The sequence below is a fragment of the Methylomonas koyamae genome (genome assembly GCF_001644025.1).
GTDB classification, from domain to species: Bacteria; Pseudomonadota; Gammaproteobacteria; order Methylococcales; family Methylomonadaceae; genus Methylomonas; species Methylomonas koyamae_A.
On record NZ_LUUK01000194.1, the window covers coordinates 1 to 57671 of the forward strand.

The 57671-nt window shown below is 56.1% G+C and carries 47 protein-coding genes (1 of these 47 running past the window's edge); 7 read left to right on the plus strand and 40 right to left on the minus strand.

Going from position 1 to position 57671, the window contains the following annotated elements; translation table 11 throughout:
* Nucleotides 1-234: 234 nt before the first annotated feature.
* Together A1355_RS17875 and eutC are read left to right on the plus strand one after the other, a co-directional pair.
* Nucleotides 235-1614, plus strand: coding sequence for an ethanolamine ammonia-lyase subunit EutB (locus A1355_RS17875; protein WP_064030637.1), 1380 nt, complete (start codon nt 235-237; stop codon nt 1612-1614).
* On the plus strand, nt 1611-2387 hold the full coding sequence (eutC, locus tag A1355_RS17880) for an ethanolamine ammonia-lyase subunit EutC (RefSeq protein WP_064030638.1): 777 nt from the start codon (nt 1611-1613) through the stop codon (nt 2385-2387). The genes A1355_RS17875 and eutC overlap by 4 nt, the downstream gene beginning before the upstream one ends.
* 362 nt (nt 2388-2749) lie before the next feature.
* On the opposite strand, the gene A1355_RS17885 is transcribed toward eutC, so the two are convergent.
* Nucleotides 2750-3640, minus strand: a complete 891-nt coding sequence (locus tag A1355_RS17885) for a DUF4238 domain-containing protein (RefSeq protein WP_064030639.1) — start codon at nt 3638-3640, stop codon at nt 2750-2752.
* 264 nt (nt 3641-3904) lie between these two features.
* Nucleotides 3905-4627, minus strand: a complete 723-nt coding sequence (locus A1355_RS17890) for a class I SAM-dependent methyltransferase (protein ID WP_064030732.1) — start codon at nt 4625-4627, stop codon at nt 3905-3907.
* A gap of 248 nt (nt 4628-4875) precedes the next feature.
* Between A1355_RS17890 and A1355_RS25340 the strand changes: the two genes are divergently transcribed.
* Nucleotides 4876-5139: a hypothetical protein gene (locus A1355_RS25340; protein WP_157197941.1), complete on the plus strand. Its 264-nt coding sequence runs from the start codon at nt 4876-4878 to the stop codon at nt 5137-5139.
* Between the two features lie 436 nt (nt 5140-5575).
* On the opposite strand, the gene neuC is transcribed toward A1355_RS25340, so the two are convergent.
* The 19 genes from neuC to A1355_RS17985 all read right to left on the minus strand — a co-directional run bounded on the left by neuC (nt 5576) and on the right by A1355_RS17985 (nt 28988).
* A complete protein-coding gene (neuC, locus tag A1355_RS17895) occupies nt 5576-6742 on the minus strand; it encodes a UDP-N-acetylglucosamine 2-epimerase (protein ID WP_064030640.1) in 1167 nt (388 codons plus the stop codon).
* Nucleotides 6742-7881, minus strand: coding sequence for a LegC family aminotransferase (locus tag A1355_RS17900; protein ID WP_064030641.1), 1140 nt, complete (start codon nt 7879-7881; stop codon nt 6742-6744). Before A1355_RS17900 ends, neuC begins: the two co-directional genes overlap by 1 nt.
* On the minus strand, nt 7874-8854 hold the full coding sequence (locus A1355_RS17905; RefSeq protein ID WP_064030642.1) for an NAD-dependent 4,6-dehydratase LegB: 981 nt from the start codon (nt 8852-8854) through the stop codon (nt 7874-7876). The genes A1355_RS17900 and A1355_RS17905 overlap by 8 nt, the downstream gene beginning before the upstream one ends.
* Nucleotides 8851-9552: a cytidylyltransferase domain-containing protein gene (locus A1355_RS17910; RefSeq protein ID WP_064030643.1), complete on the minus strand. Its 702-nt coding sequence runs from the start codon at nt 9550-9552 to the stop codon at nt 8851-8853. The genes A1355_RS17905 and A1355_RS17910 overlap by 4 nt, the downstream gene beginning before the upstream one ends.
* Nucleotides 9553-9596: 44 nt before the next feature.
* On the minus strand, nt 9597-11219 hold the full coding sequence (locus tag A1355_RS17915) for a hypothetical protein (RefSeq protein ID WP_157197942.1): 1623 nt from the start codon (nt 11217-11219) through the stop codon (nt 9597-9599).
* A complete protein-coding gene (locus A1355_RS17920; protein WP_064030645.1) occupies nt 11216-11971 on the minus strand; it encodes a sulfotransferase domain-containing protein in 756 nt (251 codons plus the stop codon). Before A1355_RS17920 ends, A1355_RS17915 begins: the two co-directional genes overlap by 4 nt.
* Before the next feature lie 49 nt (nt 11972-12020).
* Nucleotides 12021-12848 carry a hypothetical protein gene (locus A1355_RS17925; protein WP_064030646.1) on the minus strand — a complete coding sequence of 276 codons (828 nt, stop codon included), beginning with the start codon at nt 12846-12848 and terminating at the stop codon, nt 12021-12023.
* Between the two features lie 45 nt (nt 12849-12893).
* The gene (locus tag A1355_RS17930; protein ID WP_064030647.1) at nt 12894-14039 is read right to left on the minus strand and encodes a glycosyltransferase; all 1146 of its coding nucleotides are present in this window, start codon (nt 14037-14039) and stop codon (nt 12894-12896) included.
* A 15-nt stretch (nt 14040-14054) separates the two neighbouring features.
* Nucleotides 14055-15227: a hypothetical protein gene (locus tag A1355_RS17935; RefSeq protein ID WP_064030648.1), complete on the minus strand. Its 1173-nt coding sequence runs from the start codon at nt 15225-15227 to the stop codon at nt 14055-14057.
* A gap of 30 nt (nt 15228-15257) precedes the next feature.
* Nucleotides 15258-16355, minus strand: a complete 1098-nt coding sequence (locus tag A1355_RS17940; protein WP_064030649.1) for a radical SAM protein — start codon at nt 16353-16355, stop codon at nt 15258-15260.
* A gap of 27 nt (nt 16356-16382) precedes the next feature.
* Entirely contained in the window at nt 16383-19493 is a 3111-nt protein-coding gene (locus A1355_RS17945; RefSeq protein WP_064030650.1) for a glycosyltransferase, read from the minus strand.
* Nucleotides 19494-19512: 19 nt separating this feature from the next.
* Nucleotides 19513-21276 carry a glycosyltransferase gene (locus tag A1355_RS17950; RefSeq protein ID WP_231883718.1) on the minus strand — a complete coding sequence of 588 codons (1764 nt, stop codon included), beginning with the start codon at nt 21274-21276 and terminating at the stop codon, nt 19513-19515.
* A 79-nt stretch (nt 21277-21355) separates the two neighbouring features.
* Nucleotides 21356-22747: a radical SAM protein gene (locus tag A1355_RS17955; RefSeq protein WP_064030652.1), complete on the minus strand. Its 1392-nt coding sequence runs from the start codon at nt 22745-22747 to the stop codon at nt 21356-21358.
* Nucleotides 22748-22765: 18 nt separating this feature from the next.
* Nucleotides 22766-23836, minus strand: coding sequence for an alpha-ketoacid dehydrogenase subunit beta (locus A1355_RS17960; RefSeq protein ID WP_064030653.1), 1071 nt, complete (start codon nt 23834-23836; stop codon nt 22766-22768).
* Nucleotides 23829-24797 carry a thiamine pyrophosphate-dependent dehydrogenase E1 component subunit alpha gene (locus tag A1355_RS17965; RefSeq protein ID WP_064030654.1) on the minus strand — a complete coding sequence of 323 codons (969 nt, stop codon included), beginning with the start codon at nt 24795-24797 and terminating at the stop codon, nt 23829-23831. The genes A1355_RS17960 and A1355_RS17965 overlap by 8 nt, the downstream gene beginning before the upstream one ends.
* Nucleotides 24794-26314 carry a PfkB family carbohydrate kinase gene (locus A1355_RS17970; RefSeq protein WP_064030655.1) on the minus strand — a complete coding sequence of 507 codons (1521 nt, stop codon included), beginning with the start codon at nt 26312-26314 and terminating at the stop codon, nt 24794-24796. Before A1355_RS17970 ends, A1355_RS17965 begins: the two co-directional genes overlap by 4 nt.
* A gap of 4 nt (nt 26315-26318) precedes the next feature.
* On the minus strand, nt 26319-26882 hold the full coding sequence (locus tag A1355_RS17975; RefSeq protein WP_064030656.1) for an SIS domain-containing protein: 564 nt from the start codon (nt 26880-26882) through the stop codon (nt 26319-26321).
* A 9-nt stretch (nt 26883-26891) separates the two neighbouring features.
* Nucleotides 26892-27878 carry an SDR family oxidoreductase gene (locus tag A1355_RS17980; RefSeq protein WP_064030657.1) on the minus strand — a complete coding sequence of 329 codons (987 nt, stop codon included), beginning with the start codon at nt 27876-27878 and terminating at the stop codon, nt 26892-26894.
* A 9-nt stretch (nt 27879-27887) separates the two neighbouring features.
* On the minus strand, nt 27888-28988 hold the full coding sequence (locus A1355_RS17985; protein ID WP_064030658.1) for a radical SAM protein: 1101 nt from the start codon (nt 28986-28988) through the stop codon (nt 27888-27890).
* A 352-nt stretch (nt 28989-29340) separates the two neighbouring features.
* On the opposite strand from A1355_RS17985, the gene A1355_RS17990 reads away from it, so the two are divergent.
* From A1355_RS17990 to A1355_RS18005, 4 genes are all read left to right on the plus strand, one after another.
* Complete coding sequence (locus A1355_RS17990) at nt 29341-30537, plus strand: nidogen-like domain-containing protein (RefSeq protein ID WP_064030659.1); 1197 nt, start codon at nt 29341-29343, stop codon at nt 30535-30537.
* 348 nt (nt 30538-30885) lie between these two features.
* Nucleotides 30886-32103: an efflux RND transporter periplasmic adaptor subunit gene (locus A1355_RS17995; RefSeq protein WP_082885631.1), complete on the plus strand. Its 1218-nt coding sequence runs from the start codon at nt 30886-30888 to the stop codon at nt 32101-32103.
* Nucleotides 32100-34037, plus strand: coding sequence for a MacB family efflux pump subunit (locus A1355_RS18000; RefSeq protein ID WP_064030660.1), 1938 nt, complete (start codon nt 32100-32102; stop codon nt 34035-34037). The genes A1355_RS17995 and A1355_RS18000 overlap by 4 nt, the downstream gene beginning before the upstream one ends.
* Nucleotides 34034-35428 (plus strand): efflux transporter outer membrane subunit, encoded by a 1395-nt coding sequence (locus A1355_RS18005; RefSeq protein ID WP_064030661.1) that lies wholly within the window; start codon nt 34034-34036, stop codon nt 35426-35428. Before A1355_RS18000 ends, A1355_RS18005 begins: the two co-directional genes overlap by 4 nt.
* Nucleotides 35429-35563: 135 nt before the next feature.
* Here the strand turns inward: A1355_RS18005 and A1355_RS18010 are convergent, their stop codons facing one another.
* The 19 genes from A1355_RS18010 to nifJ all read right to left on the minus strand — a co-directional run.
* Nucleotides 35564-37045, minus strand: coding sequence for a TolC family protein (locus A1355_RS18010; RefSeq protein WP_168032622.1), 1482 nt, complete (start codon nt 37043-37045; stop codon nt 35564-35566).
* 20 nt (nt 37046-37065) lie between these two features.
* Nucleotides 37066-38292, minus strand: a complete 1227-nt coding sequence (locus A1355_RS18015; protein WP_168032623.1) for an efflux RND transporter periplasmic adaptor subunit — start codon at nt 38290-38292, stop codon at nt 37066-37068.
* A complete protein-coding gene (locus A1355_RS18020) occupies nt 38279-39472 on the minus strand; it encodes a glycosyltransferase family 4 protein (protein WP_064030664.1) in 1194 nt (397 codons plus the stop codon). Before A1355_RS18020 ends, A1355_RS18015 begins: the two co-directional genes overlap by 14 nt.
* A gap of 3 nt (nt 39473-39475) precedes the next feature.
* Complete coding sequence (locus A1355_RS18025) at nt 39476-40336, minus strand: glycosyltransferase family 2 protein (protein ID WP_064030665.1); 861 nt, start codon at nt 40334-40336, stop codon at nt 39476-39478.
* Nucleotides 40337-40345: 9 nt separating this feature from the next.
* Complete coding sequence (locus tag A1355_RS24755) at nt 40346-42154, minus strand: aminotransferase class I/II-fold pyridoxal phosphate-dependent enzyme (protein WP_082885633.1); 1809 nt, start codon at nt 42152-42154, stop codon at nt 40346-40348.
* Between the two features lie 36 nt (nt 42155-42190).
* Complete coding sequence (locus tag A1355_RS18035) at nt 42191-43312, minus strand: Gfo/Idh/MocA family protein (protein WP_064030666.1); 1122 nt, start codon at nt 43310-43312, stop codon at nt 42191-42193.
* A gap of 72 nt (nt 43313-43384) precedes the next feature.
* The gene (locus A1355_RS18040) at nt 43385-44677 is read right to left on the minus strand and encodes a hypothetical protein (protein WP_064030667.1); all 1293 of its coding nucleotides are present in this window, start codon (nt 44675-44677) and stop codon (nt 43385-43387) included.
* A gap of 130 nt (nt 44678-44807) precedes the next feature.
* Complete coding sequence (locus A1355_RS18045) at nt 44808-45413, minus strand: nitrogen fixation protein NifQ (protein WP_064030668.1); 606 nt, start codon at nt 45411-45413, stop codon at nt 44808-44810.
* 29 nt (nt 45414-45442) lie between these two features.
* Nucleotides 45443-45793: a 2Fe-2S iron-sulfur cluster-binding protein gene (locus A1355_RS18050; RefSeq protein ID WP_064030669.1), complete on the minus strand. Its 351-nt coding sequence runs from the start codon at nt 45791-45793 to the stop codon at nt 45443-45445.
* Between the two features lie 21 nt (nt 45794-45814).
* Nucleotides 45815-46102: a 2Fe-2S iron-sulfur cluster-binding protein gene (locus A1355_RS18055; RefSeq protein ID WP_064030670.1), complete on the minus strand. Its 288-nt coding sequence runs from the start codon at nt 46100-46102 to the stop codon at nt 45815-45817.
* A gap of 259 nt (nt 46103-46361) precedes the next feature.
* On the minus strand, nt 46362-47642 hold the full coding sequence (locus A1355_RS18060; RefSeq protein WP_064030735.1) for an FprA family A-type flavoprotein: 1281 nt from the start codon (nt 47640-47642) through the stop codon (nt 46362-46364).
* Nucleotides 47639-48061 carry an ArsC/Spx/MgsR family protein gene (locus A1355_RS18065; RefSeq protein WP_064030671.1) on the minus strand — a complete coding sequence of 141 codons (423 nt, stop codon included), beginning with the start codon at nt 48059-48061 and terminating at the stop codon, nt 47639-47641. The genes A1355_RS18060 and A1355_RS18065 overlap by 4 nt, the downstream gene beginning before the upstream one ends.
* Before the next feature lie 5 nt (nt 48062-48066).
* Nucleotides 48067-48351 carry a 4Fe-4S dicluster domain-containing protein gene (locus tag A1355_RS18070; RefSeq protein WP_064030672.1) on the minus strand — a complete coding sequence of 95 codons (285 nt, stop codon included), beginning with the start codon at nt 48349-48351 and terminating at the stop codon, nt 48067-48069.
* Nucleotides 48352-48442: 91 nt separating this feature from the next.
* Nucleotides 48443-49936 carry a nitrogenase cofactor biosynthesis protein NifB gene (nifB, locus tag A1355_RS18075; RefSeq protein ID WP_064030673.1) on the minus strand — a complete coding sequence of 498 codons (1494 nt, stop codon included), beginning with the start codon at nt 49934-49936 and terminating at the stop codon, nt 48443-48445.
* Between the two features lie 191 nt (nt 49937-50127).
* Nucleotides 50128-51255: a response regulator gene (locus A1355_RS18080; RefSeq protein ID WP_064030674.1), complete on the minus strand. Its 1128-nt coding sequence runs from the start codon at nt 51253-51255 to the stop codon at nt 50128-50130.
* A 4-nt stretch (nt 51256-51259) separates the two neighbouring features.
* Nucleotides 51260-55351: a response regulator gene (locus A1355_RS18085; protein WP_064030675.1), complete on the minus strand. Its 4092-nt coding sequence runs from the start codon at nt 55349-55351 to the stop codon at nt 51260-51262.
* Between the two features lie 111 nt (nt 55352-55462).
* Entirely contained in the window at nt 55463-55825 is a 363-nt protein-coding gene (locus A1355_RS18090; protein WP_064030676.1) for a DUF4186 domain-containing protein, read from the minus strand.
* A gap of 7 nt (nt 55826-55832) precedes the next feature.
* Nucleotides 55833-56846 (minus strand): dihydroorotate dehydrogenase-like protein, encoded by a 1014-nt coding sequence (locus tag A1355_RS18095; RefSeq protein WP_064030677.1) that lies wholly within the window; start codon nt 56844-56846, stop codon nt 55833-55835.
* Nucleotides 56839-57671, minus strand: the end of a protein-coding gene (gene nifJ, locus A1355_RS18100; protein WP_064030678.1) for a pyruvate:ferredoxin (flavodoxin) oxidoreductase. Its footprint extends 2803 nt past the window's final position; only the last 833 of its 3636 coding nucleotides appear in the window; its start codon lies off the right edge, out of view; the stop codon is at nt 56839-56841. The genes A1355_RS18095 and nifJ overlap by 8 nt, the downstream gene beginning before the upstream one ends.

The window sequence follows — 57671 nt, forward strand, 5'->3', positions numbered from 1 at the left end:
CTTTTACGACACCCTCTGAAGTGGAAGCTGAATTTTTTATTCACCGGGTAAGTGAGTGTGTTTTGGGCGGTTCGTGTTGAGCAAAGTCGAAACATGGACGGCCCAAAACACGTGACAACGGATCTTTTTGAGATACCCCAGTTTGCGGCAAGCATCCGCTCGCCAGTGTCACGAATCGGTCATAAAACCGGCTTATGCTCGCGGTCCAATCATCAATCAATTTTCGCTCGCGCAATGCCCTACTCCACCGCCGTCAACGGCCACTGCTTTCAATTTGCGAATCTGCGGGTGTTGATGGCTAAGGCATCGCAGCGCCGGGCGGCCGACGAATTGGCCGGATTGGCCACCGATTCCGAAATCGAACGGGCCGCCGCCCAGCGTTGCCTGGCCGAAGTCACGCTGCAACGCTTTTTAGAAGAGCCGCTGATCGACCCAGAATGCGACGAAGTCTCGCGCCTGATCTTGGAGCGCCACGACGCGCAAGCGTTTGCGCCGGTCGCCGGTTTGTCGGTCGGCGAATTCCGCGATTGGCTGCTGACCGGCCAAACCGACTTGACAGCGCTGGCACCGGGATTGACGCCGGAAATGGTCGCCGCGGTCAGCAAAATCATGCGCAACCAGGATCTGATCGCGGTCGCCCGCCGCTGCCGGGTTGTTAGCCGGTTTCGCAATACCCTGGGACTGCCGGGCCGGCTATCCACCCGGCTGCAGCCGAACCATCCGACCGACGACCCGCGCGGCATCGCCGCCAGCATTCTGGACGGCTTGCTGTACGGCAGCGGCGACGCGGTGATCGGCATCAACCCGGCCACCGACAGCCTGGACAACGTCCGCGCCTTGCTGGAGATGCTCGACGGCATCATCCAGCGCTACGCAATCCCGACCCAGGCCTGCGTATTGGCTCACGTCACCACCACAATGGAACTGATGCGACGCGGCGCGCCGGTCGATCTGGTGTTTCAGTCGATCGCCGGCACCGAAGCGGCCAATCGCAGCTTCGGCGTGGATTTGGCGCTGTTGCGCGAAGCCAAGGCAATGGCCGATGCGCAACGGCGCGGCAGCATCGGCAGCCAGTTAATGTACTTCGAGACCGGCCAGGGCAGCGCATTGTCCGCCGGCGCCCACCACGGCGTCGATGCGCAAACCTGCGAAGCCCGCGCCTACGCGGTCGCCCGCGAGTTCGATCCGCTGCTGGTCAATTCGGTGGTCGGCTTCATCGGCCCGGAATACTTGTACGACGGCAAACAGATTATCCGCGCCGGTCTGGAAGACCATTTTTGCGGCAAACTGCTCGGCCTACCGATGGGATGCGACATTTGCTACACCAATCATGCCGAGGCGGACCAGGACGACATGGACACCTTGCTGACCTTGCTCGGCGTTGCCGGCTGCCATTTCGTGATGGGCGTACCCGGCGCCGACGACGTGATGCTGGCCTACCAAAGCACCTCGTTCCACGACGCGCTGTATCTGCGCGATGCACTGGGCCTTCGGCCGGCGCCGGAATTCGAGGCCTGGCTGGAAAACCAGGGCATCTTCGACAACAACCGTCTGGCCGGCCGGCGCGACGCGTCCCGGCTACTCGGCCAGTTTCGCGGCGAACTGACCGCATGAGCGATCCCTGGCGGGAACTGCGCCGCTACACCCAAGCTCGCATCGCATTGGGCCGGGCCGGCTGCGCGCTGCCAACCTCGGCGCAACTGGAATTCAACACCGCCCACGCCGCGGCTCGGGACGCGGTGCATCGACCGTGGGCGGTTCGCGCCTATGCCGATGCGGTCGCCAATGCCGGCTGGCCGGTTCTGGTACTGAACACGCCGATTACGGATCGCGCCGATTATTTGCGCCGACCGGACTTGGGCAGGCGCCTGACCGAAGACAGCCGCGCCCAACTCGCGACTCTGAACCCGACCGGCTCCGACGTCGCGCTGATCGTCAGCAACGGCCTGTCTTCGACCGCGGTCGAACGCCACGGCTTCGGCTTATTGCAAGCGATCATAGCCGCTTACCGCTCGTCCGGCCTGAGTCTGGCTCCGATTTGTCTGGTGCCGGAAGCCCGAGTCGCCGTCGCCGACGAAATCGGCGAGCGGCTACAAGCCAAACTGGCCGTCATCATCGTCGGCGAACGCCCCGGCTTAAGCGCCGCCGACAGCTTGGGCATTTACCTAACCCACGCGCCGCGACTCGGCAATACCGACGCCGATCGCAACTGCCTATCCAACATTCGCCCTCCTCAAGGCCTGGCTTACGAAGCCGCCGCGATCAAACTGGCTTATCTGAGCGCGCAAGCGCTGCGGCGCGGACTTTCCGGCGTGGCCTTGAAAGACGACATGCCGAGCGGCTGGTTGCCGACCAGCAAGGACGCCAACAGCTTGGACTGGTTTTAAGTATTTGGATGCCGACAGATCCACTTGGTTTGAATTCGATGCAACCCGGAAAAATACCGGCCATTTGCATTCTAAGGTTGGAAATTAGAACGTAGCTAATATTTAAATATCACCGTAGCGAGCAAAACTTTGTTGGATTAGTAATGCTTCCAAACAGCCATTATGTGCAAAAGTTGGATGGGAGTTATGTTCGTTACCGGCCAATGGCCGCCTAACGAAACAAAAATTCCAATGGCAAGTGTCTAGCGAAAAGCACGCGCAGAGTGTGGTGAGTTTACGAGCCGCAACAATCGCGAACGATGCGCTTCACGCTGTTCAGCAACTCATATGGTCCTAACCCCTACGAAAGAAGCAGTTTTTAGCTAGAATTTTTGGAATTTTACTTGATTTTGGAGTGCTTCCAAAGTGACTTTGCTTGAAGCAATCACTATCTCTAATGCATTCTCCCACTGCGCTTTGTTTATTTCCTCGAGTTCTTGTTGGCTCGCTTGACGCCTTATGATTGTGTTTTGGGGACTTGTCGAGGGTTGAGCCTTGACTGCCACCAATTTTGATAATGGAACACTAAATCCTTGAGACAAGTCTGTTTGTGGAAGAGGTGTATCGCCCAGAACGTACTCCAAACCTTGAGGGGCATCAAGCAAAGTCAAGTCCATATTAAGCAAACTTCTACAAATATTTTCTTTTGCTTTTAATGCGTCCTGGACAGGAAGTTGTGGGTCTTGTGGCGATAAACCTTCAAGAATTTTAAATTCTTTTAGCAAATTATCTTTTGGTACTGCCTGCGCTTCTTTGTATATGCTGTCAATTTCTGAGGCATCAACACCGATAGTGATAGCTTTAATCTTAAATTCTTCAAAATCTAAGTCATGTACCTGAGTCAATAGCTCACCAAGCTCGATTGCCTTCTTAGGTACTCTTCCCAGTATATCGGGATGACGGCAAGCCTGTAATGCTAATGCTGAACAAAGCTCATCTCTATCAATTGGTGTTGGCTGATATCCACCCGTAATTAATTTAGTATATAGCGCAGCTATCTTAGTTTCTTGTTTCCCAAGACCATTCTCAATTTCATCAGATGGATTCCAGTGGTTGTCAAAAACAGTATAAATCCAATCTCCTCTCATTTCATTTTTTGGTGATACAACATCAATTTTCGATCCTTTAAGCCCATAGAGCGTATTTTTATCGTCCCTGAACTTTTTCTGCCAGAACTGGGGCACATAGTGATGATTTGTCTTTTCAAATGACATAGGACTTCCTTTATAAAGCAACTCTAATGTTTTTATATTCTTTCTTCACCGAATGTCGGCAATAAACACGTTTTCCGTAATTGGTAAAATATTGTGAATGCCCGCAACGGGTCGATAGTACCAGTTCGCCTGCCACAGAGAACTATCGGCCAATAGCCGACCGTCACGCTTTTGAAACCAATGGAAAGTGTGGTCTCAGAGCAGTCGCTCAATGTTGAAAATCAGCGATGCTGGTACGGTGTCCACTGCGTTGACTTATAGGGGTTACTTCACTCTTCTAGCCACTATGGACGTAATGGCAGGAATGGTTTCGCCCTGTGCCAAGTTCGGGTTGAATGCTGCGCCGTATTGGAATTCGCTACCTTCTCTAGGCCAATGAAAATTTTTTACGTCAACAACCTCGAAGCCTATTTTTCCAAAGACGTACGTATCGTAGTCATCTTTTGTGTGTTTGAAGTATTCAGTATCGGAAAAGCCAACAACTAAGGCACCGCGATTGACCAAGTGAATATAATCCACCGATGCCAAACATACATCAGACGATACGATGATATCTTCTATTTTTTCTCGGTATAGCTTTGATTTCGTTAGTTCATCCGGTTCTTCATCAGTGTGCTTAAATATATCGATTCCGTGCGAACCAATAAACCACCCAACAATAACAGCAGGATTAAAATCTTTGATAGCTCTCTTGTCGCTTGCTTTAAGATCAAAAAAATCGCATTTGTGTATCTTTGCGTTGTTTCCAGCCTCATTAATGTGTTTTGTTGCCATCTTAATCAGGTGAGGATTATTATCTAAAGATAGCACATTGCGTCCGGTGGATAGATGACGCGTGCTATTTCCAATGCCACAACCAAATTCAATAGCGTTTCCATCAGGCGTTATTTTAGATAGCTGTTCATAAATACCATGAGCCTCAAGAAAATCAGATTCGCTTTCCCAAAGCTTCGAATATTGCTCAGCATTACTTAGCACATGATTCATTTTTTTCCTCATTATTTATGTACGGAGGGCCGTAGATACTCTGTTCAAAAGCAACAAATTTCATCATCTTTTACTCAGCGATGATCGATTCAGGGATGGCATAAAACCGTGTGTTATCGAATGGCTGATCATGCGTGAGCATGCTATGGATCGCATGCAGCTCGTAGGATGATGACATGGACTCCTCCCCACCCCAAGCGGGGTCATACTGCACCAGAGAATTTAAACGGAGCGACGAGGAGTCCGAAATGAATAATAACGTGGTGGGTCTGGATACGGCAAAAAGCATTTTTCATCTGTACAGCCAGCTCGTAGGATGGGTAGAGGCGCTAGCCGAAACCCATCAAAAATACCATCGAATACGCCAAATCCAATTCAGAATATATGTCGGCCGCCCAATTTTCCGGGAGAATGCCACGTTTGCCGAAGTCGTCCGCGTTTCTATTTGCGTTCACGGCTTTTGGAAATTCGTTCGCCTTTTTCAACGTAAATCAGCCGCCAGCGATAACTAAAATCATCGTCACCTTCCGGCAAAGTCCAAATGGTATGGATCGGCGATATTCTGTCATATCTGATTTATCGGCGCTTCGATTGATGGGTTTCGCTTCGCTCTACCCATCCTACTGCCGGCAATTGACTAACCCCTTGTCATTGGATAACTCTTGTCGGTTGCCTCATATACCTCGAGACAAAACGATCATGCCGTACCCAACTAAACCGATTCTTTCCCGAAAACCGAATTCCAACCCTATGATTCGATCCAATGGTATTGTTCGGCGGGTTGCTTTCCAACCTCAATTTGCAAATACCTTGTGCCGGATTTCGCTATCCCTTTGCCTGGCGCACGGGCCAACCACTCCACCTGTCGGCAACACCATTCCGCCCGACGCTCAAACCGAATGGATGCGCTGGCGGCGGAGCCGAAGCCGGCAGCGCACTCCCCGCCGTTTATTCCCCAATATCGTAAAACCGCTTCTTCAGCAAATCGTCAAGATCGCTGCGCTTGAGCAAGTCCTTGATCCGGGCCGACGCGCCGCCGGTGCCGTAGGGTTGGTGCAAATTCGCCAGGGTTTCGGCCAGTTCGCCGGACCAAACTTTTTCCAACGCGGCTTGGATCGCTTCGGCTTGCGGCGGGCAATGCAATACGCTGGCGGCGCACAGCCGGCCGCGTTGGCGGTCGCCGATGTCGACGGTCGGAATCTTGAACGCCGGCGCTTCCAGGATACCGCTGGACGAGTTGCCGACCACCGCGTCGACATGGCGCATCGCCGACAAATAGCGCAACGAACCGAGCGAGACGAAGGCCGCGACCCGCTCCGGCCAGCGCGCCCGATAGTCTTCGATCAACCCGGCGATGACCCGGCCGCCGGCGTCGGCGTTGCTGTAGGTGAAAATGACGCGAACCTCCGGAAACGCGTCCAAGGCTTGCAGCAACTGCTGAAATTGTTCGGCGGCGGTTTCGGCTTCCAAGGTTGCCGGGTGAAAGGTCGCCAAGAGGTTACGCTCGGCAAATTTAAAATCGATGGCTTGTTCTAGCCCGGCGCGATCCAGCAAGGGCAGCCGAGCGGTATTGTCCAAACCCGGCGCGCCGACGTTAAACACCCGCTGCGGCTGTTCGCCGAGTTGAATCACCCGTTGCCGGTAGACTTCGGCGGCGGTGAAATGCAGATGCGACAGTTTGGTCAAGGCGTGGCGGATGGCGTCGTCGACCGCGCCCTCGCTGAGTTCGCCACCGTGAATATGGGCGATCGGAATCCGCTGGTTCATCGCCGCCTGCGCGGCGGCGAAAATCTCGAAGCGGTCGCCAAGCACTACCACGATGTCCGGGTTCAGCTCGCTGAACGCATCGGCAAAGCCGATCAAGCCCAGGCCCATCGCCTTGCTGATGCCGGCCGGCGTGTCCGACGACAACAGCATTTCCACCTTGCGGGCGATGCTAAAACCGTCGGCTTCGATTTGCCGCCAAGTCAAGCCGAACTCCGGCGACAAATGCATGCCGGTCGCGACCAATTGCAATGTCAAATCCGGATCGGCCTGAATTTCCTTGAGCAGCCAATACAGCAAGCCGTATTCGGCCCGCGAGCCGGTGACGACGCAAATTTTACGCGCGGCCATCAGATCGCCACGCTGCTGGGCAGATTGACCAAGCGTTCCGCCAGGCGCCGCGATTGGCTCAAACCGTCGGTTCGGCAATGCCGGTACATCGGCAAGTCGGGCATCAAGGTCCACAACGGCCGGGTCATCACGCCGTGGGCGTTGCTGTATTCCAGAAACGCGTCGCGTTGCGCGGCATCGTCCAGTAACAGCGCATTGAGCCAGTAATTGGAGCGGGCGCCGGCCGGCTCTTGGACAATCTCGGCGCCGTTGGCGCGCGCCCAATCCAGATAACGCCCGGCCAGCGCCCGCTTGCTGTCGACGAAGGCCGGCAATTGTTCCAGTTGCGCCAGACCCAACGCGGCATTCAGATTCGGCATCCGGTAGTTGTACCCGATTTGGTCGTGCTCGAACTTCCAGGCGTGCGCAAGTTTGGCGGTGGTGGTCAGATGCTTGGCCTGCCGGGCCAGATCGTCGTCGTCGGTCAAAATCATGCCACCGCCGCCGGTCGTGATGATTTTATTGCCGTTGAAGCTAAGCACACCGAGCCGGCCGAAGGTGCCGCAATGGCGCTCGCCGATGCGGCTGCCCAAGGCCTCCGCCGCGTCTTCCACCACGGGAATTCCGTAACCGTCGCAAACCGTCAGCAAGCCGGCCATGTCGCAAGGATGGCCGAAGCTATGCATCGGCAAGCAGGCGGCGATGCGCCGGCCGCTGGTTTTGTTGTAAACAACGCCGGCCCGCCGCTCGCAGCCTCGTTCCAGAAATTCGGCCAGCGCGGCCGGCGCCAAGCCCAAGGTCGCGGCTTCGATATCGATGAACACCGGCTCGGCACCGCAATAGGCGATCACGTTGCAGGTGGCGACAAAGGTCGCGGCCTGGGTGACCACTTCGTCGCCCGGCCGGACGCCGGCCAGCAGTAAGGCGATATGCAGCGCGGCGGTGCCGTTGACGGTGGCGACAGCGTGTCTGGCGCCGCTGAATTCGGCAATCTTGCGCTCGAATTCCCCGACATAGGGCCCAACGCTGGACACGAAGGTGCTGTCGATCACGTCGTTCAAATAGCGCTTTTCGTTGCCGCCGAAACGCGGCTCGTGCAGCGGGATGAAGGCGTCGGTTTGGTAAATCTCCCGCACGAAACCGACCAAACCTTCAAACATTGTAAATGTCCGTTTTGTACTTTTTCAGATTGTCGGCCTCTTTAAACCAAGCCACGGTCCGGCGCAAGCCTTCCTCCAAACCGACTTGCGGCGCAAAACCGGTCAAGGCCTTCAGCTTGGCGTTGTCGCACCAAAGCCGATTGACTTCCGATTTCTCCGGCCGCAAACGCTGTTCGTCCACCAGAAATTCGACGTCGCTGGCCATGATGGATTTGATTAAATTCAGGGTATCGCCGACCGAGATTTCGAAATTCGAGCCGATATTGACCGTCTCGCCGATGGTACTATCCGATTCGGCCAGCGCGATGAAGCCTCGGCAGGTGTCTTCGACATAATTGAAATCGCGAGTCGGCGAAACGTCGCCCAGCTGGATTTGCTTTTTGCCGGCGGCGATTTGGGTGATGATGGTCGGAATCACCGCCCTGGCCGATTGGCGGGGACCGTAAGTATTGAACGGCCGGGCGATGGTCAGCGGCAGATTGAAGGCGTTGAAAAAGCTCATCGCCATCGCGTCGGCGGCAATCTTGGAAGCGCTGTACGGCGATTGTGGTTGCAAGGGATGTTTTTCGTCGATGGGCACGTATCGCGCGGTGCCGTAAACCTCGCTGGTCGAGGTATGGATCACCCGGCGTACGCCGGCATCGCGGGCGGCCTGGCAGATGTTCAAGGTGCCGCGAATATTCGTATCGACATAGCTGTCCGGTGCCTGGTAGGAATACGGGATCGCGATCAACGCGGCCAAATGAAACACCGTGTCGATGTCCCGGCAAATGGCCCGGCAGAACGCCGGATCGCGCACGTCGCCGCACACCACTTCGATGTCGTTCTTGCACGCCGCGTCGTCGAGCCAGCCCCAACTGTTAAAGGAATTGTACTGGGCCAGCGCCCGCACCTCGCAGCCGCGCGCCGCCAGCATTTCGGTCAAATGCGAGCCGATGAAGCCGTCGGCGCCGGTCACTAGCACTTTGTTCATACCAAACCTTGTTTAATAAACGCCTCGGCGATGGCCCAGTCTTCCTCGGTATCGATGTCCAGGCTTTGCACCGCGTTCATGATTAACGGCCGGGTGTTGGGCGGATAAAAGGATAGCCGTGCCAGCAAATATTCGCTGGGGCATAGATACATCGCCCCGTTCGGGGTTAGCAATGGACGACTTTGTTGCCGGCTGGTCTGAGTCGGTTGCCGACTGTCCAAGGGCACCAGATAGCCGTCGTCGGCGCGAAACAGCGTGGTCGGGTCGCGATGGATTTCCTTGCAACCCACGACCGCATCGACATCCGGTTCCGCCATCATCCGCGCGGCTTGCCGAAGTGCACCCGGCGAACGAAACGGCGAAGTCGGTTGCAGCCACATCAGCCGCTCGGGCAAATAACCGTATTGATCGCGAAACCATCCCAACGCATGTTGCGCGACTTGCAACGCAGACGCGCTATCGGTCGCACAGGCCGCCGGCCGGATGAACGGCGCCGGCAAACCGTATTGCCGGCCGATCTGGGCATACTGCTCGGAATCGGTCGATAGAATACTCAAGCAATCGGGCAAGTCCGCCTCGGCGATGGCTCCGGCGGTCCACGCCAGCAGCGGCCTATCGCCCAGCCGCCGGATGTTTTTATCCGGCAAACCCTTGGAACCGGCGCGGGCCGGCACGACGATCAGCGTGGAGATCGACATCAGTCCGGCAACCCGCGAACCCGCAAAATTAAAAAAACCGCCATTCAGGCCATCACTTGTTCGTAAAAGCCGGTCAATCGATGAATATTGTTATGCATTTGCAATTCCTCGCGGGCCGCCACGACATTCCGCTTCAGCTCGGCCACATCCAACATCTCGATAATCTCAGGCAAAAACTCGATTTCGCGTTGATTAATAATCACGCCAATCCGGTATTCCTTAACGATACTGCAAACCGCGCTAAAGCGATCGCTTACCAAAACCGGTAATCCGGCTTCCAAATAATTAAACAACTTGGTCGGAATCAAATGTTTGAAATGCAAATCGCCGGTATAAATACCGCCAAAATCGTAAACCATTAAACCGAAATCGTAATGGGCGATTTTTTGATTGATATGTTGCGGCATATCGCCGATAAAAAAATTGAAATTGCGGTGGCGCTTGGCTAACTCGATAAAATCGGGATATAACTTGGCGTACTCCTCCTCGGCGGCGATCAACGGATTATTGTAAATATCCAGATAACATCCCCTGGCGATTAACTTCATCACCAGTCCCAGCAACTGCGAGTCCCCAAATAATTCATGCGGCCTATTCGCTGAAAACGGTGGCACCCCCCCAACAAACACTAGCCTTTTTTCTTGATTAACAATATTCGAGGCGTGGAAGAAATCCTTGACCGGTAAGGCCGGGAACGCCAAATGCTTGTTCCGTAAATGCGGCGAATCGCGCTTGACCAAGGGCCGCCGATATTCGTCGTCACCATTAAAAATCACGCCGTCGGCATGGTGAACAATATAATGTTCGCAGGCCAGTTGCAATTGATGGTTTTCGATGACATTTTCGCCCCAGGCCATTTTCATCGTATCGGGAATTTTCGATACGGTGGCCTCCGGCAGGTAAAACGATTGGCTGTCCATAATCTCGATAATCTGCCGACAATGCTTGGGCTTATACGTATCGATCAACACCGGAATATGATATCGAAACAGCCAGCCCTGAGTATGCAGCAATAGTTTTCTATCGACCGAGTTTAACAGCATTAAAAAACTGATAAAATCGGTATAAATAATATCGTCGAAGAAACCGGCTTGATGTTTAACCATATTTTGGTCGAATACCAATGCCACGGTTTTATAGCCGCAGTCGCGCAATACCTTGCTCAGCCGCAATTGATTGAAATAAACCTTTTTCGCCGCGAAAACGATGACCGAGCCATCGTGACCGGTTGCCTGCTCCAAGGCGGATTGCAATGTCCGGCGATGTTGTACGAGCAACGAAACATATTGCCGGCCCAGCCGTTCGCCGGAAAATACGTCGTTTACCAATATATCGCCGTCGCCGATCTCGCGCACCACCGGGGTGCCCATGAAGGTATTGGACCGATGGGACGCACTCAACACACCCAGATTCTGATGCAGCGGTTTCAACGCCTGCAATAATGCAATACTGAGTCCGGAAACCCCATCGATTAACCAACGCCGGTTTTTAGGCTCGGATTCTTCCGGCAATAGGCCGTAACACTGTTTGATAACTTGATGATTGATACCCTCTTCTTTTAATAATTCGATAGACGAGCCGCCGAGCACATCCTTAGCCTCTTCGCTAACGACAGTCAATTTCTCGAAAGACGAGAAAAATATCTCTTCAAAAAAATCGCTTCTCACGCCCATTCGTATCCATTATGCCAGTCGGTGATAAACGGAATGCCCAATTTGGCGGCATATCCGGCTAATTCCGGCGCGGAGCGGTCTAGTTGTTCCTGAATCAGCTCTTTATTCTCCGCGGAAATCGAATCGAAATACCCCTTGGTCAAGCCGGCTCTAAAATGCGAGCCGCCGCCGTCGCTTTCGGCTTTTTTTTGCATCGTCGAAAACGCCGAATCCAGACAAATAGCCTCGACTTGTTGTTCGGTCAACTCCAAGCTTAAAAACTCGGCGCATCGCCGCACGCAAACCGCTTTATCTTCGACCAATTGTTCGAAGGTCAATATTAAAGCTGACCCGGCCGCCGCGAACTCAAGCATTTTTTGCATTTGAAATAATTGCCCGCCGATACCCTGCCAGTTAAAACCATCCGACTGCCTGCGACAAATAATCCTGGAAATGCCTTCATCCTTGCTCAAACTCGCGAAGAAGTCGGACTTATTGGCACCGCGGCCAATTTCCCAGTCGATATTATCGGCAAAATGATGGTACATCGATAAGGTCATCGCATAGATATTCCTGACCACAAAGATACTGCGCGCACCGTTTTCGATGAGTTTTCGCTGAACTTCCGCTACCGGCACGAAATGCCACGAATAAAAGGCGTCGGTTTTAAATACGATATTCGCCGGGTCGCTCGGATCGATACCTTTAACCAGCGCCGGCTCGAACCACGTTAGCCCGGTCATGCCGGATATGATTTGGCGTATCATCCACGTGCCGCATTTCAATGGCGTTCCAACCACAATAGGCGAATCCGACTTATTTAAAGTATTCATACCCGCCTATATCGCTGTAAAACGCCAGGGTTTGCGGTTCGACAATCCGCTCGAACGCCAATTTTTTCCAGTCCGGCCAAGCCCGATACAGATTATCCGGCTTGGCCAACACCCGCGCCTCGCCGCGAAACGGCCGGTAAACCCAGCGATAAATATAGGCTAATAAGGCGTCGGAAAACTCGACGCGATTCTTGGTTAAATACGCCACAATCTCCGCGAAACGTTGCGGCGATGTCACCAAACTTTCCAAGGCAACCCGGCGGATGCGGGTATCGATATCGACCCGGTGACGATTTAATTGATACATACCCTGATAGGCCGACCATATTTCGACATCGTCTTTTCGATAAGCTTTAAGCCCCAACTCTTTGAAATAATCGTGTTGAGCTATCGACCATTCGTGATCTATCGGTCCGAAACTGCCGTCCGGCATGCGCATGTTACCGGCCCGCCAACTTACGTAAAACTCCAGCCAGGCGTAGGGATGGCGAGCCAGAAACAGCAACGGAATTTTATCGATATATTGGTCGATCACCTCACGAAAATGCCAAGGCCGATACGACCAACAATCCCCGATCGCTTGATAGGTGGTACCCATATCTTCCAAAAATGCCGTGAAGGCGTCCAGCGGCGGACGTTCGGATCGGCTACGCTCGGCTAAATATTTCGGTCGCGAGCCTTCGTGGGCCATCAGCGCGAATATTTCCGGATGTGCGTTTAAAGCCTTGGCAAACCAACTAAACCAATGGTCGCCGGCATATCCCCAAGCTAGCACATAAAACACATGACTGGATTCGTTAATTTGGAACAATGGCGATCCCGGAACTAGGGTAAGGTAAATTGAATATTCATCGAATTACACGGACGAATAGCCTATCGTTTTTAAATCGTTGAAAATAGAATCGACGCGATGCCGCCAGGTGTGATGGTTCAGAATTTCTTGTGCGGCATTATTTCTGATTCGATTCGCCTCCTGTGGATTGTCGCGGTAAAACTCCACCTTATCGGATAAATCGTCGATATCGAACTCGATATAATGCTCACCTGGCGTAAAAAAGGTTTTAATTCCGCCGGGTTTCTCGTCGTATTCGCCTTTTCGAACAAATATCAAACCGGCCGACGCCATACAGTCCACAACTCGAAAATGCATGCCGTTTCCCTCATGGAAATTCATGGACGACTCGTATACCGCTCGCATATCGCCAGGATCATTCAAAAAACGCCGGTAATAATCGCGATAAGCCGGCCAATCGCGCCAATTTTCCGGACCGTAAATGTCCAGCGGCAATTTCAAATCGACCAGCGCATCCAGTAACTCCCGACGATTCACCAGCCGTATCAGCCGGCCGGTCATGTCGTATTCCAAGGTCCGATCCGCCCGCAACTCGACACCGAATAGCGCCAAAGCCAAATCCGAGAGCAAGCGCATATAGTCTTCATGCACTTTCAAACTCGCCCGATTTTCCAGCAAGGCTTGTTCTATATGCGGCAGAAACTCGCCAAACTTTAATGGCGGGCCGGATTGGGAAATGTCCCTTGCCAATTCCTCGTGCCGCCAAGGCCGCGGAATATGTCCAACGAACGCGGCGCGGTTCGCCAGCTCGGTGCCGCTCGGGCAGTAGCTTTGGGGACACGCGCCGGGTCCAAACCAACGATGAAAAGCGCGGTGCGGGTATTTTTCCAGCCACTTGGGGCCGAATAAATAAGTGATCTCGCTACCGTGAAAGTCATTGATCGGCCTGCCGTTAAAATCCACGATCCAACAAATATGGACAATATCGGCCGGCAAGTAAGGCAAATCGCTTCTGGGCCGATTCATATCGAAAATAACGCGCGTACCGCGCTCCTTGATCCAGGCTAGCATTTCCGCCTCGTTCAACGGGCCGCAATGCCAGGATAGGCGAACGTCGCGGCCGGCGAATCCGCCGGCAATTTGGCCGGCCAGATGGCGGTACCAAGCATTGTCACGCGGGAAAAACACCGAAACGCTAATATCCGTCACGACGCCAAGCGCGGATTATAAGGCGTTAAAATCACGAACAATTTTTTCGACCCGATGTCGCCAAGTATGATTCTGTCGGATAAGGTCGATGGTCTCCAGGCGCTGCTTGCCGTGCCGATAATCAAGCGCCAAGGCATGCGCATAAGCCTCATCAAACTGGTGCCACAAAAATTCGACATAATGTCTGGAATTATCGAAGAAACTATGTAAACCGCGCCGCTTGTGCGGGTCCAAGCCCAAGCGGTTGTACTTATCGCCGGAGTTTTCATTATACCAGCACAACAATCCGCCGGAGGCCATGCAATCGATGGCCCGAAAATGAAAGCCAACCCCGTCGTGCAAATTAAACCGGCTAATTTGATGCACTCTGTTTAACTCAGTCGGGTCATCGATATAATATCGATAATACCCTTGATACTCCGGCCAGGCCCGCCAGTGTTCCGAACCGTATATGGCCACAGACCGAGTTTTCGACAGTGGAAACGCGATGATCTGTGTGCGATTTTTAACGCGCTTTACCCGTTCCAAAAAATCGTAACGCATATCCAGTGTTAATTCGACATGAAAACCCGAACGTTGAAAAACGATATTATCGATAATATTCAACAAGGACGCATGCGTTTGACCGAAATAGCTGATTTCATTCATACGTCGGTTAAAAATCTCCAGCAACTCGCCGAAAAGCATACCGGTATCGACAGCGCCTTCGCCAATAATCGGTCGATTTAATTCCGCTTGGCTCCATGGTAAAGGAATATGGCCGATAAAACTGAACTCGATAGTCGGCAGATATTCGTCGATCGGCCGATAGGTATCGACGCAGGTGCCTGGCGGTAACCAATCTTGAAACCCGCCGGTCGAGTAATTATCGTCCCATCCGGAATCGAAAAAATAAGTGATATCGCTACCTAAAATCGAGTGCTCGTTACGGCCTTGGAAATCGACTATCCATGTGATATGCGGAATTTTTAACTCGTGCAGCACCGGTATTTCGTTTTTGACCCGATTCATTTCGAATATAAACTTCGGCCGATACGACTTTACCCAATCCGACATCTCCTGATTGTCAAGAACCCGGCATAAACCACTGACGCTAAACCCGGCTTGCAAAAACGCCTTGGACAAATGCGAGTACAGCTGTCGATAAAAAGCCGTATCCTTGGGCAAGAAAATCGAAATGTTATTCAAAAACCGATTGCCCTAGAAAGCGTAACGAGACTAAGCCAAAGCCGATTGAGCCAACCAGAATTCTCGAACTTCGCCGCCTTGATTCGCGTACTCAATAGACTGAATAATTGCGTCCATCGAATAGTGATCCACTGCTCGGCGGCCGAAATGATCGGATATCCTATCGAAGCTCATCACCTCGCAAAACCGGCACAACGCGCAGGTCGAGTTATTTGGCGCCGTCACTTCCCGAACGTAGCCTTTGTACTCGTCGGACAGAATCAATGCGCTCAAGCCTTGTTCAAAAATATTTCCTAAATATTTCTTACCGTAACAGGTTGTCATTGCCCCTGACCAATCGACATAAAACCGGTCCTTATAGCCGGTGCAAGTATCTCGGCGTGATTGGCTGTTGTCCGTATCGAATAACCCGTCATTAAAACTCATGCTATTTTGGTGGGCCTCAATAATCGATTTAATCTCTTTTACTACCTGATAAGCTCTCAACTTTTCGTAGATTAACAATTCTCCGACCAGTTGATCGTTGGGTTTGCGTAACTCCAGAAAACCGACCCTGAAACTGCGAAATTGATGATCTAACAAATAAGCCGCAAGTTGCGGAAGCTCGTCGAGATTGCAACGCATCGCGACCGCATTCGACGCCAGATAGGGGGTGTCCGATCCCAAACGAAGTTTCGCTTCGTTGATTAAGTCTATGGCTCTGGCGATCTCCGAGAATCCCAACCCCCCGCGGATTTTTTTGACGGTGACATCGGTGACACCATCGAACGAAATCGACAACAAGGTTAAACCGGACCTAACCAAGTTTTCGGCATCACCGGCATTACGAATCAGTTTGGCATTGGTTTGCAGCGATACCGGAATATCTTGCGTCCGTAAATAAGCGATAATTTCGAAAATATCGTGATTGATCAGCGGTTCGCTACCGTCACCAATATGCACCAAGCCAAAGCCATCAAAACCTTGCGTTACGGTTTTCAGCCGATCGGCTGGCATCCACCGGAATTTCTTCAAGTCATCGTGAAACGTACACATCGCACAACTGATATTACAGCCCAACGACACTTCCAAATGTAGACTGGGTAACGTGCGTATGCCCAGCATTTGCTTGAACTCGGTCCGACTCATTAACATAGCGTATTCCTGATTTAGCAGTTAAACAGGCTCGGACAAGCGCAGTGCAACGGAATCTCGAATACGTTCCGCGATACTCCGATAGGAAAACAAGCTCAAGGTTTTTCGATAAGCCTTGTCGGCGATTTCCGCGCGGGCGCCCTCGTTATGCAGATAAAACTCGACTTGCCGGATCAAGTCTTTTTCATCCGCGTAATAAGCCACCTCATCGTCGGAATAATATTCCGACAGCGGCGCGGCATCCTTGTAAATACGCCGGGACAGCATAAAACAACCCGCCGCCATGATTTCCAGCGCGCGCATGTGCAAACTGGTGCCTGGACTGCCGTTAAAACAAATCCTAGAGCGATTCATTAATTCGTTGATATTTTCGCCGTTTTCGGCGACGCCGTGCGCGTAAGGCGAAAACTTGGCAAGTTTATCCCAATTTCTACCGTATAGCGCCAACTCGATATTCAGCCCGGCATCGAGCAATGCGGAGATCGGCCGGGTTTTCATTTCGGTTAAATAGTGATAATGGAATCGACTGCCGCTGCCGGCCATTAATTGATTAATAACGTCAATCGTGATGGTTATACCGTGGTCGCCCAATAATTGTTCCACCAACTTAAATTTACCGATTTGATTATCTAGACAAAAGCGGTGAAATTGATCGATCGGCAACTGATCGGTATATTCTAAAATAACCTGATATATCCTGAATAAAAGCTCGGCTGGCAGTTTACGCTCTTTCATCAAACTCGCTTCGGTCGAATCGTAACTCTCAAAACCTCCCTCGCCGAACCGGAATGGCGCCAGCGTTTTGGCCGGATCGATCAAATGGGTAATAAACAAGAAGTCGTATTGGTATGCGCGGTTTTGGATCGGATAATAATAGGCGTCGTTAAAGCCGAGCGGTAAATATTCGACCGGAAAACTGGCATATAATGGATTGCTATTCATCGCCAACCAATCCTTGGAAAATACGAAGGTAAAATCCCTGAATTTGACGGCGCGGCGATTTTGGGTGATCGACGGCAACATATCCTGTATCCAATTGACGAACGGCACCGGTTCCGGCAAGCCGGCAAATTCGTGCCGAAAATGATCGATGGACAGTATTAGATCCGGTTTAAACTCGGCGATTTGCGCCACGATACTTTCCATGCCGTTACGGCGGAAATTGGCGGTATCGGTGGATATCTGAATTTCCGCGCCAGCTCTGGCAAACCCGTCCAGCAAGTCCCGCATGCAATATTGCAAAAAGCTGGTAAATCGCGATGCAAAGCCCATCACTCGAATTGGCGTTGCCTGGTTTTTCTGAAACTTGTCGCGCCAAGTTTCAAAACTGACTTGCCGATAGTAATCGTCGATTATCGCCAGCAATTCCGCGTGAGAATCGCTTCTATAGTCCCTGGCCTCGTCCACCGCGCGCCGAATTTGCTGAAACTCGGTTTCCGTCGCGCTAACATTCATCGTCACTTCCGGCAAAATCGATTGCTTAGTGTTCAATTCGGCGACAAACTCGTTAAAACCGGACACTTGAAAGCACAACCATACTCTATTCTCGGCGAGCACATCTCGAATATCCCGGACTAACATAGTGGCCAGCAAGCCGCCGAAATCGGCATCGACCAGATAAATCGGAATCTCTAGATTCGGCATTTCCGCGATCGGTGTCGATGTGGCGGAAAATATCGCGGCTAATTCGCCACCGTCGCCGATGCCGGCCAAGCCGTAACAAGGCACGCTAAAGCGTTGAGCCACCTTCGCGTTGGCGCGTATATTCCTAACATTTTCGGCTTTTTTCGGCAAATCCAATTGGTAAAGCCGTTGCTCGCCGGCAAATACCGCGACCGAATAAAATTCGCCCGCGATGGCTTCGCCGACAAATACGTTAATTCGGCGATCGGTTAAATAAACACCGAGGTTTTCATAGAGCGTCGGCCTGTATTGTTTTAGAACCTGCAAATTCCCGGACCAGCGTTCCGCGCATTGATTAATCTCCTCAGCGGGTCCTTCCAGCACGATCGGCGGCTCGAGTATCTCGCGCCGCGAATTCGGCCGCGCATGATTGAAACCACACCACAGTATCGGGAGAGTCAACTGGTCGGCTTCCGGCTCGATCCGAAGAACGTTGTCGGCTCCACAACGTTTTAAATGTTGAAAAACGGTTTCCGCCCGGCAATAATTAAAATCGTTTTTTCTGAACGGCAGCGACGCCAAGGATTCGAATCCCACATCGTCAGCCAGCCAATAGACAACATTTATGACATCACCCGCCAGAAAACCATTATCCAATTGATTTTCCTGAATCAGAATATGCGGGCGGAATTCGACATATTGATTCAGCGCATCAACCCTGTTTAGCGTATGCAGGGTATCGCTAACCACATATAACATCACCGAGTATCCGCTTTTAGCCAGCGTTTCCGCCAGTGGACATAATACCGACGAAGAATTGGCCGCGTAGATAAGAACACGCCACGGCCGATCGGCGGCGAAATCCGGTTGCTGATCCAGCGCTTGCCGTTCCAACTCAGCAGTGAATTGCGCCCTGGTTTCGAACACCGAATCCAGCACCTGTTGGTAGTCGGCCATTAACTCGGGGTCCGCTCGCAATTCTTCCGGCAAACGCAATCGGCTGAATACCAAAAACTCCAGGATACGGTCCAAATCCACATGGATCAGATTTTCCAAATCGCTTGCCAATTTTTCGCCGTGGTAATAGCAAAGCTGCAAACCGGTACTACCGTCGTCGGCAATCCGAACATTGCGTTGCTTTGCGGTATTCAAGGCCTCCAAGGCATTAAAAAAGTCGGTATCCTTATGATTCGGCCGGTGATTGTCCGCGTTTCGCAATACCAGAATTTCTTCAAGCATATTGCCGGGATCGGCCGTTAAATCATGCTCCCGACCGTCTTGGTCGACGACGTATTTCGGTATCGGCAGCGTGTTATTCGCAAAAAACTCACTAAATTGATATTGCGAAACATAAATTAAATTCGGCAATAGGCTATCGCTTAGCGGCCCGTCGTAATAACAATATTGCAAGCGCTCCACGCCGGTTTCGTCGACGCAACGGTTTTGCCGCTCGGCTTCTAGCAAAGCCAATTTCAGATCGAGAAAATAGCAATCCGGTCTAACGGCCATGGCGTCATTTCAGGTTGGATTAGCGGCCGACAAACATTGAAATCCGGCTCTGCTTGGCTTGGCTAAGTTCACCGATATTGCTGTGTTTAATAAAGTTATCGACGGCTGCGGTATAAGTAAACCGTTCGGCAATAACCGTGGGTGAAAGCGCCGGCCGGACTTGTGTTTTTAATATCTCCAGCAATTCCCAACGGGTTTTAAAAAACAAACAGGCGTCGTCCCAGTGCGGCTTTTCCGCCACGTCGCGGCAATCGTAGACCAGCGGAATGCAGCCGCAGGCCGCGGCTTCGGCCAAACGTTGGGAATTGATTTCGAAAGGATGGGACACCAGCGCGTAACGCGCCGAACGATACACATCGGCAACCTGCGTGCCGTGTTTCAACTCGCCGTTGAAATGGGCGGCCACATCGGGATCTTGCTCCCAGTAGCGCCCGTAAATTTCTACTGGCATTGCCGTGGATTCGCACAGCCATTTCACCGAATAATCGCGTATTGCGTAATGCAATAAATTCCAAAATACGAAGGCGGGCGGCAATCCAAAGCGTACCGCGATTTCCCCGGCCATCGCCTCGGTGACAATCTCGCCGTTATCTATTTTATCGATAAAAATCTCTACAATTTCGCGCTGCTCCGGACGACTTAAATCGACCGAGTTGAGATACGAACTACCGACGAATACCACTTTGTTTTGCCGCTCGATGTCGCCATCGGTATTGAATATCTCGTCATCGACCGCGAAATGTTGGCGAACGATATTTTTCGCACCGGTTAACGCCAAATGGCGGTCGAGTACCGGCGAAATCGAAAACACATAGTCATTGCCTCGCCAACGCAAGGCTTTATGTTCGGTAATTTGCGGCATGCTGTCCTGCCACCAAGAGATATGCGTGACCTTATCGTTAAGCGCCAAATTGTTTAATTGATTGACGTAAAAAATAACGTGGGGATTAAATTCGATATAGTTTCGGTAGAACTTAATCAGGTTATTGGTTTCCATTTCCCCGTCTTCCATGTAAAACCATACTTGGTATCCGCGCTTTTCGAAGGCCTTGGCGACCGCCCGCGAGCAATATTGCATAACCGTGGTCAGTCGGCTCGACGGCAACATGATTTTCAGCGGCTCGCCGTCGTGGAATTTGGGGGTTACTTGTTTCGCTTGCGCCAGCAATTGCGAAATCAAGGTCCGCCGCTGCTGTTTAACTTCATTAACGATCGTCTCGAATCCGCTCCGAATCGAGGTTTTTAACTCGTCTTCCAATTCGTCGGGCAATTCGATTTTCGTCGGCAACCGGTAAGCGGTATCGACGAAGAATTCGATGGCTTGATCCAATTCCAAATGCAGCAGATTTTCTATGCCGTGCTCGGGTAGTTCCCCGCGGTAATAACAGATTTGCAAACCGTCTATCGTCGGATGTCCGCAATAAATTCGGTTCCGTTGTTTGGCGACATTTAACGCTAATAACGGATCGGCGAAAAAACTGTCCGCATGAATATAATCGACGACTTTATATTGCGTACGCTGCTGATGAATTTCGTCGATAATATCGGCCGGCATCTCGTTGAAATGCACGACGCCCTCGTGCGAAATAGCAATTAACTCAGGTATCGGCAAATGATTATGCGAAAAGAATTCGCTAAAATTGTCGGCGGGTACCTGAATAAAGTTATGCAATACAATGTCGGTGAGCGGACCGTCGTAATAGCAATATTGCGGCCGAGTCCGGCCGTTTTCGACCACCGGATTTTGTTTAAGCGCGGTCAGGTAGGCATCTTCTATATTCATAAAAAATGCATCCTTCGCCGAATCGTGTTGGCTTTGCGTCTCGCTCACTGGATTCATCGCGCCCCCGGTTTGGTCGATATTAAATAAAATTAATATGTTCCGGCGGATTTTTTAAATCCCACAGAAACTTATTCACATAATCCTGGCGGCAGCCGATCGCGCAATCTTTGTGTACATCGACCGACTCGGCGACATCTTTGTGCACCTGCCAGTAGCGCTCGCTGTTGGCGACCAGGTCGTAGAACGAATCGCTGTGCAGATCGCCGATGTAAAAGCGTTCCTTGTTGAAAAACGGTCCGCACGGATAGATTTTGCCGTTGCCGGAAATCTGCAACAAAAACGGCGTACCGAAGCATTGGTCGTATTTGCGGTAGCCGTCCTTGTACAGATTGGTTTCGCCGGCGGCGTTGATCTTGTTCCATTTGGCCTGCACCACGTAGTGCTCGTTGCTCAGCGCTTCGGCCTGTTTCAATAGGTCGTTGACGTTAAGATAGGCGTCGTAGTCGATGCCGATTTCCTTGTATTCGGAATCCGAGCAATGTTTGATGACGAAGTAATCCACGCCCAATTCGGCACCCAGCTTGGCTTCGGCCAGCACTTCGTCGAAGCACTCGGGGATCAGGACCATTTGCAGGCCTATCGTGCATTTGTAATTATTTTCTTTCTTGATTTTGACCAGTTCGCGGATCTTGGCGATCAGCAAGTCGAAATTGCCTTCCACCGACTGATGCACCCGGCGAAAACCTTCCGGCGTGCCGGCGGACAGGTTGAAGCGAATGTAGCTCATGTTTTTCAGCAGGTCGTGGGCGCGATCCATGTCCAAGGCGATGCCGTTGGTCGCCATCGCGGTGTCTATGCCCAATTCGCCGGCCAACACGGTCGCGTCGTACAAAGTCGGATTCAGCGTCGGCTCGCCGTCGCCAATGAAACCCAACGAGCGCACGCCCAGCTTGCCGCAGTCGCGCACGAAATTTAGCAGCGCCTCGCGGCCTATCATCGCGCCTTTGGTCATGTTCTGTACCACCGCATAGCAGTACAAGCAGGCCGTATTGCAGAACTTGGTCAAACCCATGTCGATATGCACCGGGGCGAAACGCTGGCCGTTTTGCCAAGCCTGCACCCGGTCCAAGTGATGCATCATCTTGTGGCCGTCGAAGCGGAAGCGTTCGCGCTGGGTACGAAAACTGGGACCGGTGAACTGGTTGGGCACCGAAGGCTCGTGTTCGCAACCGGCCTCCAGGCGCACGATGCCTTCCTGGCCGTCGTGCGACACGGTCTTGAATTTCTGCCCCGGCAAACGGCTTAACTGGCTAGTGTCGATGACCTGATAGTCTTGCGACAACGCGCTGCGATCGACGATCTGATTGGAGGTGCGCAACTTGTGGCCGGGCTTGTTGAACAACGGCGCGTCTTCCGGGATGGAAGTGACTGCGGCATTGCCGAATCGGTTGATTTGCTCAGGTTTGGACATGGCGAGTTCTCGAATAAGTTAAAACGGGCCGACGAAACTGCGGTCGGGCTGATCCTTGGCCAAATCGGATTGCAATTGCCGCCGGACGCTGTCTAGTAGCGGCCGGCGATCCAATAACTCCAGCACCGTCTCGGCGATGCGCTCCGCGCCGGGGTAGTAATGGTTGGCTAAAAAATGCGTGGTCGGAACCGGATGGTTGGGATAGGCGATCAGGCGCGGCGCTTGTTTTAGCGTGTGCGGCTGCCGTTGATACAAGCGCGAGATCAAGGTATGGCCGAGCGACGCCATTTCCGGCGCGCAATCGGCCACCAGCAACAAGCCGGTTTCGGCGGCCGAGCGTGCGACAGCATCGACATCCAGCGGCGTCAGGCAGCGCATGTCCACCACGTCGGTTTCGATACCGTGTTCGGCCAGTACGGCGGCGGCCTTCAACGCTTCAATCGTCATATGCGAGAACGCGGCGATGCTGATGTCGCGGCCTTCGCGCAAGCGCGCCGCGCCGCTCAAGCCGGCGGCGGGCCGGTCTTTATCGACTTGGCCGATCACATGATGCAGCCAGCGGTGTTCGACGAACAACACCGGGCCGTCGTCGGCGATCGCGTCCAGCATGAAATGGTAGGCGTCGCCGGCCGTGGTCGGCATCACCACCTTCAGGCCGGGAACCTGGGCGAACATCGCTTGCAAGCTTTGCGAATGCTGCGGCCCCTGCCCCCAGCCGCGGCCGATGATGACTCTCACCACCAGCGGCACGCTTTGCTTGCCGTCGAACATGTAATGCCATTTGGCCGCGTTGTTGACTAGTTGATCCATCGCCAGCAACGCAAAATCGATGCGCTGATGCACCAGCACCGGCCGCATGCCGGCCAGCGCCGCGCCGATGCAGATGCCGGTCATGCCGTTTTCGGCCAGCGGCATGTCCAGCACCCGCTTGGCGCCGTATTTCTCGCGCAAGCCTTGGGTGGTGGCGAAAATGGTTTTCGGATCGGGCACGCCCTCGCCGATCAACAGCATGTCCGGAAACCGCGCCAACCCGTCGTCCAAGGCCTCGCGGATCGCCGCGCCGTAACTCAAGGTCAAGATCTCAGACATACACATGCCGCTCCATGCTCGCCAACACCGGCGCCGGGCCGGCCAAGGCTTCGGCGAAGGCTTCGGCGATTTCGGCGCCGACCTGTTGCTCGATTTCGAGCAATACCTCCGCGCCGACGCCGGCATCGGCAAGCGCCCGGCCGCTATACAGCAACGGACAGCGCTGTTTCCAAGCCAACAGCTCGCCGGGCATGCGGTAGCCCAGCTCGTCGTCCTCGTTCGGTCCGCAATGTTCCGGCCAGCGATGGGTATGCAATTCCAAGAACTGCGGGCCCTCGCCGTCGCGGGCGGCGGCGATGGCGTTTTCCGCCAGCGCATGGACGTGTTCGACTTTATTGCCGTCGCCGCTGACGGCCTGCAAGCCGTGGGCGGCAGCAATTTGATAAATGTCGCGAGCCGGCTGGCGTTCGTATAACGGCGTCATCACCGAGTATTGGTTGTTCTCGCAAACCATCACCAGCGGAAGATTTTTCAGCACCGCGAAATTCATGGTCTCGTGCAACACGCCTTCCTCGAAACAGCCGTCGCCGAAAAACACCACCACGACGTTGTTTGAATTCCGGCGCTGTTCGCCCCAGGCGTAGCCGGCCGCGACCGGCACCGTGCCGCCGACGATGGGTGTGGAGGCGATAAAACCGGCCGATAAATCACTCAAATGCATCGAACCGCCACGCCCGCCGCAACATCCAGCGGCTAAACCGTACAGTTCGGCGATCAGGCCGACCAGACTGCCACCCTTGGCCAGATAGTGACCGTGGCCGCGATGGTTGCTGAAGACCTTGTCGCTCTCGGTCAGATGCGCGCAAACGCCGACCGCGATGGCTTCCTCGCCGATGCACAAATGGGTCGGGCAACGCATGTGCTGCTCGGCGTAACGGGCGGCGATGGCCTCTTCGGCACGGCGGATGCGCAGCATCCGGTAATACAAATCTTGCAGTTCGGCGGTTGTCGGCACGTTCATTTGAGCAAGGTGGTGATGTATTTGAACAAAGCCACCGCCCGCACCGGCTCGCGGTTGCAGACGATTTGCACGTCCAGCGCCGCCGCCGCGCTACCGGCGAACAAGGCCGCGTCCGGCGCCAAGCCGGCGCCCAGACACAAGCCGGCCACCGACAAGAAGGCATCGCCGGCGCCGATGCGGTCCACCACTTTGGACGACAGGGCCGGAATCTTGTACTGGGTCTTGGCTTGATCCAGCAGCAACGCGCCCTTGGTGCCACGGGTGATCGCGATGTGGCTGGCCGCCAGCCTGTCGGCCAACTGTCCGGCCAGTTCCTCGATCGCCCCGCCTCTGTCGTGTACCGCCAAACGCAATTCCGGTTCGTTCATCGACAGGAAATTGGCGCGCGGATAGCGGGTGATCAAATGGTAACCGCGATTGCCGCTGTTAACTTGGGCGTTGACGGCCAGGAACTTGGCGCCGGCGCACAAGGCCGCGACCATGTCGCCGGAAATGAAACCGTTGCCGAAGTCCGGCACGATCACGACGTCGAAATCGCGCAAATGCCGTTCCAGCCAGGCCACGATCTTGCGGTTGACTTCCACCGGCAACGGGGCGTCGTTGTAAAAATACACCTCGAACAACTTGGCGATGTCGGCATCGACATAGCGGCGCTTGACGATGGTCGGCCGATCCTGGCTAAAGAAAAACACCGGATCGATGTTGGGATTCAAATTAGTGCGGATGAAGTCTTCGTGGCTTTTAGTCGCGCCCAACCCGGACAACAAGGTCACGTTGCCGGCAAACTCGGCCACGTGGTTGGCGACCGCGATCGCGCCGCCGGCGAAGCGTTCGTAGTCGTTGTATTTGACCGAAAACACGTTGCCCTTGCCGGACTGGCCCAAGGCCGAGGTGTAATGGTATTCGTCGACGATGGCCTCGCCGACAACCAGCACGTTCAAGCCCTGCAAGCGCTTAAGCTGGTCTATCATCGCGTTGGCGGAAATCCGCTCCTTGAATTCGTCCAAGTAAGCGGAAATTTCCGGCGAGAACACCTCGAAATATTCGTTCAGCAAACGGGTGGAACTGGACGTCAGTTCGTCGGTGAAAAACACCTTGCCGCCGTGGCGCTCGACCGCGTCCTGCTCGTGCTGAATATTGCCGGTCAAATCGTCGCTGGTGCTCTTGTAGTCGCTGCCCTTGACGTACAAATCCGGCTTGACCGCATCCAGCACGTTGACGGCCGTCACGGCATGGTTGATCGCCACGCTATCCACGCAAGCCAGCGCGGCAATGTTTTCGGCGCGCAAATATTGGTTGAACACCGGCCTACCGGGGCCTTTGTTGACGTATTCGTCGGCGGTGACGCTAACCAGCAGGGCATCAGCCTCCCGCGCGGCGGCCTGTAAATGGCGGATATGGCCGATGTGCAATAAATCGAAAGTGCCGTGACACAGCGCCACGGTTTTGCCTGCCGCCTTCAATTCGGCGGAACGCTGGGCCAGTTGCTCGATCGAGACGATTTTGGACGTGGACATAAGCCTACTTTTTAATCAATTGATCGGTAATGTGGTGCAGCACGAACAAATGCGCCAACTCGACCATGCCGTAATGGTTGCTGTCCAGCCAGACGTTCCAGCGCCCTAACCGGCGCAACGGATTGTCGGGCTTGAAACCGCTCAGGGTCAGCACCGCCAAGCCCTTGGCATTGGCCGCCGCCACCGCGTTGACGATGTTGGCCGACTGCCCGGAGCTGCTGATCGCGATCAGCACATCGTCCGGATAAGCGAAGGCCGAGACTTGCTTGGCGAAAGCCTGTTCGTAACCGAAATCGTTGGTAAAACAGGTCAGCGGCGCGGCTTCGTGCAGGGTCAACGCGCACAAACCGCCGACATTACGCAGATCGGTGATGACATGGCTGGCTATCGCCGCGCTGCCGCCGTTACCTAAAATGATGACTTTGGCCTGTTGCTGCTTGACCCGCGCGAATTCGGACAAAACGTCGGCTACAACGCCTTCGCCGTCCAAAGCAGCCCCGTCCGCCGCGTTGAAACGGCAGCCCGCCATCAGTTCGGCGAATTGTCCCGCGGCTTGTACTAATGGCATCGCGACCTCCTATTTATCCAGGTATTTAAACCAATCGGCGGTGGCGTCGGCGATCGACGCCGACGTCCACAGCGGCGCTTCCCGCCAATAATCGATGTGCGCCAGCATGTTGGCGACGCCTTGTTCGAAACTGACTTGCGGTTGCCAGCCCAGTTTCTCGCGAATCTTGCAAGTGTCGGCGAAGGTGCAGTCCGGCTCGCCGGGTCGTTTGGGAATATATTCCACCGGGCCGCCCAACAAGCCGACCAATTGATTCACGCTGTAAGTGCCGCCGCTGCCGACGTTCATCACTTCGCCGGCTAAGCCCGACTCGGCGGCGGCGATAAAGGCATTGGCCACGTCGGTGACGTAAGTAAAGTCGCGGGTTTGGGTGCCGTCGCCGACCACGGTAAACGGCTTGCCGTTGAGCTTTTGCGCCAAAAACACGCCGAACACCGCGCCGTAAGCCCCGGTGGTGCGGGCGTGCGGGCCGTAGACGTTGAACAAGCGCAGCGATAGCGCCGGCAGGCCGTACAACTGCGCCCAGTGCAGCACTAATTCTTCCCCCAAATATTTGGTCAGCGCATAGGGATATTGCGGCTTGACCGGCGCGGTTTCCGGCGTTGGGAACTGTTCGGCCAGGCCGTAGCAGGACGACGAAGCGGCGTAGACAAAACGCCCGACCCCGGCGGCGCGGGAAGCTTCCAGTACGTTGAAGGTGCCGTCGACATTGGTTTCGTAATAGGCGCGCGGCTTTTCGATGGAGGGTACGATGTCGGCCAAACCGGCCAGATGAAACACCCAATCTGCGCCGTCGAATAAGGGTGCGATGGCGGCAAATTCCCGAATGTCTGCCTGTTGAAACGCGAAGCGGTCCTGGCCCAGCAAATCGGCGATGGTTTCCTTGCGGCCGCCGATCAGGCTATCGATGACTTGGACCGAATGGCCCAGGCGCCACAGCTCGCGGCTGAGATGACTGCCGATAAACCCGGCGCCGCCGGTAACAATAACCTTCATGATTTGTCCTTAAATGAAATTGACATGGGCGGGTTGGTTGTCGGCCAGTTTGTCCAAATATTGATTGACCGCTTCCATCCGGCAGTTCTTGCGGCACTCGTGAATGTCCAGTTCGTGGCCGATGTAATGCCAGTTCGCCCGGCGCTTGTCGCCTTCCCAGATCGCCTGAAAACTTTGTTCGGCAATATTGCCGTAGGCAAAACGCGAGTCGGTCAAATAGGCGCTGCAGCCGTAAACCTCGCCGTCGGCCATGATGTAGGCCCAAAAATACGGCGTGGCGTGACAGGTTTGGTAACGTTGCTCGTCCGACTGGCTGTAATTTTTCATGGTTTGTTCGCGAAACACCACGTTGAAGCCGTCGCCGTTAAAGGCCGCCAGTTCTTCGGCCATGCCCAGCAAATCGTCGTAGCGCAGATTTTCGTAGAGCCGAGTCTCGCTGAACAGGTGTTGGGAATAGGGTTTGACCACCAGATAATCCAGGCCGATGTCCTTGCAAATCCCGGCCAAAATGGCGATTTCGCCGCGGTTTTCGGGTAACAGCAAAATCTGCGCGCCTAGCGTGCAAGTCAGGCCATAGGCGCGTTTATGCGCGACGGCGGCTCGCAAATTGTTCAGCACCAAGTCGAAATCGGCCGCCTTGGTACGGTGTATCGCCGCGTAGTTCTCGGCGCTACCGGCGTTCAAGGAGACTTTAATCCACGAAGTCAGCGGCAACGATTGCTCGATAAATTTAGTGTTCATCAGGGTGCCGTTGGTGGTGAACGACACGTCGATACCGGCATCCACGGTGGCTTTGACGATTTCGTTGATCTCCTTGTGCAGCATAGGCTCGCCTTCGCCGGCGTACATAATGCTTTTGACGCCCAACCGGCCCATCTCGGCCAAACGATCCGCCAGAATGTTGACGTCCAATCGCTTGGCCTGATAGCCGATGTAATCGACCGCGCAAAAAGTGCAACGATGGTTGCAGGCACCGACCGGCGAGATTTCCATGTAGATCGGGTAGACCGATTTGGCGAGTTCCCAGTCCTGCCTGCCGTCCAGCCATTGAGCGACGCGCTTGGGGTGGTACACCAATTTATGACTGTCGATGCCGTATTTGTCCGTCATATTTTTGTCGCTTGCCGGTGAAAAACGCTATTGTCCCAGTAAAAGCGATAATTGTGCCAACGGGATACCTATTAAGTGTAGCGTCCGGCCGGACGAATGCGGAAATGTCCGCGCGCACCGTCAACATCCAATGCAGGCTTACCGGAACCGCTTGCCGCAGCGCGCACCTAGCCAGCCAGCCGAGTTTCTATCAAAAATTTTGATTGACATCACAAAATTTCGCTCGATAGAATGGAACCGTCGCAATAATTGTCACACGATTGTCATAAATACAAGGCGAAGAGCTGGAAAACAATCGGGAGCAAACACTTGCGCGACACCAGTCCATCACAATTGCAGCAAGGAGAGTGGAATGAAAGCACTGATAGTCGGCGGAATTCTGTCCCTGACGTTAGCGGTACCCGGTTCGGCAAACGCCGTTTCGTTGTTGACGCTGGCGGACGGCACATTCGGCGAGATAGCCCTGACCCCTAACGATGACGAATCGAGTTCGATGTTGAATCTGCCGTTTGCCGTTAATTTTTACGGAAACGTGTTCAACAACTTTTACGTGAACAACAACGGCAATATCACGTTTCAGTCGCCGCTATCCGAATTCACGCCCAGCAGTTTCCCGATCTCCGAACAACCGATGATCGCGCCCTATTGGGCCGATGTCGATACGCGTTGCGACGGTTGCGGCAACGTTTACGTCGGCGCGCCGAACAGCAATACGACCATCGTCACCTGGAACAACGTCGGTTACTACAGCGAACACGCCGACAAAACCAATAACTTCCAACTGGTGTTGCGCAACCAGCAAAACGGCGACTTCGACGTCGAATTTCGCTACGACCGGCTGGAATGGACCACCGGCGACGCCAGCAACGGCAACAACGGCCTAGGCGGCACCCCCGCGCAAGCCGGTTTCGACGCCGGCGACAACGTCAATTACTTCACGCTGCCGGGTTCGTTCACCAGCGATATTCTCGATATTGCCAATAACACCAATGTCGTCAACGGCGATCCCGGCTTCTGGTCGTTCAGCATCCGCAACGGTTTGACGCCCGGCGCAACGCCGTCCAACCCGTTGTTGCCGGTTGTCGTAGACGGCTCTTTTGTCTTCGATTTCAATGTTCAGCCGGAACAACCCATCTTTATCGACCCTGAGGTAGCGGTCGGTTACGACTACGAAGTCACATCCGGTCCCAACATTGCTTCCGTTCTGTTGCCCACCAATCTCGGGGACGGAATTTACGATCTGTACCTTTGGGAGAATACGGAGTACGTGTTCGCGGCGGCATTGACCGCAGGCATTGAGTACTTCTTCGAACCCGGCGGCGTCAGCCGCTTCCGAATTCTGGGCATCGAAGTCAGCGCGGGCCTGGATCCCAACAATCCGCAAGCCTTCGTAACCGGTCTGACCTTCGTCGGTGCCGGCGCGGTCAGCCTGACTCAAACACCGCTGGTCAGCCAAGTGCCGTTGCCCGCTTCCGGACTGCTGATGTTCTCCGGATTGCTGGCTGTCGGTTCCATGAAACGCTCGCGATCCGCACGTTCGGCCGGCTAACGGGTTAGTCGCTACTCCAAAGAGGGGCGGCCGTCGCAAGGGACCGCCCCCACCCTAATGACGGAGTGAAGACTCCTCCCATCCCACTCGAGTTCGAAACGGCGCGTTGACCGCGCCAATGATTTTCGCCCACCTTTACCAAGCTTTACACCCAGCTACGGCTCGACCGTCTTGCCAAGCGTCCGCGCAACACCTAAACTGAACACCGGCTCACTAGCGAGCCGCGATCCCGCCGCCGAATTGTTCAGGCTCGGGAAGATTTACCCACCTACCGCTGTCGAAGCCATCGCCACTACTGCCGGTCGGAATGTTTACTAGTACCAACCGTAATCAACCGATACCGTTGCCATGCCGCCAAACCCGGAGAATAACCGTAGCCGTCAACGTCGGCCCGCGATCATTTTGCTGTTGCTGTTGACTACCGCGATCGCGGCTTATCGCTGGCTGACGCCCACTAATAAGTCCACGGATGCCGACCGCCCCGCGTTAGCGACCGTCACGCTCGGGGACATTGAGGAAACCGTCACCGCTCAAGGCAAACTCGAGCCCAAGGAATACGTGGATGTCGGCGCCCAAGTCACCGGTCAGTTACAAAAAATCCAAGTCAAAATCGGTGACAATGTCGAGGCCGGCCAACTACTGGCGCAGATCGATCCGCGAATTTATGCGGCTCGGGTCGCCGCCGACGAAGCCAATATCAAGAACCTGCAAGCGCAATTGCGCGGTCAACAAGCGCAAGCACTGTTCGCCCGTCAGCAATACGAACGCAACCGGGAATTGCTGGTCAGCCACGGCGTCAGCGTCCAGGATTTTCAAAACAGCGAATTCACGTTGAAAAACGCCGACGCCACCGTCGCGGCGCTGGAAGCGCAAATCGAGCAATTGCAATCGACGCTGAACGGCGATAAAACCAATTTGGGCTACACCAAAATCTACGCGTCGATGGCCGGCACGATGGTCGATCAAAAGGCCCGCGAGGGCCAAACGTTAAACGCCAATCAAACCACGCCGATGATCCTGCAGTTGGCGAAACTGGACACGATGACGGTACGCGCCCAAGTCGCCGAAGCCGATGTGATGCGGCTCCACCCGGCCATGGCGGTATATTTCACGACGATGGGCTCGGGCGAGCGGCGTTGGCAAGCCACGGTCAGGCAAATACTGCCGACGCCGGAAGTCATCAACAACGTCGTACTGTATAACGTGTTGGTCGACGTCGACAACCGCGACCGGCAATTGATGACCGGCATGAGCGCCCAGATGTTTTTCGTGCTGGGCAAGGCCGAGCAAGTCCCGCTAATACCGATCAACGCGCTCGGCGCCCGCGACCGCCGCAACGACAGCGACTTGGGAGACGCCTATCGCGTCAAGGTCGCCGGCCCGGACGGCGGCGAGAAAGTCGTCCAAATCGGCTTGCGCAATCGCCGTTTCGCCGAAGTTCGGGCCGGACTGGCGGTCGGCGACCGGGTCGAACCGCCCGCCGGCGGCGAAGACAAGATCAAAAACCGCCGTAAGGACCCCGGACCGCTCGGTCCGAACGCGGCGCCCGGAGTACCGCGCCTATGAATCAAACGCCATTGCTGCAACTGACCGACATTCAGCGCGTCTATCCGAACGGCGACGCCACGGTTCGAGCGTTGGACGGCGTCTCGCTGACGATTTGGCCCGGCGAATTCGTCGCGATCGTCGGCCAGTCCGGGTCGGGCAAGTCGACGCTGATGAACTTGATCGGCTGCCTGGACCGCGCCGACGCCGGCGCTTACCGGGTGCTCGGTCGCGACGTGGCCGACCTGGACCCCGACCAACTGGCCGCGCTACGGCGGGATAGCTTCGGTTTCGTATTCCAACGCTACAATTTGCTGAATACCGCCACCGCCACCGAAAACGTCGAAATACCAGCCCTCTACGCCGGCCTACCGAAGCTCGAACGCCGACGACGCGCCTTGCAGCTGTTAAGCAAACTGGGTCTGGCCGAGCGTGGCGAGCACCGACCGATGCAACTTTCCGGCGGCCAGCAGCAACGGGTCGCAATCGCCCGTGCCTTGATAAACGACCCGCCGGTGATTCTGGCCGACGAACCGACCGGCGCGCTGGACAGTCACAGCGGCATGGAGGTGATGAGTCTGCTCGGCAATCTGCACGCCGAAGGCCGCACGGTATTGTTGATCACGCACGACGAAAAAATCGCGGCCCATGCGCAACGCGTGATTCATATCGCCGACGGCAAGATCGTCGGCGACGGGGAAGCTAATATCGGCGGTTCGGCCCTGCCGCCGCCGGCGCACCCCGGCATCGGCGGCGCCGGGCTGGCGGCGGAACTGGGCGAAGCAGCCAAGACCGCGCTACGCTCGCTACGCGTCAACCTGTTTCGCACCGCGCTAACCTTGCTGGGCATCGTCATCGGCGTCGCCGCCGTCGTGACCATGCTAGCGGTCGGCCAAGGCAGCCAGGAAAAAGTGCTGGAGCAAATGCGGGCGATGGGCACCGACATCCTATCGATCCGCCCCGGCCTGCCGGGCTTTCGCGGTGGCGGCGACGTGGCCACCTTGACACTCGCCGATACCGACGCGATCGCGGAACTGGCCAACGTCGCATCGGCCGCGCCGGAACGCAACGGCCGGATGACCGTGCGTTACGGTAGCGTCGATTACGCGACCAGCGTGCAAGGCGTCGCGTCCAGCATGCCGTGGGTACGCGACTGGCCGGTCGCGCTTGGCGATTTTTTCGACGACCGCGACCAGCGGCGCTACGCGCCGGTGGTGGTATTGGGCGAAACGGTACGCAAACTGTTGTTCGCCGAAGGCGAAGACCCGCTGGGCCGTTTCGTGATGATAGGCAATATTCCGTTCGAAGTGATCGGGGTAATGGCAACCAAGGGTGCCGACGCCCAAGGCAGCGACCGCGACGACGCGGTGTTCGTACCGATTACGACCGGCCTGACCCGTTTGTTCGGCCAGAAGTATCTGGGGGGTGTCACGGTGCGGGTCGAGGACGTCGTTAAGATCGACGCCACCCAACAAGCGATCACCGATTTGCTGATCGCCCGTCACCAGACCGAGGATTTCCGGATACGCAACATGGCCTCGATTATCGAATCGGCCACCGAAACCCAGAATACCTTTACCTTGATGCTAGGCATTGTCGCCGCTATTTCCTTGCTGGTCGGCGGCATAGGCGTCATGAACATCATGTTGGTCAGCGTCACCGAACGCACCCGCGAAATCGGTATCCGTATTGCCACCGGCGCCCGGCGCCGCGATATTTTGTTGCAATTCAACACCGAAGCCGCGGTGGTCTGTACCTTGGGCGGATTAATGGGCGTGTTGCTGGGATTTGCCGCCGGTTACGTTTTGAAGTACTTCGAGATGGCGGTGCTGTTTTCGCCGCTACCGGCGATCCTCGCTTTTTCCTGCGCCTTCGGTACCGGCGTGTTATTCGGCTACCTACCGGCCCGCAAGGCCGCCTTTCTGGATCCGGTCGTGGCCTTGGCGGCGGAATGACCAAGAAAGCCCGACATCCAGCGCTCCTACTTGCGTTACTAAGCCTGAACGCCGGCTGTAACCTGTTGTCCGACTACCGACGTCCCAGCGCCGAAACGCCGACGCAGTGGCGGGAAGCGCGCGCGGACGATCCGGCCGATATCGATGAGCAATGGTGGCGAGCTTTCTCCAGCGAGCAACTCAACCTTTTGATCGGCGAAGCCTTGGCCGCCAACAAGGATCTGGCCGCGGCCGTTCAACGGATAGCGCAAGCGCGCGCTCAAGCCAGAATCGCCGGTGCCGACCTCTGGCCCAGTGCGACGTTGGACGGCAACTTCAGCGACAGCCGCAACGAACTGAGCGACAGCCAGAAAACCAGCGGCCAAATCGACATCGCTTACGAGGTGGATTTGTGGGGCGCCAATCGGGCCAAGCGCGACGCCGGCGGCGCTCGCGTGCTGAGCCAGCTGTTCGCCCGCGACGCGCTACGGCTGGTCGTAATGGCCGACATCGGCCAGACCTATTTCAACCTGCTGGCCCTCCAAGAACGCCGGCAAATCGCGGCCGATTTCCTGGAAACGGTCGGCGCGATCTTGACTATCGTCGAAGCTCGCCAACGAGCCGGCGCGGCCTACGAACTGGAAGTGGCCCAGCAACGCACGGCCCATGCCAATGCCCGCGCCAGCCTAGACCAGCTGATCCAGCAACAAGCGCTGGCGGAAAACAGTTTGGCGATTTTACTCGGCCACCCGCCGCAACATTTACACTTGGCGCCGGCGCGATTCGCCGATCTGGCGACACCGAGCATTCCCGCCTCGCAGCCCGCCGACCTATTACAGCGAAGACCGGACATCGGTCAATTGGAAATGGAGCTGGTGGCCGCCAATGCCGATATCGCCGTGGCGCGCGCCGCGTTTTATCCGAAGTTGCAGTTGAGCCTAAGCAGCGTGCTTGCCAACCCGCAACCGGCCGGCGTGGCGGCGAGTCTGGCGGCCGGACTTTCCCAGCCGCTGTTCCAAGGCGGGCGCTTGGAAGCCGCTCTGGACTACGCATTAGCCGCGAATGCCGAGTTGATCGAAAACTACCGACAAACCGTGTTGACCGCCTTCAAGGAAGTCGAGGACGCCGCCGCGACCTTCGCCAACAGCCGCCGCCGTCTGCAAGCCCTACAAAGCGCCGCGGAGCAGGCCAAGTTGGCTTACCGGATTTCCGAGGACCGTTACCGTTTGGGCGCGGTGGATTTCCAAGCATTGTTGAATGCGCAGAGCAGTTACCTGAGCACCGAAAACAACCGCGTCCAAGCAAGATTGGATGTGTTGACCGCTCAAATACAAATGTATAAAGCTTTAGGGGGTGGTTGGTCGCTGGTCGAGCAAAACACCGATCCGACGGCGCAAGTCTTGTCGCCCTAGCTAACAAGAAAACGCAATCACGCAAGTCGGGGCGCGCGGCGGCGCTGCTTTTCTCAGCGCGTCGGCCCTCTAATCAGGGCAACTTCGGCGGTTCTCCTACCCGTACCGACCGCAATTCCTCCGGTATTGTCGTTGTCAACGAATGTTAGCGAGCACGTCGATGCCGTGCAGATGTTTCAACTCGGCTTCCGCCACCAGATAATCGAACAATTTATCCAAGCGCTGGGTTTGGGTCGCATCCAGATTGCTTTCCAGATTCCGGTATTCCATCGGGTTCATCGTGCCAAGCTCCACACTTTTCCGGCCGGCTTCCAGTCGGCGTTCCTGAACCTTGCGCAATTTGTCCAGCAGTTCGATCTGCTCGGTCAATTTGGTTAATTTATTTTGAAATTGCCTGGATTGGCTGCGGGTATCGTCGATCGCGCCGCGCAATTGCTCGTCCAACATGGTCTTGTCGTGAGAGGCCACCTTAACGGCGGCATCGCGAGCCTCGAAATTGGGCAACTCGACTTGCACTTCCACGCCCACGGTCACCAAGTCGTTGATTTCCCTGGATTGCGAAGTACCGACCGACTTGATGTAGGGACTGTAACCGGCCCAGGTCGAGACGGTGGGTTTCCAGACATCTTCGTGCTTGTCGATTTCGACCGCTTGTTGAACTATCTGGATATTGACTTCCTGAGTTTGGAACTGCAAGGCCCGGTCGATATCGTAGGCGTGAACATCGCTCTTGCCCGGCTCCAGCGGATAGTCGTCCAATTCCACGCCGGTGGCATTCTTGATATCCAGCCAGCCCAGCAACTCGTTCATTTTGGTATCCATCGCCTCGCGGGTGTCGCCGGCGGTCAATTGCTGATTCAGCAAATTGCCTTCCTCGATCACCACGCCGACTTCGGAAGCGCGCCCCAATTCGAAATTGCGTTGTTGGGTTTTGCTCTGGTCGCTGATCGCCTCGAGTTTGCGAGTCTCGATATCCAGCTTATGTTTCTGCACCAGCGCCGCCAGATAGGCCTTATAAACCGAGAACATCACATCCTGTTCGGTACGGTTCAAACGCGCCTCGGCTAACTGTATACCCAAGCGGCTCTTGGCTGCCTCGTACTTGAATTCGGATTTGTACCACCAAGGCGCGGTCCAGCGCAGACTCATATAGGTGCGTTCCGAATTGGAACGGATCGAGGTGGGATTGGCCGGGTCGACGTTGACCACATTTTCGATCTGGCTGGTATCGCCGAACTGATAACTTTCATTGACGGTGAATTCGACCTCGGACGCGTATTTGGCGTCCTCGGCGTCGTAGTTCAAACGCGCCGACCGCACGTCGCGACGCGCTTTAACGACCGAAGGGTTGTGGCACAACGCCATTTTGATCGCGCCCGGCAAGCTCAAGCGACCGACCGACTGGCGCGGTATACCTTCGCAAAATGCCGGCGCGGCGACTTCGCCGCTGTCGGCTTCCGCATCGTCGCCATAGGGCCACGCCTGAGCCGAGGGCATACCAGCGCAGGTCATCGCCGCACCGATCAGCCAAGCCCGAATCCAGTCGCGGCTTCTGGCTCCGGTTTTGTCTAGACGTCTATCACCGATCTCCGCCCCGTTCGAGGCTTCGACACTCATCTTCGCCGATTTTCTATTCATCATTCTTCAAATTTGACTTTATCGCCGGATTGCAATCCGACTTGTCCGCTCAATACCACGCGCTCCCGCTCGCCGAGCCCGGACGAAATCGCTACCATGCCATCCATGCTGGCGCTGTAGGTGACCTGCTTCAATTCCAAACGCCGCTCGGCATTGACCGTCATGACGACGCCGCGCTGTCCGGAATAATTCAGCAAGGCTTTTTCCGGTATCGCTAGGGCCTGAAACGGATAATCGAAGCGGCAATAGCCGTTCATACCACGCGCCAGCGGTATCGATTCGGTCGGCACCCCCTCCAATTCCAACCAAACGTTGAACGTATAGGGGACTGTCGCGTCGGCCTTGCCGGCGACCGCGATGAAGTTGTCGATTTTAATCACCTTGGCGGCGAACGGCTTATCGGGATAGGCCTGCAAATAGACTTCCGCCCGATTGCCGGCTTGTATCGTCGAAAAATAGCGCTGATCGACCGAAGCCTTGAACATCAAGGTGTCGCCCAGCGACATCAAGCCGTTCTTAGGGCCCAGGATGTTCTCGCCCGCATAGGTCGCCACCTGGACCACTTCCCCGTCGATCGGCGACAGGATGTCGGTCTTGGCGCCGCGACTGCTTTGCTTGGCGTCGCCGAAGATGTTCTTGCTGCGCGATTCGAACGATTGGCTCAAACTTTCCTGCGCCTTATTCAATTCGATTCGGGCCTGATTCATGTCCGCTTCGTACTGCGCCAAATCGGTTTGGGCGATGATGCCGCTTTTGAAGGCCTCTTTCTCCCGCAAATAATCGCGGCGGGCCTTTTCGTAGGCATTCCGTTTGTCCTCGACATCCAAACGGGCCAAACGGGTCGGACTGCCGCCGTTATCCAGACGTAGCAACAGATCGCCGACCTTGATTTTCGCGCCGCTCTCCACATACACATCGGTCACGATACTGGCGACTTCGATATTGATCGGCACCTCGTGCAAAAAGCCGATTTCACCGGCCGCCGACACGGTCTTAACCATTTCCCGCTGGCTCGGCAACGCGGTTTCGACTGGAATCTCCGCGTTCATTTTGCGCAACATGGCCGGATAACCCATCGCCGAGCTCCACAAGCGGGAATTGGGCGATTTATAGGTCGGCACGATCGCCGCGTACAGTAAGTAGGCGCCCAGCAGAATTAGGCCTACGTAAAGCCAAAACCAACCGGAAACGCCGGATAGTATCGATAGTGGTTTAGGACTTTTCACGAGTAACCGAACCATATACGTTAGACAAGGCGTCTATGATACGCCGCCAATCGAAATATGTCCTCGCGTGGGCCGCTCCGGCATTGACCAAACGCTCGGCCAATTCGGGGTTTTCGAGTACTTTCAATACCGCATCCGTCAGCGCCTTGGCGTCGCGCTGCGGCACCAGCAAGCCGGTTTCGCCGTCGCGAATCACGTCGGAAATGCCGCCGACATCGCAAGCCACCACCGGCGTCAAGTAAGCCAAGGCCTCGACCAATACGATACCGAGGCCCTCGGTGTCGCCCCGGCTATCGACAATGGACGGCAACACGAACACGTCGGCCTCGCGATACAACTGTTCCAACTCCTCGTTGGTCACGACGCCGTGGAAGCTGACGCTGGCTTCGATGCCGAGCGTTTGGGCTAAAGCTTTCCACTCAGCCGCCTTGTCGCCATCGCCGACGATATGCAAGCGTGCTTGGGTGTGCTTGACGATGTCCGTCCACGCATTCAGCAAATAGCCGACGCCTTTGCGCTCGATCAAACGACCGACATACAACACGTCCTTGACCGGCTTGGCGCGGTTTTTCTCGACGGGTTTGATCTCGACCGTGGCGCCGAACGGAATCACGTGTATCGATGCCACCGGAACCCCGGTCAGTGCCGCGAGCTGTCCGGCGGTATAGTTGGAATTGCAGATCAAGGCCTGGGCGTGCCTGACCGCATGGCGAATGAAATAGGCGACGAACGGAAACTTCTTGGATAGCAGCAGTTCGGCGCCGTGAAACGTCAGCACGATGGGCGTGCGATGCGCCATCGCCGCGAAATAGCCCCAGATCCCATGCGGGAACGGCCAATGGACGTGAATAACATCGTAATTGCCGCGCCGACAAAATCCGATCGCCTGGACCAGACCGGACAGAATATAAAACCCGGCCACGAACAAATACAGCGGATTGCGAATCCGGTTGGGCGCGCCCTGAAAATGGGTCAAATTTTCGAAGCGTTTGAAAAAATAACGGAAGCGGTAAACCGGCACGCCTTGCACGCTATGGTTTTCCCGACCTTCGTAGCTGGGCGCGAACACCTCGACCCGGTAACCGCGCTCGGTCATGTATCGGTTGCACTCGACCAAAAACGAACCGTTACGGTCGTCTTCGCCGAGCGCATACACCGAAGTCATCATGCACACTTTCATGGTTTAGCGATCTCCGGTTTTTAAAATGAATTCGACGGCGGCGCCAATGGCCAGCAATAACACGCTGGTCAACGCCAATCCGGTCGCCGCGACACCGCCGAGCACACCCTGACCGAGCAAGGCAATCGCCAGCGCCGCTACCGCGCAATAACCGAAAAACAGCAAGGGCCGATCGCCGTAAGCCAGCAATAATTTAACCGTCACCAGATCGGCGATAGCGATCGAAAAACGCTTGAGTCCAAAATTGGATCGGCCGTAACGGCGTTGATGCCACTGAGTAACCACTTCCTTAAAGCGGCAGCCGCGTTTCTGCGCCAGGATAGGCACCAAAAACCGGTGCCAATCGGAACGCAGCCGCAAATCGCTCAGCTTTTCGCGGCGAATCAACTTGATCCAGTTCATGTCGTGCAAGCGCACCCCAAACAAGTACCAGTTGATCCAATTGTAGATTTTCGAAGCCAACAATTTGCCGTCGCCTCTATCCTTCCGCCAGCCGACCACCACGTCGGTCTCGTCGTCCATCGCGCCGTACAGCACCGGGATGTCGTCTTCCGGCAAGGACTCCAGATCGGACGGCACCAGACACACGTAGCGGCCGGCGGTGTTGGGATAGGTATCGACAATCGTCGCGGTAATCCCCATCTTGTGCGGCCGGCTGACCAATTTGATCGGAACGTCGCCGGAGCGGCCGGCAAAGGCCGCCACCGCCGCGCCGGTACCGTCGGTGCTGCCGTCGTCGAAAAACACGATCTCGGCCGACACGCCCAGATTTTCGACAGCTTGCAACGCCCCGCTCAGAAAGCGTTCGACGTTACCGACCTCGTTATACGCCGAGGTGACAATGGATAATTCCGGAGCCGCCATGTCGCCGCCTTATGCCTGGAAAAAACGCTGTATCGTTGCCGCGACGTAATCGATCTGATCGCGGGTGATTTCCGGGAACATCGGCAACGACAAAATGTTGGCGGCGGCCTCCTCGGTACGCGGAAAATCGCCGGCCGAGTAGCCCAGGTAAGCCAGCGCCGGCTGCAAATGCAACGGTGTCGGATAATGCACGCCGCTGTCGATGCCGTTGGCTTTCAGAAAGGCGGACAATCCGTCCCTATCCTGGCAACGCACCACGTACAAGTGGTAAACCGGCTCGCAACCTTCCGCGACGGCCGGCAACGTTAACGGTAAACCGGCCAGCTTTTCTTGATAATGGGCGGCGGCGGCCTGCCGACTGGCGGTCCATTTCGGCAAATGCTTGAGTTTGACGTTGAGTAACGCCGCCTGCAAGGTATCCAAACGACTATTGCGGCCAACGATTTCATGCAAATATTTAGTCGAACGGCCGTGATCGCGCAGTTTGGCGATTCTGGCCGCCAATTCGGAATCGTTGGTGGTCACCGCGCCGGCATCGCCGTAGGCCCCCAAATTTTTACCGGGATAGAACGAGAAACAACCGACATCGCCGATACCGCCGACGGTCTGGCCGTTGATCGTCGCGCCGTGCGCCTGCGCCACGTCTTCTATAACCCGTAATCCGTGTTTTTTGGCAATCGCCAGAATTTCCGGCATCGGTGCCGGATGCCCATACAGATGCACCGGAATGATCGCCTTAGTTTTGGCGGTGATTTTGCTTTCCAACGCGGCCGGATCGATTTGATAAGTCAGCGGATCGATGTCGGCAAATACCGGGGTGGCACCGGACAAGGCGATCGCTTCGGCGGTCGCGATAAAGGTGTGCGGCGTCGTGATGACCTCGTCGCCTTGGCCTATGCCCAAGCCCATCAAGGCCAGTTCCAGCGCATCGGTACCGCTGCCGACGCCGATCGCGTAAGCGGTTTTGCAATAGCTGGCAAAACTTTGCTCGAATTCGGCGACTTCCTGACCGTTGATAAAGCGATTGTTCAAAATCACCCGATCCATCGCCAGACGGAATTCCTGTTTGTGGCGCTGATACTGGGCACCGAGATCGGCAAACGGCACGCGCCGGGCGGGCGCATCGGTCGGCGCGGCTCCGTCGGTTTTGTACGGACTTTGCGGCATCAACTCGTACTGGCATTTAACGCCCTCGACCTCGCCGATCTTCTTGGCCGGCACGCCGAACAAAATCGCGCCGTCCTCGGTCGATTTGGTGATCACACTGCCGGCCCCAACCAAAACCCGTTCACCGATTTCGAGATTCGGACTGACCGTCACGGCCGCGCCCAAAATCGCGCCGCGGCGGATCACCGGTCCGTTCAGACATTCCTTGGCTTTGTCGCAAGTCGGATGCGGCACGTTAGTGGTGATGACTCTAGGCCCCAGCCAGACATCGTCCTCCAGCACGGTGTATTCGCACAAACCGGCTTGGGCCTGCAGACGCACGTTGTTGCCGATCTGGCAGTGGTGCTCGATGACGACATTGACGCCGACCGAACAATGATCGCCGAGGTTGGTATTCTCGCGAATGAACACGTAATGACTGACATGGCAATGGCTACCCAGCGCCGCGCCGGCGTAAATGATCGTGTTGGAACGGATGTGAGTATGGTCGCCGATGACGGTCTCCAGTTCGCCGGGCTGATAGCCCTTGGGCGGATAACCGATGATGCAAAAATCCTCGATGACGACGTTCTTGCCGAGCTTGACGTTGGGGTGGACGATGGCAGTCGGCGCCACGCTGGCCGACGACTGCGAATTTTCTGAATTGGACATGAATTAAAAATCTCGTGGGTCGAAAAACTGAAGGGGTTACTTGCGCGGTTTACGAAGATCCTCGGCCGTGTCGCTCCGTCTGCGCATTTCCGCCCGGCCCAGTCGACTATGCGTCGGCTGAAAGCGCAACCAGACTTCGCGACTGGTCGCGGCGGACTCGTAAATCGCGCTGATCAAGCGCAACGACTTCAAGCCTTCGAGACCGTCCACCATCGCACCGCCGCCGTGATTGATCACGTGCACCACGTTGCGCAAATATTCCAAATGACCGAAGCCATAGACGTTGGGCGGATTCTGGTTGAACTCTTGCAACACCAGCTCGTCGTCGGGCGTCGGCTCTTCGAACAACCACGTCTTCATCTGGTTAACGGCGAAACCGCCGATCTCGACAGTACCGTGTTCGCCAAGGATGTTGATCGACGCCTCCAAATCTTTCGGCCGGGCCGCCGTGGTGGCTTCGATGACGCCCAGCGCGCCGTTACGGAAGCGTAGCACCGCGACGCCGGTATCCTCGACTTCGATATCCACCAGACTACGCGCGGTGTATGCGAACACCGAATCGACGTCGCCGCAAAGCCAGGTCAGTAAATCCACGTGGTGACTGGCTTGATTGGAAAACACGCCGCCGTCCCACAACCAAGTGCCGCGCCAGCCGTCCTGATCGTAATAGGCCTGATTGCGCATCCAGCGCACTCGCGCGGTGGCCATCGCAATCTTGCCGAAACGCCCGGCCTTCATCGCTTGATGCAGCTTTTGCACCGGCACGTTGTATCGATTTTGCTTGACGACGAACAGTTTGACTTGGGCACGATCGCAAGCCTCGATCATTGCCTCGGCATCGTCCAACGTTAACGCCATCGGTTTTTCGACGACCACGTGCTTTTTGTATTCAACGACTTCCAACACGTGCTGAGCATGGCAACCGGTCGGCGTCAGCACGTTGATCACATCAATCTTGTCGCCCATCGCCGCCATCATTTCGTGCAGGTCGGTGAAGTGCGGCACGCCGTATTTGCTGCCGAACAATTCCGCCCGTTCCTCGGTGACGTCGCAAACCGCCACCAATCTAGCGCCTTCCACGGGTCCCGACAGTACCTCCGCATGCCGAGAGGCAATCCGACCGCAACCCAATAACGCAAAATTCAGTGTATTTTCCATTTTCTTCCCGAATAACTCATCCCCACAGAACATAAACGCGGAATCGCCGATTCCGCACCCTAAAACTTTAGATCAACCGTGCTTAAGCGCAAATGCCATCACGCTGTCGGCCAGACGGCCCGCCTCGGCATCGTCCGCGATCACCGACCAGTAGTAAAGGCAATAGGCGACTTCGCCATAATTGATTTCCTTGACCTTGCCGAAGAAACTTTCCTGGCCCAGGCCGGTACGCGTATTGCCTTCGGCCGACACTTCGCCGCTAGTCAGAATACGCGGTTTCAACCAAGCCATACCCAAGCGCACCGCGTCGAACAACTGCTGGCGCAAACGAGCATCGTCGGAATAGGACCAGGCAATTTGCAGATTCATCAATGTGACAGCCTGGTAGCTACTATCGTGACCGCCCTTTTCGACGAATACGCCATCGCCGCGTTGAGCCGCCACCACGTCGCGCAAAAATCCGTTACCAATCGCAACCAAACTAGGATCGTCCAACAATTTGCCGTTCAACTGAAATGCCAGCGCATCAAACACCAGTCGGTTGGCGGTGTGACCATCTTGGCGCAGCATTTCATCGGTATTTTGTCTAAGCCAAGCCATCGCCTGGCGGACCTTAGGCAACAAAGCTTCCAAGCGCGCTGTATAGGCCGGCTGGCTGTTATCCTCTTTCAGTATCCACAGCATTTGCCCGTAAGCTTGCAGAAAAAAAGTGTCGGCATTGATCGCCGTGCGCGGCGATGCACCCTGGCCATTATGAAAATATCCGCTCGGATCTTGCTTGCCGAACGCAAATTCCGCAGCCCGCGCCGCTTTTTCAAACAATTCGGGATTGGCTTCCACCAAAGCCAGCGCCAATACCCAGCCGGCATCGCGCTGAGCCGCGACATCGGAAAACTCGTCGATATTCCGCCCGGCCGCCCCGCTGGCATCGATACGGCGGGGATTGCCCTTATAGGCTAGAAGTTGGCGAAACGTGGCGTTCGACGCCAGCGTTCTGATGACGGCACGTTGCGCCTTGACGGGACTAGTGGATAACGGAGAGGTCGCTACCGGCGACTGGATTGCAGCGCTTGGCGCGCCTGCGTCGCTTTGGGTGGGCTTGGGCTGTTCGAGGGTTTGAAACGTCGCGTCCAGCTCGGAGAGAGCAGCGGCTAATCCGCGCAAATCGTTGTGTTGGCGAGCTTGCTCGATGGCTTGCACCTGAGCGTCGGTCACTCGCAAATCGAACCCCCGCCGTTTTAACCCTTCGTAATGCTGCTTGAGTTCGTCATAGCGGTCGCGCAAAGCCCGCTTGTCCAACTCTTCGGCATGCCCGAGCGTCGCAATGCCAAGCAACGCCACAAGCGCCCAACGATACCAATGCATTTATCCATTCCTCCGGAAAAACTCCGGCGTCCAAGCAAAAAGCACAAGTATAAGTTAAAAATGTGACAATTCCGGTAAAACCAGTATTTTAACGAAATCTTAATAGAGCGACTCTTCTCGTCGAGAGCGGTTAATCTTCCGGCCCAAAGCACTGTGGGTAGTCGTGACAAACCTCGCAGGAGGGCGCCCGACAGACATACAATCCTTCGGCCTCGCAAAGCTGCTTATATAAAAACTTTTTCCACTTCATATCCTTGCTGTTGCGCGCCACCAATTCCGGAAAATTCCGCAGTAACATATCGGACAAGTCCTTGCGCGACCATAATCCGAGATCTTGCCAAAGATGATCGCTGCCCAAGCAAGCCGAAACGATCAACGAGATCAAAATTTCCCGATCGTCGGCTTCGACGGCAAATTGCCGCAACAACACTTCCAAATCCTGTTTTTCCAGCATCCTACCGTAATCCAGCACGCTACCGGACACTGCCGTTTCCGCTAACGAATATCCGGAAAAATGCCGCGCCAGCAACTGCTTGAAATCGTCGGGCTCCAAGCCCATTCGGTCCGGCAACACGCCGTCTCCGACCGCCCAACTGGCGATAATTTGCGCCAGCCAGACGCGATTGGGCGTCGGGCTGGCACGGGCCAAAAGATCGTCGCGGATCGCCTGCCTGGACTGGTTTTTTGCCGCCAAATCGGCTTCCGCCGGCGACGCTAGGACGGGTATGCAACTCATCGACTTTCCTCCGGCCGGGGTTAACCGAGTTAGTATTCGACCCGGATGTCTTCGTCTCTGACTATCATCTGGCAGGCCAGACGCCACTCGCATGGCAAATCGTCGACGATCATTTTTTCCAACTCCTCGGCGGTTACCTTACCGACTTCTTTCAACACGGTTTTTTCCTTCTCGGTCAGCGGACCGCCCATGCGTTGATTTTTTTTGTCGATACTGGTTACCCGCACTAAACAAGTACCGCACTCTCCGTCTTCGCATTCGAAGTTAATCGGAATCTTGTTTTCCAAAGCCAGTTTCAGCACCGTCTGAGTGTGACTGCCGGCTACCGCGTAAACGGTTTTATCCCGATATTCGGGACTGGTAAAGGTCACTAAAGCCATGTCTGCCTCCTGTGAAGTGGGTTACACCGGTTTGACGGAGATTTGACCGCCCAACACTTGCGCCTGACAAGCCAGACGATTGTGTTTGCCGGCCATGTTTTCCCGCAGCACCTTATCTTCCAGCACCGATGGCTCGGTCAAATGATTCCAGCCCGAAGTCACCTTCATGATGCAGGTGCCGCAATCACCTTCTCGGCAGCCGTAGGTAATCCCAGACCCGACTTTTTCAGACACTTCGATGACTCGAGTGCCGGCCGGAACCGTGACAGTGACATTGATATCTTCGAACGTAATGGTCGCTTTGGCCATTGCTAAAACTCCTTAAGGTATTGAAAATAATCCCGAAAACCGCCTAATCTGACGAATCTTCGTTGTGGAGGCCCGATAAGGCCCCCCGATTTCCACCGCCTTTCGACGGTGGATCCACCGATGCGTCCTTGCATCGGCCCGGCCGAAACCCAGGGGCTCCGGCCGAATACTCGGTAAACCGCTTGTGCTGCTCAACAAGCGGGACAATCGCTGGCAAGACTCACACGGTCCTGTCCGCGCGGCGCGCGTCGATGTTGTTTCAGGCCAAATCGGCGAAATTCACGGTGCGGTTGGCTCGGGCGCCGGTCAACTCCTGCGCCAGTTCCAAGCCAAAGGCTTTGCATTCCAAAATTTCGTCGTCGGTTGGGATCAGTTTCACCCGCAGACCGGGAATCGGTACCCGCAATTTCAGGCCGCGCAGACGGTCCTCGACCAGACGCACGCCTTCGCCGGTCCAGCCGTAGGAGCCAAACACCCCGCCCAACTTGTTTTTTAGATTGACCACGGTCAGCGAGGACAACAAATCCCAAATCGGCTTGACCGCGTCGCCGTTGATCGTCGGCGTACCCAGCACCAAGCCGTCGGCTTCTTCGATCAAATCGACGAAAGGCGCCACTTCTCCGCCCTCCAGGTCGTACAGCGATACCCGCACGTCCTCGACCTGCATCGCGCCTTGGTAAATCGCTTCCGCCATGCGCCGGGTATTCCCATAGGAACTGATGTAGAAAATCAGCAGAGTCTTCTGATTGGGGCTGAGCTCGTTATGTAGGGCCGGGCTGGACAACTGCCGGTAGCGCTGGATGTAATGCTGCGGCCGGTCGCGCAAAATCGGGCCGTGCGTGGGAGCGATCAGCGTCAGCGGCAACGGCTCGATCAGCTCCAGCGCGCGTACCACGTATTCCTTGAACGGCCGCATGATGTGCGCGTAGTAATACTCGAACGAGAACCGAAAATCGCCGACGCAATCGTTGTACAAACGCTTGTCGCAAAAATGGCAACCGAATACGTCGCCGGAAAACAAGATAGCTTCCTCGGGCGCGTAGGTGCACTGAGTATCCGGCCAGTGCAGGTAAGGTGTGTGCAAAAACTCCAGACTACGGTCGCCGAGCGAGACCGAATCGCCGGTCAACACCGGCGTAAAGCTCAACTCGTTCTGTTTCAGCAACCCCTTCAACATCGATTGCGCTTTTTGCGAGATGAACAACTGCGCTTGCGGCGCACGCCGCATCAATTCCGGCAGCGCGCCGGTGTGATCCGGTTCCAGATGATTCAGAACGATGACCTTGATTTCCGAATAATCGGCCACGCTTTCCAGTCGAGCGAAAAAATCGCCGGCAAAACCTTCCTTCACGGTATCGATGACCGCGACACCTTCGCTGCCGCGAATGATGTAGGCGTTGTAACTGGTGCCGTTGGCCGTCTTCAGAATGATGTCGAAGGTACGCAGATTGGGATCGAAAGCGCCTATCCAATGCACCCGCTCCGACAACGACACCGCTACCGGAACGCCGTCATCGTTTTCCAACTTTAGGGTGTTCATGGCTTGCACGCCTCGGCGTGGGCCTGCCTAGGACACGTCTCCAAATCCTTGCCGGACGGTATTTTCAAACCTAGCCAGCGATCGACCTGGGCTTCGTCGAAGCCGCATACCCGAGTGCCGTCGACTTCCATCAGCGGCCGGCGGATCAGCAAAGGCTGCCCAACCATCAACGCGATCGCCTGTGCTTCATCCAAACTATCCGGATCGATCAAGCCTTGCTTGACGGCCGGCGCACTACGGTTAAACCATTCGGCAACCGGCATTTCGCCAAAAAACGCCCTCAACAGGTCTGGTTGTTTGGCCCATGGATGCTGCAACAAATCATGCACGACCAACACGTGGCCGGCCGCGTTAAGCAACTGCTTCTGCCGGGTGTTGTTCAAACAACCCGGTTTCTCGTAGAAATGGACGATGGCCATCGCCGTCAATGGGCTTGCAGTTCCGCCATCGCTTCCGCCATGCGCTCCGGCGGGATACCGGTCAGCGAACCGGGTGGGTTGATTGCGATGCCTTGCGCGTCGAGTATCGCGCCTTCGATCGGGCAAATGCTGGCGCACTGGGTATCTTTGTAATCGCCCTCGCACTCGGTGCATTTGCGCGGGTTGATTTTAAAATGCCCGGCCGATTCCGACATATAAATTGCCTTGCTGGGGCACAAAGGCTCGCAGGCGTAGCAGTTCACGCAGGTTTCAATAATTTTCAATGCCATGACGTCACCTCTTGGCGAATGTGTGCTGAATGGGCGGGTTACCCGCGTACGCAAGCCTTGCTTGCGTACGCGGCGTAAATCCGGTCCGTAGTTACGCGGTTGCGCGTTGGTCGTCTTTCACCTCGTCCAACTTGCCGGCGGCGGCCAATTCCTTGTACACCGCCATCACCGCATCTTCGATCGGCTCCATCGCGTGCTCGCCGTTAGGCACGATACCGGCTTGCTCCAGCATGTCCCAAGGCTCGTAGCCGATTTTCGAACACAGCACCACTTCGCAACCTTCCAGCGCCCGGATCGTGCGCTGCAACACGCTTTCGCCGTCGCCGCAAGTCTCGTCGCCGCTGCAATACAGATCGGTTTTGCGGTGGCTCATGAAACGCACGCCGTCAGGAGACGCTTCGTAGATCAAGAACTCTTTGGCATGGCCGAAGTGCTGGTTGATCACGCCTTGGCCGCTGGTGGCGATGGCCATCAATACCGGGCGGGTGTTCAGCTTGGGCTCGTCGGCATGGCTGGCGGCTTTTTCGGCTTTGGCGGCACGTTTGCTGTGCATTTCCTCGGCAATCGCTTCGTGGATGACCTTGCGTTTTTCCATCGCGGACTGGTAATCGATTTCCATCGCCTCGATTTTGTCCATCGTGAACTCGTCGCCGCGGTCTTCGCCCAATAGACCGACCGCGTCGGCCCGGCATTGCCGGCAGTGGCGCATCATGTTCATGTCGCCGGAGCAAGAATCCTGCAGGTCCATCAGTTCGTCTTGGGTCGGACCGCGTTGGCCCATCACGCCGTAGAACGTGCCGTGCTCGGCTTCGGCGATCAGCGGCATCACGTTGTGCAGGAAAGCGCCCTTGGCTTTGACGATTTTGCTGACTTCAGCCAAATGCTTGTCGTTGACGCCAGGAATCATCACCGAGTTAACCTTGACCAGAATGCCTCTAGCTGTCAGCATTTCCAGGCCTTTTTGTTGCTGCTCGATCAAAATCTTCGCGCCTTTCACGCCTTTGATGCGTTTGTTTTCCCAGAAAATCCAAGGATAAATTTGCGCGCCGATTTCCGGATCCACACAGTTGATCGTGATCGTGACGTGGTCGATATTGTGTTTGGACAATTCCTCGACCGATTCCGGCAAGGCCAGACCATTGGTCGAAACGCACAGCTTGATATCCGGCGCTTCGGCGCTGAGGCGGCGGAAGGTTTCGAAAGTCCGTTCCGGATTGGCCAGCGGGTCGCCGGGGCCGGCGATGCCCAGCACGGTCATTTGCGGGATATTGGCCGCGACCGCCATGGTTTTCTTCACCGCCTGTTCCGGGGTCAGCAATTCCGAAACCACGCCGGGACGTGATTCGTTAGAGCAATCGTATTTGCGGTTGCAGTAATGGCACTGGATGTTACAGGCCGGCGCCACCGCCACGTGCATGCGGGCAAAGTAGTGGTGAGCGTCTTCCGAGTAACACGGATGGTTTTCCACCTTGGAGCGAATCTCGTCCGACAAATGCCCTAGTTGGTCATCGGACGTACCGCAAGAGTGGGAAGAACAGCCGCCTGCGCTGGCTGCGGGAGTTTCGTTTAATACTGGCAATTCCATGATGAGTACCTCGCTTGGATGGGTTACGAAGTGAGGTAGCACAGGCTATGCCAGTTCTAAAATATCTATAAACCTATGACTTTAAATAACTTTTTTTTCGACAACCCCGATTTGCCCTTGGAAAGGGTCGGCGCAATGTTTGCAACGACACAAACCCCGGAATCCATTTGTAAGAATTTTTACATTGATTTTCAAAGGGGATTTGTGGCTGGACCTTGATCGGTGTCCGCATAGCATTCGGCGATCTCCCGAATTTGCGCTTCTATCCGAAAAAACTCGGCCAGCATGTCCGGATCGAAATGACCGACATGCTGCTCGCGCATCGTCGCCAACGCCGATTCGTGGGACATCGGCGGTTTGTAGACGCGCCGGCTGATTAACGCGTCGTAAACATCGGCGATGGCCATCAAGCGGGCCGGTATCGGAATGGCGTCGCCGGACAAGCCGTGGGGATAACCGGAACCGTCCCATTTTTCGTGATGACCGTAGGCGATCTGTTTGGCCGCGTCCAAAAAGCCGACCCGCATACCCAATTGTCGTTCGGCGCGTTCGATGGCCTCGCGACCCAGCGCCGGATGGGTTTTCATGATCTCGAACTCATCCGGGGTTAGCCGGCCGCGCTTCAGCAAAATCCGATCCGGAATGCCGACCTTGCCGATGTCGTGCAGCGGCGCCGATTTGCAAAAGATCGCCACATCGGCTTCGTTCAAGCGCCCGGCAAAACGCGGCTGGCTGAGCAGTGCCTCGGCCAGCGCCTTCACATAAAACTGGGTGCGCCGAATATGATTGCCGGTTTCCGGATCGCGGGTTTCCGCCAACGCGGTAACGACGTGTATCGTGGCATCCTGAATGGCCAGTACTTCCGCGATACGCCGCCGTATTTCGTTCTCCAGAAAGGCGTTTTGATCGCGCAGAAAATCGGCGGCCGCCTTCAGAGCCAAATGGTTCTTGACCCTGGCCAACACGATCGGCGGGCTGACCGGCTTGGCGATGTAATCGACCGCGCCCAGTTCCAAGCCGTATCGTTCGGCTTCTTGCTCGGTCTTCGCGGTAAGAAAGATCACCGGAATTTGGGCGGTGCGAACGTCGGCCTTCAACAGCCGGCACACTTCATATCCGTCCATTTCCGGCATCATCACGTCCAGCAAGATCAGGTCGGGCGGCCCGTCGCCGGCGGCGATCCTTAAACCGTGCGGACCGCTGCCCGCCACCTTGACCCGGTAATAAGGCTTTAACAAGCCACTGATCAACACCAGATTGTCCGGCGTATCGTCGACTACCAGCACGGTTGGGCGTATCAATCGTTCGTTGGATCGCATGGCGCTACTCCGTTTCCGCGTCGGTTTCGTTCAATAGTGCCAAGGCTTTGGCAAATTCGAAGTTATCGACGGCTTTGCGCAGCTCGGCATACCGCCGTGGAAACGCGCCGGCAAACAGCTGGGCATTTGCCGCCAGATAATCGCCGGACTCGGCATCGTCGTCGCCGAGCAGCGCCTTCAGCCGGTTTAACGCAGTCTGAAATTCGCCCGCGGCGGGCGGCGGCGCCTCCACCGCCGCCTCTTCCGGCAACCAGGGTTGCAAACCCGCCGACAGCACCTGGAGTTGATCGCCGATAGCGGCCAACAGCGGAGCGAATGCGTCCAGCGCCTCGCCGCCGCGCAAACGGGATTCCAATTGCTCCGCCAGTTCCGCGACCGGCAATGCACCGATGTTGCCGGCCAAGCCTTTTAAGGTATGCGCCCGGCGCCGCGCGGTCTCGCGATCGCCGCCGGTCAAGGCCGCGCCGATCGCCTCGGCGGCGTCGGCCTGACCTTCGACGAATTTTTTCAGCATGGCCAAATAGAAGTCGGTTTCGCCCAACATGCGCCGCAAGCCGGCCGCGCTGTCCAAGCCAGGCACGTTTTCCGGCACCGGCGAGCGCGCCGTCGGCTCAGGCGGCCGTCTCGGCGGCCGCACCAGCCAACGTTGTAACAAGGCCAGTAAATCGTCCGGCTCGATCGGTTTGGCAATGTGGTCGTTCATCCCCGCCGCCAGGCACTCGTCGCGGTCTTGCGACATCGCGTTGGCGGTCATCGCCAACACCGGCAAATCCACCAATTCCGGGATTTTGCGAATCTCGCGAGTGGCCTCGACGCCGTTCATGATCGGCATTTGCATGTCCATCAGCACCGCGTCGTAACTGTCGCCGCGCAATTTGGTCAGCGCTTCCGCGCCGTCGCCGGCCACATCCACCCGGTAGCCCCAGCTCTGCAACAACTCGCGGGCAATCTGCTGATTCATTTCGTTGTCTTCGACCAGCAACAGTCGCCCCGCGCAATCCGCAGTCGGCAACGGCATCGACTCGGAAACCAATTGCGGCGCGGGACCGCCAGCCAGCGCTCGAATCACGCTGTCGAACAGGGATGAAGCGTTGACCGGCTTGATCAGTACTTCGTCGATGCCGGCCACGCTCGCCCCCGCCAACACTTCCTGACGATCGTAGGCCGTCACCAGGATCAACTTGGGGCGCGGAGTCAGGCCCATGCCGAGAATGTTACCGGCTAACGCGATGCCGTCGGTCTTCGGCATCTGCCAATCCACGAAAATCAGTTCATACGGTCGGTCGACCTTGATCGCCTCGCGGATCGCGGCGACAGCGGTTTCCGCCGAATCGGCCTGATCCGCCGAAAATAACATGCCGGTCAGCAACGACACCAGCACCGAGCGGGCGTTTTCGTTGTCGTCCACGACCAGCAAACGCTTCCCGCGCAAATCCGGCCGGGCCAGCGGCTTGGATCGCTCCTTGCCCTTGCCCAACCACACCGTAAACCAGAATTCCGCGCCTCGGCCCGGCTCCGAGTCCACGCCGACTTCGCCGCCCATCAATTCGATCAGTTTTTTACAGATCGCCAATCCTAGGCCGGTACCGCCGTATTTGCGCGTCGTCGAACTATCGCCTTGCCGAAACGGTTGAAACAGCGCGTGAATTTGCTCACCTGATAGACCAATACCGGTATCCCGCACCGCGAAGCGCAGCTTGACTTCCCGCCCGCTATCCCGGTCCTTGCGTATCACGACGGAGACTTCGCCGTGTTCGGTAAATTTCACCGCATTGGAACCGAAATTGATCAACACCTGCCCCAAGCGTAGCGGATCGCCGATCAACACCATCGGCACATCTTCCGCCACGTCGCAGATCAGCTCCAAGCCTTTCTCGTCGGCCTTACCCCGCACCAGGCCGGTCACGGTGTCCAGCATCCTCTCCAGATCGAACTCGATATTTTCGACGGCTAATTTGCCGGCCTCGATCTTAGAGAAATCCAGGATGTCGTTGATGATGCCGAGCAAATGGTGGCTGGATGCCTGGATGCGCTGTAAGTAGTCGCGTTGTTGGCTGCTAAGCTCGGTTTTCAAGGCCAAATGACTCAAACCGATGATCGCATTCATCGGCGTGCGAATTTCGTGGCTCATATTCGCCAAGAAATCCGCCTTCATTTTGGCCCCGTCTTCAGCCAGCTCCTTGGCCTTGCGCAAGGCCTCCGCCGCTTCGCGTTCGATGCCGATGTCATCCACCAAAGCGACAACGCCGTTGGCGGGATCGACGCCGTCCAGCGCCCGCGCCGTCACCCGCGCCCAGAACAGACTGCCGTCGCGGCGCAGCAGTTGTTGCTCGCGCCTATAGCTGCCGCCGTTCAGCATGTCTCGGTCGGCCGCCTCGCCGCCGATCCGGTCAGACTCGTCGTCGGCATACCACAAATGGGTCGAGCGGCCGTCCAATTCGCCCGGCGAGTAGCCGAAGATGCTTTCCAGTTGCCGATTGCAGCGCAAAACGATCTCGACGCGCAGCAGCGCAATGCCGGACGACGCCGAGTCGAAAATCGCCCGCTGTTCGGCGTTGGCAATTCGCAACGACTCTTCGATTTCGCGTTGCACTTGCAACTGCCGGGTCAACTGGCACTGTGCTTCGATACGCTCGGTAATGTCGTAGAACCAGCCCAGCACAGCCTCTTCGTCCCGATACACGATCGGCATATAAGACGCCAACATCCATAAGGTGCGGCCATTGCGGGTACGGATTTCGACCTGCCTGTCCATCACGCACCGGCCTTCGGCCAATTCCGCCAAGATTTCCCGGTATTCCTCCGGGCGGGTGTAGTAGCGACCGGGATCGTCGCCGGTCGCGTCGACATTGTCGATAACCTCTCCGTAGCGCTGGTTGTAAAACACCACTTCCCGCCCCTGTCGAGTCGCGATCCGCACTGCGATCGGGCTGAAATCCAGAATGTCCAGCAAGCGCTGCTGATTGGCGCGAATATCGGCTTCGTGCCGCTTACGCTCGGAAATATCGCTGAATAACACAAACCGGTACCACAAGCCGCCGCGTTCATCGATGACATCGTTGCCGTATGCCAGACAAGGCAATATTGAACCATCGGCGCGCCGCAAGCCGACCTCGCCCCGGTAACCGCCGCGTAGCACGTCGGCGTCGCCTGAAGCAATCCAATCCCGAAACGAACGACCCACGACCTCGGGGTCGGTGAGACCAAGCATGCTCAACATAGCCGGATTGGTGCCAGTGACGACCCCAGCCCGATCCAGCATCAACAAGCCCTGGCTGGTCGATGCCAAAATTGCCTGAATTCGACAGCGTTCCGAGGTAATTCGCCCGATCAGAAAAGTCACGGTCGCGCCGCCGACGATCAAGAGCGTGACAACGACCGCAACCCCAATCGCCATGCCGGCCGAGTCCACCGTCACAGCCGATTCCGCCAAGGTTTGCGCCGGCCGCCGGACAAAATTGGCCGCGGCCATCGCCACGTAATGCATGCCGGAAATCGCGCCGCCCAGGCAGACTCCGCCTAGCAGGGACGGCAGCCAATTCGCACGCGACCCCGCCCGGCGCTGCCGGCTCAGCCAGGGCTTTAACAACATCGCGGCAATCGCCAGCAACACGGCGACCAGCAACGAGGCCACGAACAAGCTACGGTCGTAGCGCAAGGCGCCATCCAATCGGACGGCCGCCATGCCGGTGAAGTGCATCACGCCGATCCCGGCCGCCAAAATCGCGCCGCCGAGGATTTTTCCGGTCGCCGAATCACCACTGTCCGCCAACGTGCGCAACGCCGCCCCCGCCGCGACGATCCCAGGCACTAACGAAAGCAAGGTCAACCAGGGATCGTAGCCGACAGGCACTTCCAAACGAAACGCCAACATCCCGATAAAGTGCATGGCCCAGACGCCACCACCCAACATCAACGCTCCGGCCAATAACCAAATTCGACGCCGACCGTGAGACTGGCGCGCCATGGTTTCCAATGCGCAAAACGACGCGAACACCGCGATCAGCACCGAACACGCGACCATCGCAAGATCTAAGTGCCCATGCATCAAGCCGTATGATAAGTCGCTGGGTTCCAGGAAGAAATGTTCGAGCATCGCGTCTCCGGGCCAATGCCCTCCGCCGTTCAAAGTAGGCCGGCCGGCCACACCCCGTCAGTTTAGTCGATAACGCGCGGTTTCAGCGGATGGCTAGCGGTTCGCCCCTGCTTAAGACGGACCGGACAGATATCCCGACAACCAGCGGCCCAGCACGTCGCGAATATAGGCGCGTTCAAGCTCGGTCAAAACTCTGCCGCGCGGAATGCGATGCCATTTTTCCAGGCATGTTCGGCAACAACAGGCGGTGGCGTGCTGAGCGACGAAAACCGGATGGCCCCGATACGGGGTTTGCTTGCCATCGTTGACCGGTTCGGCGGCGGCCAGACGCTTGGCGACGAAATCGTCGGCATGCCGTAACACCGTGTCCAGGCCCTTGTCGCGCAGGTATTTCAAATCCTTGTCCGGCAAGCGAAATTGGGCGCGGAATCCGGCCCTCGACAAGGCCGCGAACAACTCGTCCAGGTCCCGCACGCAAAAACTAGCGCAGCACGCCGACGGCCGGCGTATAACTGTCCAGCACCTGCACATAGTTGGCGCGCTCGTAGGCACTTGGGTCGATGGCATGTTGTTGACTGACGCTACCCTTCATTTGCGCGACCGAGGTATATTCGTGCTCGCGCAGCCAGATCAGCAATTCGTCAAGCAAATCGGTCAGCCGGTCGGCACCGTGCTCCAGCAACACGCTGCACAAATGCACGACGTCGGCGCCGGCCAGCAAGGCCTTGACGACATCCTCGCCGCGATGAAAGCCGCCCGTTACCGCCAGCGACAAATTGACTCGCCCGTACATTAACGCGGTCCAGCGTATCCGCAGCAAGGCTTCGGCCGGCGTGGACAATTCCAGTTTCGGCACGACTTGCAGCGTATCCAGATCGATATCCGACTGGTAAAACCGGTTGAACAGCGCAACGCCGTCCGCGCCCGCCGTCGCCAACCGCCGCACGAAATGCAGCGGCGAACTGAATTGCGGCGATAGCTTCAGCGTCAACGGAATGTCGATCTGGCTTTTCAGCTCCCGCAGTATATGCAGATAACGCTCCTCGACCGCTTCGCTGTCATCCTCGGCATTGGCCGCCAGATGGTAGATATTCAGTTCCAGCGCGTCGGCCCCGGCCTGTTGCAACGCCACCCCGTATTCCAGCCAACCGCCCAGCGAAGTACCGTTCAGGCTGGCAATCACCGGGATGCTTAACTCGCCTTTCAACTTATGCAAGTGCTCGAGATAGCGCTCTTGATAGGTTTTGATCTGATCCGGCACCGGATGAAAGCTGTCGGCTTCGCCATATCCTAGGGCTTGGCCGTAGTAAAACCGTTCCATCTGCAATTGCTCGGCTTCGATTTTTTCCTCGAACAACGACGGCATCACGATGGCCGACGCGCCGGCATCCTGCAAGCGGCGGGCGCCGTCCAGATCCTTGGCCAGCGGCGATGCCGACGGCACCAGCGGATGAGCCAACTTCAGGCCCAGATATTCAGTCGTCAAATCAACCATGTTGGCTCTCCGGGGCAATGTCGGCTTTGATCTGGGCCTTGGCGGCGGCCACACTGGCGGCCTGACTCCAATCCAGCGCCGCCAATTGTTGGTAATAGCGGTAGCGGTTTTTCACGTCCTGTTGTGCCTGTTGCAAGAAGGCTTCCGCATCGTCGGGATGGGTTTGCCAAAGCATGCTGAAGCGGGTTTCGCTCATCACGAAGTCGCGATACGGAATCGAAGGCTCGGCCGAATCCAGATGCATCGGATTCTTGCCTTGCTTGATCTTGGCCGGGTCGAAGCGGAACAGCGGCCAATGCCCGCTCTTGACCGCCAGATTTTGCTGGCGGTGGTTGTTGGACATATCCACGCCGTGGGCGATACACGGCGCATAGGCGATGATGATGGACGGCCCGTCGTGGGCCTCGGCCTCCAGAAACGCGCTGATGGTCTGGGTATCCTTGCCGGCGTAGGCCACATGAGCGACGTAGACGTTGCCGTAATCCATCGCCAACAGCGCCAGGTCTTTCTTCGCGGTAGCCTTGCCGCCGGCCGAAAACTTGGCGACCGCGCCGAGCGGCGTGGCCTTGGACGTCTGGCCGCCGGTGTTGGAATAGACTTCGGTATCCAGCACCAAAATATTGACGTCGCGCCCGCTGGCCAGCACGTGATCCAAGCCGCCGTAACCGATGTCGTAGGCCCAGCCGTCGCCGCCGATGATCCACACGCTTTTTTTGCATAAATAGTCGGCCAGCGGCAGCAAGGCTCGGGCGGCCGGTTGGTTCAAGGACGGCAAATGCTGCTTCAATTCGCCGATGCGCTGGCGCTGCTCGTAGACACCGACTT

What these genes read in the sequence shown, in the direction of transcription:
- A1355_RS17875 (WP_064030637.1), top strand. Translation starts at nt 235, where the DNA reads ATGCCCTACTCCACCGCCGTCAACGGCCACTGCTTTCAATTTGCGAAT.
- eutC (WP_064030638.1), top strand. Translation starts at nt 1,611, where the DNA reads ATGAGCGATCCCTGGCGGGAACTGCGCCGCTACACCCAAGCTCGCATC.
- A1355_RS17885 (WP_064030639.1), bottom strand. Translation starts at nt 3,640, where the DNA reads ATGTCATTTGAAAAGACAAATCATCACTATGTGCCCCAGTTCTGGCAG.
- A1355_RS17890 (WP_064030732.1), bottom strand. Translation starts at nt 4,627, where the DNA reads ATGAATCATGTGCTAAGTAATGCTGAGCAATATTCGAAGCTTTGGGAA.
- A1355_RS25340 (WP_157197941.1), top strand. Translation starts at nt 4,876, where the DNA reads ATGAATAATAACGTGGTGGGTCTGGATACGGCAAAAAGCATTTTTCAT.
- neuC (WP_064030640.1), bottom strand. Translation starts at nt 6,742, where the DNA reads ATGGCCGCGCGTAAAATTTGCGTCGTCACCGGCTCGCGGGCCGAATAC.
- A1355_RS17900 (WP_064030641.1), bottom strand. Translation starts at nt 7,881, where the DNA reads ATGTTTGAAGGTTTGGTCGGTTTCGTGCGGGAGATTTACCAAACCGAC.
- A1355_RS17905 (WP_064030642.1), bottom strand. Translation starts at nt 8,854, where the DNA reads ATGAACAAAGTGCTAGTGACCGGCGCCGACGGCTTCATCGGCTCGCAT.
- A1355_RS17910 (WP_064030643.1), bottom strand. Translation starts at nt 9,552, where the DNA reads ATGTCGATCTCCACGCTGATCGTCGTGCCGGCCCGCGCCGGTTCCAAG.
- A1355_RS17920 (WP_064030645.1), bottom strand. Translation starts at nt 11,971, where the DNA reads ATGATACGCCAAATCATATCCGGCATGACCGGGCTAACGTGGTTCGAG.
- A1355_RS17940 (WP_064030649.1), bottom strand. Translation starts at nt 16,355, where the DNA reads ATGAGTCGGACCGAGTTCAAGCAAATGCTGGGCATACGCACGTTACCC.
- A1355_RS17945 (WP_064030650.1), bottom strand. Translation starts at nt 19,493, where the DNA reads ATGGCCGTTAGACCGGATTGCTATTTTCTCGATCTGAAATTGGCTTTG.
- A1355_RS17950 (WP_231883718.1), bottom strand. Translation starts at nt 21,276, where the DNA reads ATGAATATAGAAGATGCCTACCTGACCGCGCTTAAACAAAATCCGGTG.
- A1355_RS17955 (WP_064030652.1), bottom strand. Translation starts at nt 22,747, where the DNA reads ATGTCCAAACCTGAGCAAATCAACCGATTCGGCAATGCCGCAGTCACT.
- A1355_RS17960 (WP_064030653.1), bottom strand. Translation starts at nt 23,836, where the DNA reads ATGTCTGAGATCTTGACCTTGAGTTACGGCGCGGCGATCCGCGAGGCC.
- A1355_RS17965 (WP_064030654.1), bottom strand. Translation starts at nt 24,797, where the DNA reads ATGAACGTGCCGACAACCGCCGAACTGCAAGATTTGTATTACCGGATG.
- A1355_RS17970 (WP_064030655.1), bottom strand. Translation starts at nt 26,314, where the DNA reads ATGTCCACGTCCAAAATCGTCTCGATCGAGCAACTGGCCCAGCGTTCC.
- A1355_RS17975 (WP_064030656.1), bottom strand. Translation starts at nt 26,882, where the DNA reads ATGCCATTAGTACAAGCCGCGGGACAATTCGCCGAACTGATGGCGGGC.
- A1355_RS17980 (WP_064030657.1), bottom strand. Translation starts at nt 27,878, where the DNA reads ATGAAGGTTATTGTTACCGGCGGCGCCGGGTTTATCGGCAGTCATCTC.
- A1355_RS17985 (WP_064030658.1), bottom strand. Translation starts at nt 28,988, where the DNA reads ATGACGGACAAATACGGCATCGACAGTCATAAATTGGTGTACCACCCC.
- A1355_RS17990 (WP_064030659.1), top strand. Translation starts at nt 29,341, where the DNA reads ATGAAAGCACTGATAGTCGGCGGAATTCTGTCCCTGACGTTAGCGGTA.
- A1355_RS17995 (WP_082885631.1), top strand. Translation starts at nt 30,886, where the DNA reads ATGCCGCCAAACCCGGAGAATAACCGTAGCCGTCAACGTCGGCCCGCG.
- A1355_RS18000 (WP_064030660.1), top strand. Translation starts at nt 32,100, where the DNA reads ATGAATCAAACGCCATTGCTGCAACTGACCGACATTCAGCGCGTCTAT.
- A1355_RS18005 (WP_064030661.1), top strand. Translation starts at nt 34,034, where the DNA reads ATGACCAAGAAAGCCCGACATCCAGCGCTCCTACTTGCGTTACTAAGC.
- A1355_RS18010 (WP_168032622.1), bottom strand. Translation starts at nt 37,045, where the DNA reads ATGAGTGTCGAAGCCTCGAACGGGGCGGAGATCGGTGATAGACGTCTA.
- A1355_RS18020 (WP_064030664.1), bottom strand. Translation starts at nt 39,472, where the DNA reads ATGAAAGTGTGCATGATGACTTCGGTGTATGCGCTCGGCGAAGACGAC.
- A1355_RS18025 (WP_064030665.1), bottom strand. Translation starts at nt 40,336, where the DNA reads ATGGCGGCTCCGGAATTATCCATTGTCACCTCGGCGTATAACGAGGTC.
- A1355_RS24755 (WP_082885633.1), bottom strand. Translation starts at nt 42,154, where the DNA reads ATGTCCAATTCAGAAAATTCGCAGTCGTCGGCCAGCGTGGCGCCGACT.
- A1355_RS18035 (WP_064030666.1), bottom strand. Translation starts at nt 43,312, where the DNA reads ATGGAAAATACACTGAATTTTGCGTTATTGGGTTGCGGTCGGATTGCC.
- A1355_RS18040 (WP_064030667.1), bottom strand. Translation starts at nt 44,677, where the DNA reads ATGCATTGGTATCGTTGGGCGCTTGTGGCGTTGCTTGGCATTGCGACG.
- A1355_RS18045 (WP_064030668.1), bottom strand. Translation starts at nt 45,413, where the DNA reads ATGAGTTGCATACCCGTCCTAGCGTCGCCGGCGGAAGCCGATTTGGCG.
- A1355_RS18050 (WP_064030669.1), bottom strand. Translation starts at nt 45,793, where the DNA reads ATGGCTTTAGTGACCTTTACCAGTCCCGAATATCGGGATAAAACCGTT.
- A1355_RS18055 (WP_064030670.1), bottom strand. Translation starts at nt 46,102, where the DNA reads ATGGCCAAAGCGACCATTACGTTCGAAGATATCAATGTCACTGTCACG.
- A1355_RS18060 (WP_064030735.1), bottom strand. Translation starts at nt 47,642, where the DNA reads ATGAACACCCTAAAGTTGGAAAACGATGACGGCGTTCCGGTAGCGGTG.
- A1355_RS18065 (WP_064030671.1), bottom strand. Translation starts at nt 48,061, where the DNA reads ATGGCCATCGTCCATTTCTACGAGAAACCGGGTTGTTTGAACAACACC.
- A1355_RS18070 (WP_064030672.1), bottom strand. Translation starts at nt 48,351, where the DNA reads ATGGCATTGAAAATTATTGAAACCTGCGTGAACTGCTACGCCTGCGAG.
- nifB (WP_064030673.1), bottom strand. Translation starts at nt 49,936, where the DNA reads ATGGAATTGCCAGTATTAAACGAAACTCCCGCAGCCAGCGCAGGCGGC.
- A1355_RS18080 (WP_064030674.1), bottom strand. Translation starts at nt 51,255, where the DNA reads ATGCGATCCAACGAACGATTGATACGCCCAACCGTGCTGGTAGTCGAC.
- A1355_RS18085 (WP_064030675.1), bottom strand. Translation starts at nt 55,351, where the DNA reads ATGCTCGAACATTTCTTCCTGGAACCCAGCGACTTATCATACGGCTTG.
- A1355_RS18095 (WP_064030677.1), bottom strand. Translation starts at nt 56,846, where the DNA reads ATGGTTGATTTGACGACTGAATATCTGGGCCTGAAGTTGGCTCATCCG.